The organism is Mycobacterium sp. 852002-53434_SCH5985345 (genome assembly GCF_001667155.1).
In the GTDB taxonomy this organism is placed as follows: Bacteria; Actinomycetota; Actinomycetes; order Mycobacteriales; family Mycobacteriaceae; genus Mycobacterium.
In genome coordinates, this window is the sequence record NZ_LZIE01000025.1 from 1 (window position 1) to 51,931 (window position 51,931).

At 67.8% G+C, this 51,931-nt stretch carries 53 protein-coding genes; 36 read left to right on the plus strand and 17 right to left on the minus strand.

The window, feature by feature from the left end; genetic code table 11:
* From A5756_RS04330 to A5756_RS04375, 10 genes are all read left to right on the plus strand, one after another.
* The coding region (locus tag A5756_RS04330) for an MCE family protein (protein ID WP_082959981.1) at positions 1–507 on the plus strand (507 nt) is incomplete at its 5' end.
* 23 nt (positions 508–530) lie between these two features.
* Complete coding sequence (locus A5756_RS04335; protein ID WP_066947729.1) at positions 531–1,748, plus strand: cation:proton antiporter; 1,218 nt, start codon at positions 531–533, stop codon at positions 1,746–1,748.
* An 87-nt stretch (positions 1,749–1,835) separates the two neighbouring features.
* Positions 1,836–2,102 (plus strand): hypothetical protein, encoded by a 267-nt coding sequence (locus A5756_RS04340; RefSeq protein ID WP_066947891.1) that lies wholly within the window; start codon positions 1,836–1,838, stop codon positions 2,100–2,102.
* 111 nt (positions 2,103–2,213) lie between these two features.
* On the plus strand, positions 2,214–3,212 hold the full coding sequence (locus A5756_RS04345) for a nitroreductase family protein (RefSeq protein ID WP_066947734.1): 999 nt from the start codon (positions 2,214–2,216) through the stop codon (positions 3,210–3,212).
* 41 nt (positions 3,213–3,253) lie between these two features.
* Positions 3,254–3,814, plus strand: coding sequence for a hypothetical protein (locus A5756_RS04350; protein WP_066947737.1), 561 nt, complete (start codon positions 3,254–3,256; stop codon positions 3,812–3,814).
* A gap of 59 nt (positions 3,815–3,873) precedes the next feature.
* The gene (locus A5756_RS04355; RefSeq protein WP_066947741.1) at positions 3,874–4,998 is read left to right on the plus strand and encodes a 4Fe-4S dicluster domain-containing protein; all 1,125 of its coding nucleotides are present in this window, start codon (positions 3,874–3,876) and stop codon (positions 4,996–4,998) included.
* Between the two features lie 19 nt (positions 4,999–5,017).
* Positions 5,018–5,833 carry an FAD/NAD(P)-binding protein gene (locus A5756_RS04360; protein WP_156659230.1) on the plus strand — a complete coding sequence of 272 codons (816 nt, stop codon included), beginning with the start codon at positions 5,018–5,020 and terminating at the stop codon, positions 5,831–5,833.
* Entirely contained in the window at positions 5,833–6,588 is a 756-nt protein-coding gene (locus A5756_RS04365) for an oxidoreductase (RefSeq protein ID WP_066947749.1), read from the plus strand. The genes A5756_RS04360 and A5756_RS04365 overlap by 1 nt, the downstream gene beginning before the upstream one ends.
* Positions 6,585–7,877: a Ni/Fe hydrogenase subunit alpha gene (locus A5756_RS04370; protein WP_066947752.1), complete on the plus strand. Its 1,293-nt coding sequence runs from the start codon at positions 6,585–6,587 to the stop codon at positions 7,875–7,877. Before A5756_RS04365 ends, A5756_RS04370 begins: the two co-directional genes overlap by 4 nt.
* Positions 7,874–8,374: a hydrogenase maturation protease gene (locus A5756_RS04375; protein WP_066947756.1), complete on the plus strand. Its 501-nt coding sequence runs from the start codon at positions 7,874–7,876 to the stop codon at positions 8,372–8,374. Before A5756_RS04370 ends, A5756_RS04375 begins: the two co-directional genes overlap by 4 nt.
* On the opposite strand, the gene A5756_RS04380 is transcribed toward A5756_RS04375, so the two are convergent.
* Genes A5756_RS04380 through A5756_RS25785 form a run of 3 tightly spaced genes read right to left on the minus strand, consistent with a single transcriptional unit; the run spans position 8,325 to position 10,311 of the window.
* Complete coding sequence (locus A5756_RS04380) at positions 8,325–8,729, minus strand: DUF302 domain-containing protein (protein WP_066947760.1); 405 nt, start codon at positions 8,727–8,729, stop codon at positions 8,325–8,327. The two genes, A5756_RS04375 and A5756_RS04380, sit on opposite strands and share 50 nt — an antisense overlap.
* Before the next feature lie 14 nt (positions 8,730–8,743).
* Entirely contained in the window at positions 8,744–10,138 is a 1,395-nt protein-coding gene (locus A5756_RS04385; RefSeq protein ID WP_231989275.1) for a trypsin-like peptidase domain-containing protein, read from the minus strand.
* Positions 10,135–10,311: a hypothetical protein gene (locus tag A5756_RS25785; RefSeq protein WP_156659222.1), complete on the minus strand. Its 177-nt coding sequence runs from the start codon at positions 10,309–10,311 to the stop codon at positions 10,135–10,137. Before A5756_RS25785 ends, A5756_RS04385 begins: the two co-directional genes overlap by 4 nt.
* A 219-nt stretch (positions 10,312–10,530) precedes the next feature.
* Here A5756_RS25785 and A5756_RS04395 point away from each other — a divergent pair, with 219 nt between their 5' ends.
* The 6 genes from A5756_RS04395 (at position 10,531) to A5756_RS04420 (ending at position 15,781) form a co-directional block, all read left to right on the plus strand.
* Complete coding sequence (locus A5756_RS04395) at positions 10,531–11,016, plus strand: flavodoxin family protein (RefSeq protein WP_066947770.1); 486 nt, start codon at positions 10,531–10,533, stop codon at positions 11,014–11,016.
* Between the two features lie 28 nt (positions 11,017–11,044).
* Positions 11,045–11,872, plus strand: a complete 828-nt coding sequence (locus tag A5756_RS04400) for a slipin family protein (protein ID WP_066947896.1) — start codon at positions 11,045–11,047, stop codon at positions 11,870–11,872.
* 59 nt (positions 11,873–11,931) lie between these two features.
* Positions 11,932–12,735 carry an HPF/RaiA family ribosome-associated protein gene (locus tag A5756_RS04405; RefSeq protein ID WP_066947773.1) on the plus strand — a complete coding sequence of 268 codons (804 nt, stop codon included), beginning with the start codon at positions 11,932–11,934 and terminating at the stop codon, positions 12,733–12,735.
* A 90-nt stretch (positions 12,736–12,825) separates the two neighbouring features.
* Entirely contained in the window at positions 12,826–13,467 is a 642-nt protein-coding gene (locus A5756_RS04410; protein WP_066947777.1) for a hypothetical protein, read from the plus strand.
* Between the two features lie 108 nt (positions 13,468–13,575).
* On the plus strand, positions 13,576–14,367 hold the full coding sequence (locus A5756_RS04415; RefSeq protein ID WP_066947781.1) for a universal stress protein: 792 nt from the start codon (positions 13,576–13,578) through the stop codon (positions 14,365–14,367).
* Positions 14,368–14,374: 7 nt separating this feature from the next.
* The gene (locus A5756_RS04420) at positions 14,375–15,781 is read left to right on the plus strand and encodes a bifunctional lysylphosphatidylglycerol flippase/synthetase MprF (protein ID WP_066947784.1); all 1,407 of its coding nucleotides are present in this window, start codon (positions 14,375–14,377) and stop codon (positions 15,779–15,781) included.
* An 8-nt stretch (positions 15,782–15,789) separates the two neighbouring features.
* Here A5756_RS04420 and A5756_RS04425 read toward each other — a convergent pair whose 3' ends face one another.
* From A5756_RS04425 to acsA, 7 genes are all read right to left on the minus strand, one after another.
* Positions 15,790–16,206, minus strand: a complete 417-nt coding sequence (locus A5756_RS04425; protein WP_066947787.1) for a pyridoxamine 5'-phosphate oxidase family protein — start codon at positions 16,204–16,206, stop codon at positions 15,790–15,792.
* A 135-nt stretch (positions 16,207–16,341) separates the two neighbouring features.
* A complete protein-coding gene (locus A5756_RS04430; RefSeq protein ID WP_082959982.1) occupies positions 16,342–17,322 on the minus strand; it encodes a nitroreductase family protein in 981 nt (326 codons plus the stop codon).
* Between the two features lie 42 nt (positions 17,323–17,364).
* Positions 17,365–17,616 (minus strand): acyl carrier protein, encoded by a 252-nt coding sequence (locus A5756_RS04435; protein WP_066947791.1) that lies wholly within the window; start codon positions 17,614–17,616, stop codon positions 17,365–17,367.
* Between the two features lie 6 nt (positions 17,617–17,622).
* Positions 17,623–18,861, minus strand: a complete 1,239-nt coding sequence (locus A5756_RS04440; protein WP_066947796.1) for a dihydrolipoamide acetyltransferase family protein — start codon at positions 18,859–18,861, stop codon at positions 17,623–17,625.
* The gene (locus A5756_RS04445; protein WP_066947801.1) at positions 18,858–19,835 is read right to left on the minus strand and encodes an alpha-ketoacid dehydrogenase subunit beta; all 978 of its coding nucleotides are present in this window, start codon (positions 19,833–19,835) and stop codon (positions 18,858–18,860) included. The genes A5756_RS04440 and A5756_RS04445 overlap by 4 nt, the downstream gene beginning before the upstream one ends.
* Positions 19,832–20,803, minus strand: a complete 972-nt coding sequence (pdhA, locus tag A5756_RS04450) for a pyruvate dehydrogenase (acetyl-transferring) E1 component subunit alpha (protein ID WP_066947806.1) — start codon at positions 20,801–20,803, stop codon at positions 19,832–19,834. Before pdhA ends, A5756_RS04445 begins: the two co-directional genes overlap by 4 nt.
* Positions 20,800–22,599, minus strand: a complete 1,800-nt coding sequence (gene acsA / locus A5756_RS04455) for an acetate--CoA ligase (protein WP_066947811.1) — start codon at positions 22,597–22,599, stop codon at positions 20,800–20,802. The genes pdhA and acsA overlap by 4 nt, the downstream gene beginning before the upstream one ends.
* 177 nt (positions 22,600–22,776) lie before the next feature.
* Here acsA and A5756_RS04460 point away from each other — a divergent pair, with 177 nt between their 5' ends.
* The 12 genes from A5756_RS04460 (at position 22,777) to A5756_RS04515 (ending at position 33,610) form a co-directional block, all read left to right on the plus strand.
* A complete protein-coding gene (locus A5756_RS04460) occupies positions 22,777–23,760 on the plus strand; it encodes an NAD(P)H nitroreductase (protein ID WP_066947815.1) in 984 nt (327 codons plus the stop codon).
* Between the two features lie 45 nt (positions 23,761–23,805).
* Positions 23,806–24,087, plus strand: a complete 282-nt coding sequence (locus A5756_RS04465; RefSeq protein ID WP_066947902.1) for a DUF1918 domain-containing protein — start codon at positions 23,806–23,808, stop codon at positions 24,085–24,087.
* Complete coding sequence (locus tag A5756_RS04470; protein WP_066947818.1) at positions 24,084–24,323, plus strand: hypothetical protein; 240 nt, start codon at positions 24,084–24,086, stop codon at positions 24,321–24,323. The genes A5756_RS04465 and A5756_RS04470 overlap by 4 nt, the downstream gene beginning before the upstream one ends.
* Positions 24,324–24,445: 122 nt before the next feature.
* Positions 24,446–26,485: an erythromycin esterase family protein gene (locus A5756_RS04475; protein ID WP_066947821.1), complete on the plus strand. Its 2,040-nt coding sequence runs from the start codon at positions 24,446–24,448 to the stop codon at positions 26,483–26,485.
* A gap of 20 nt (positions 26,486–26,505) precedes the next feature.
* Positions 26,506–27,498, plus strand: coding sequence for a 1-phosphofructokinase family hexose kinase (locus A5756_RS04480; protein WP_066947825.1), 993 nt, complete (start codon positions 26,506–26,508; stop codon positions 27,496–27,498).
* 68 nt (positions 27,499–27,566) lie between these two features.
* Positions 27,567–28,334, plus strand: coding sequence for a universal stress protein (locus tag A5756_RS04485; protein ID WP_066947828.1), 768 nt, complete (start codon positions 27,567–27,569; stop codon positions 28,332–28,334).
* A gap of 6 nt (positions 28,335–28,340) precedes the next feature.
* On the plus strand, positions 28,341–29,159 hold the full coding sequence (locus tag A5756_RS04490; protein ID WP_066947833.1) for a universal stress protein: 819 nt from the start codon (positions 28,341–28,343) through the stop codon (positions 29,157–29,159).
* Positions 29,160–29,218: 59 nt separating this feature from the next.
* Positions 29,219–29,878: a response regulator transcription factor gene (locus A5756_RS04495; RefSeq protein ID WP_066947836.1), complete on the plus strand. Its 660-nt coding sequence runs from the start codon at positions 29,219–29,221 to the stop codon at positions 29,876–29,878.
* A 171-nt stretch (positions 29,879–30,049) separates the two neighbouring features.
* The gene (locus A5756_RS04500) at positions 30,050–31,696 is read left to right on the plus strand and encodes a GAF domain-containing protein (protein WP_197505514.1); all 1,647 of its coding nucleotides are present in this window, start codon (positions 30,050–30,052) and stop codon (positions 31,694–31,696) included.
* Positions 31,697–31,783: 87 nt separating this feature from the next.
* On the plus strand, positions 31,784–32,317 hold the full coding sequence (locus A5756_RS04505; RefSeq protein WP_197505738.1) for a GNAT family N-acetyltransferase: 534 nt from the start codon (positions 31,784–31,786) through the stop codon (positions 32,315–32,317).
* 11 nt (positions 32,318–32,328) lie between these two features.
* A complete protein-coding gene (locus A5756_RS04510; RefSeq protein WP_066947845.1) occupies positions 32,329–33,207 on the plus strand; it encodes a universal stress protein in 879 nt (292 codons plus the stop codon).
* Positions 33,208–33,241: 34 nt separating this feature from the next.
* Positions 33,242–33,610 (plus strand): STAS/SEC14 domain-containing protein, encoded by a 369-nt coding sequence (locus A5756_RS04515; RefSeq protein WP_066947849.1) that lies wholly within the window; start codon positions 33,242–33,244, stop codon positions 33,608–33,610.
* A 6-nt stretch (positions 33,611–33,616) separates the two neighbouring features.
* On the opposite strand, the gene A5756_RS04520 is transcribed toward A5756_RS04515, so the two are convergent.
* Positions 33,617–34,423: a universal stress protein gene (locus A5756_RS04520; RefSeq protein ID WP_066947852.1), complete on the minus strand. Its 807-nt coding sequence runs from the start codon at positions 34,421–34,423 to the stop codon at positions 33,617–33,619.
* A 123-nt stretch (positions 34,424–34,546) separates the two neighbouring features.
* Positions 34,547–38,221, minus strand: a complete 3,675-nt coding sequence (gene otsB / locus A5756_RS04525; RefSeq protein ID WP_232005320.1) for a trehalose-phosphatase — start codon at positions 38,219–38,221, stop codon at positions 34,547–34,549.
* A 142-nt stretch (positions 38,222–38,363) separates the two neighbouring features.
* On the opposite strand from otsB, the gene A5756_RS04530 reads away from it, so the two are divergent.
* From A5756_RS04530 to A5756_RS04550, 5 genes are all read left to right on the plus strand, one after another.
* The gene (locus A5756_RS04530; RefSeq protein WP_066947910.1) at positions 38,364–39,251 is read left to right on the plus strand and encodes a universal stress protein; all 888 of its coding nucleotides are present in this window, start codon (positions 38,364–38,366) and stop codon (positions 39,249–39,251) included.
* A gap of 15 nt (positions 39,252–39,266) precedes the next feature.
* On the plus strand, positions 39,267–40,727 hold the full coding sequence (locus A5756_RS04535; RefSeq protein WP_156659226.1) for a bifunctional aminoglycoside phosphotransferase/ATP-binding protein: 1,461 nt from the start codon (positions 39,267–39,269) through the stop codon (positions 40,725–40,727).
* Positions 40,728–40,825: 98 nt separating this feature from the next.
* Positions 40,826–41,824, plus strand: a complete 999-nt coding sequence (locus A5756_RS04540; protein WP_082959985.1) for an NAD(P)H nitroreductase — start codon at positions 40,826–40,828, stop codon at positions 41,822–41,824.
* Between the two features lie 25 nt (positions 41,825–41,849).
* The gene (locus A5756_RS04545; RefSeq protein WP_066947916.1) at positions 41,850–42,965 is read left to right on the plus strand and encodes a 3-oxoacyl-ACP synthase III family protein; all 1,116 of its coding nucleotides are present in this window, start codon (positions 41,850–41,852) and stop codon (positions 42,963–42,965) included.
* The gene (locus A5756_RS04550) at positions 42,949–43,836 is read left to right on the plus strand and encodes a 3-oxoacyl-ACP synthase (protein ID WP_066947861.1); all 888 of its coding nucleotides are present in this window, start codon (positions 42,949–42,951) and stop codon (positions 43,834–43,836) included. Before A5756_RS04545 ends, A5756_RS04550 begins: the two co-directional genes overlap by 17 nt.
* 97 nt (positions 43,837–43,933) lie before the next feature.
* Here A5756_RS04550 and ppsA read toward each other — a convergent pair whose 3' ends face one another.
* Positions 43,934–46,339: a phosphoenolpyruvate synthase gene (gene ppsA / locus A5756_RS04555; protein WP_066947866.1), complete on the minus strand. Its 2,406-nt coding sequence runs from the start codon at positions 46,337–46,339 to the stop codon at positions 43,934–43,936.
* A gap of 25 nt (positions 46,340–46,364) precedes the next feature.
* Positions 46,365–46,616 carry a hypothetical protein gene (locus A5756_RS04560; protein WP_066947870.1) on the minus strand — a complete coding sequence of 84 codons (252 nt, stop codon included), beginning with the start codon at positions 46,614–46,616 and terminating at the stop codon, positions 46,365–46,367.
* 108 nt (positions 46,617–46,724) lie between these two features.
* Here A5756_RS04560 and A5756_RS04565 point away from each other — a divergent pair, with 108 nt between their 5' ends.
* Positions 46,725–48,107 carry a wax ester/triacylglycerol synthase family O-acyltransferase gene (locus A5756_RS04565; RefSeq protein WP_066947874.1) on the plus strand — a complete coding sequence of 461 codons (1,383 nt, stop codon included), beginning with the start codon at positions 46,725–46,727 and terminating at the stop codon, positions 48,105–48,107.
* Here the strand turns inward: A5756_RS04565 and A5756_RS04570 are convergent.
* Both A5756_RS04570 and A5756_RS04575 read right to left on the minus strand, forming a co-directional pair.
* Positions 48,102–48,782 (minus strand): PAS and ANTAR domain-containing protein, encoded by a 681-nt coding sequence (locus A5756_RS04570; protein ID WP_066947878.1) that lies wholly within the window; start codon positions 48,780–48,782, stop codon positions 48,102–48,104. The genes A5756_RS04565 and A5756_RS04570 overlap by 6 nt on opposite strands.
* Before the next feature lie 93 nt (positions 48,783–48,875).
* Positions 48,876–49,325: an Hsp20/alpha crystallin family protein gene (locus A5756_RS04575; RefSeq protein WP_066947923.1), complete on the minus strand. Its 450-nt coding sequence runs from the start codon at positions 49,323–49,325 to the stop codon at positions 48,876–48,878.
* A 146-nt stretch (positions 49,326–49,471) separates the two neighbouring features.
* Between A5756_RS04575 and A5756_RS04580 the strand changes: the two genes are divergently transcribed.
* Both A5756_RS04580 and A5756_RS04585 read left to right on the plus strand, forming a co-directional pair.
* On the plus strand, positions 49,472–49,855 hold the full coding sequence (locus A5756_RS04580; protein ID WP_066947881.1) for a helix-turn-helix transcriptional regulator: 384 nt from the start codon (positions 49,472–49,474) through the stop codon (positions 49,853–49,855).
* 77 nt (positions 49,856–49,932) lie between these two features.
* Complete coding sequence (locus A5756_RS04585) at positions 49,933–50,469, plus strand: DUF1360 domain-containing protein (RefSeq protein WP_066947884.1); 537 nt, start codon at positions 49,933–49,935, stop codon at positions 50,467–50,469.
* Positions 50,470–50,476: 7 nt separating this feature from the next.
* Here A5756_RS04585 and A5756_RS04590 read toward each other — a convergent pair whose 3' ends face one another.
* Positions 50,477–51,787 carry an NAD(P)/FAD-dependent oxidoreductase gene (locus A5756_RS04590; protein WP_066947888.1) on the minus strand — a complete coding sequence of 437 codons (1,311 nt, stop codon included), beginning with the start codon at positions 51,785–51,787 and terminating at the stop codon, positions 50,477–50,479.
* Positions 51,788–51,931 lie beyond the last annotated feature (144 nt).

A 51,931-nucleotide genomic window follows, 5' to 3' on the forward strand; every position in this document is an offset into this window, starting at 1 on the left:
TTCAACCGGGGCGGCCCGTACCTGGCGCGCGGCGCCGCCGACCTGGTGCCCACGGCCCAGCTGCTGGACACCTACAGCCCCGAGATCTATTGCTTGCTGCGCAACGAAAACGATGCGCTGGCCGCCACGGGCGCGGCCGAGGGCGGTTTCAACGGCTACTCGTTGAATATGAACACCGAGGCGCTGTCCGGGTTGGGGCTGCTGGCCAACCCGGTCTCGGCGGTGGCCACCCTTGCCAGCCTGGTCGGCGGGCTGGCCGGGGTCGTCGGCGGCGCGCCGAACCCGTACAGCTACCCGGAAAACCTGCCGCGGGTGAACGCGCGCGGCGGCCCGGGGGGCGCCCCGGGTTGCTGGCAGCCCATCACCCGACACCTTTGGCCCGCACCCGAATTGGTGATGGACACCGGGAACAGCATCGCCCCCTACAACCACCTCGACACCGGGTCGCCGTACGCGATCGAATACGTCTGGGGCCGCCAGGTCGGGGATAACACGATCAATCCCTAGAACTGCGCCGCGAAGAATGCAGAATGTCCTCGTGCTTGTGCGCAGGGACCGTTGACGTGCCGGGGTTCGGCTTCCACACCCTGGCGCTGCTGACCGCGATCGGATTGGCCGGTCCGCTGCTGGCGGCGCTGCCGCGCCTTCGGATACCGGTGATCATCGGCGAGCTGGTCGCGGGCCTCGTCGTCGGCCGGACCGGTTTGGGCGTCGTCGATGTCACCAACCCGACGTTTCAGCTGCTCGCCAACATCGGTTTCGCGTTGGTCATGTTCGTCGTGGGCACCCATGTCCCGGTCGGCGCCACCGCACTGCGCGCGTCGCTACCGCAGGCGCTGGCGCGGGCGGCGCTGGGTGGCGCCGTCGCGGTGGCGCTCGGGGCCGGATTGGCGGCTGCCTTCGGCACCGGCCACGCGGCGATGTACGCCGTGCTGATGGCCTCGTCGTCGGCGGCGCTGGCGCTGCCGGTGATCGATTCCCTGCGATTACAGGGGCCGCAGGTGATTGCCGTTACGGCGCAGATCGCTATTGCGGATGCCGCCTGTATTGTCTTGCTGCCGTTGGTGATTGACCTCCGGCATGCGCCCACCGCCGCGCTCGGCGCGCTGGCCGTGGCCGCGTGTGCGGGGGTGTTCTACGTGCTGCTGCGCGCCTCCGACGCCAAGGGCTGGCGCCGCCGGATGCACGTTTACTCCGAGAATCGGCGGTTCGCCCTGGAATTGCGCACCAACCTCATCGTGCTGTTCGCCCTCGCGGCCCTCGCCATGAGCACGCACGTGTCCGTCATGCTGGCGGGCTTCGCGGTGGGCCTGGTGGTCGCCATGGTCGGCGAACCGCGACGGTTGGCGCGCCAGCTGTTCGGAATCACCGAGGGGTTTTTCAGCCCGCTGTTCTTCGTCTGGCTGGGCGCTTCCCTACAGGTGCGCGAGCTCGGTGCGCACCCGAAGCTCATCCTGCTCGGCGCGGGACTGGGGCTCGGGGCCGTGCTGGCACACTGCGCCGGCAGGCTGCTCGGCCAGCCGCTCACCCTGGCGGTGCTTTCGGCCGGGCAGCTCGGGGTGCCGGTGGCCGCGGCCGCCATCGGCACCCAGGAACACCTGCTCGTCGCGGGCGAAGCGTCGGCGTTGATGTTCGGCGCCTTGTTGACCATCGCGGCCGCCTCGGTCGCGGGCGCGTTCGCGTCACGGAGCCAGGTGACCAAGGGCCCTTCCGCCGCGGGACCTCCGCATCCTCGAAAGGACGACTGAAGCACCTGCCGCCCGGTTGCGTTCGGCCCTGTGGGCCGGAGCGGTGGAGTGGTCGGATGTATTCCAGGCTCGATCGAGGAGGCCGTGATGAGGCTCACAACAAGACGCCACCACCTGCGAGCCGTGCCGACCCCGATGATGTACCGCGTCACCGATCGTTTGCACGGCGGACGCACCGTCCGGGTGCCCGGTCATGAGATCGCACCCATCGTCACGGCATGGCTGGCGGAGCTTGGCGCCCACAGCCCCCTGGTTGACGAGCTGGCACGGGCGGCGTGCCTCGGCGACTGGTCGGTGGCCTACGCCATCGGCGATCGGCTATCCGTCGACGTGAGCGTCGCGGCGGCCGCGTAGCTATGCGATTGGCCCAAAGTCCCTCGGGCTAGAGCCGTCAGGCTCTCGTCGGGCCGGCACCGATCGGCAATCGTAGGTAAGACGAAGAAATACCGAAGGGAAACGACCGCCATGAACACTCGATTTCCGGATGCCGGCACGGTCCGGACGGTCTTGAGTTTGGCATCTCGGGCGCCTTCGGTGCATAACACCCAACCCTGGCGGTGGCGGGTGGACGCAACGAGCCTGCACCTCTACTCCGACACGAGCCGGCAACTGCCCAACACCGACCCGGATGGCCGTGACCTGATGCTGAGTTGCGGTGCGGCCCTGCATCACTGTGTTGTCGCGCTTGCGGCGGTCGGGTGGCTTTCCAAGGTGACCCGGCTCCCGAACCCCGCCGACCCCAGCCACCTTGCGGCCATCGAGCTTTCGCCACACCGCGCCGACTCCGTCGACATCGCGCTGGCCGCGGCCATACCGCGGCGGCGAACCGACCGGCGCTACTACAGCTCCTGGCCCGTGCCGGTGGGCGATGTTGCGCTGATGGCGGCGCGGGCGGCTCGAAACGGGGTAACGCTGTGCCAGGTCGAAGACCTCGACAATCTGCGGAAGATCGTCGCTCAATCCATCCGCGACCACATGAATCAGGACTATCTCGCCGAGCTCACCGAGTGGAGTGGTCGCTACGCGTCGGTGGCCGGTGTCCCTGCCCGCAACACGCCGGTGCCGGATCTCACGGCGAAGATTCCGGGCCGGGTCTTCGCCGGCCCGGTGCTGCCCATGCCGCCGGACTCGTCGTCGGCCGACGACAACGCCGTCGTTCTCGCACTTGGCACCCGCAACGACGACCGCCTGGCCCAGCTACGCGCCGGCGAGGCGACCAGCGTCGTGCTGCTCACCGCGACGTCGCTCGGGCTGGCCAGTTGCCCGGTCACCGAACCGTTGGAGACGCCCGAAACGCGCGCGGCGGTCCAGTCCGACATCTTCGGCGACAGCAGTCATCCTCAGATGCTGCTTCGGGTCGGCTGGGCGCCCATCAACGCGGACCCGTTGCCGGCGACACCGCGGCGCGAGCTCTCCGACTTCGTCGAGTGGGTGACCGATCACCAGCACCAGGTCGCCCTCTGAACCGGCGAATCCACCGAAACGGTTGCGGCGCAGAGGACACTATGGAGACGTTCACCTGGGAACCCAGCCGCTGGCGGATCGCTCGCGTCTTCGGCCGTAACCCGTTGCTCCGCCGCGCGGACCGCATCGAATCGTTGGTCATGTTGGTCGCGCTTGTCGTATCCATGATCGCCGTCCCCTTCGCCGGTGTGCTCGGCGCGGTGACCTACGGCGCGCGGGATGGGGTGTACACCCGGGAGGCGCACGAGCGGCACCGGGTAATGGCGACGATCGTCGACGCTCTGGTCGAGGATTTGGGTGTCGTTGTCGTGCAGGCGAAGTGGCCAGGGCCGAGCGGGGAGCGCAACGGACCACTGGTGGTCACCGAGCAGGCCAAGGTGGGCGGAACCATCGAGATGTGGGTGGACGGGGACGGCAATCCGGTGGATCCGCCCACCCCCGCCTGGCTCGCCGTGGGCGAGGCGGCCGGCGTGGCGCTGGTGACAGCGCTGGCGGCGACGATGACGATGGCGGCACTCGTGGCGGTCGTCCGGTCCCGGTTGGATCGCGCCCGCGACGCCCTGTGGGAACGCGACATCAAGTTGCTCGCGGAGGCCTCGTAGCCGATGACCCCGTTGCCAAACCCCTATACAGCACAACCGAACCGGCGGATGATGGGCCGATGAGCGGATACGGCGAGAACCACGGTGCCGCATCGTTTGACACCGCCGGACTGCACCGTCTGGTCGAGATCCTGATCGAGCGCGGATACCGTGTCATCGGTCCGACGTTGCGGGACAACGCGATCGTGCTGGATCAGCTGGAGTCCGCCGCCGACCTGCCGCGGGGATGGGGCGTCGACGTGGCGCCCGGGCAGTATCGGGTGCGCAGGCGTGACGATGACGCGGCGTTCGGGCACTCATCGGGGCCCCAGTCCTGGAAGCAGTTCCTGCACCCGCCGCGGCGCCGGCTGTGGTCCGGCACCCGGGACGGGTTCAGCACCGCCGATTCCGACGAGGAGGTTCCGCGGTACGCGTTCCTGGGCGTGCGTGGGTGTGACTTGGCCGCGATCGCGACGCTCGACCGGGTCCTTGGCCGGGGCCAGTTCCCCGACAACTCCTTCGTCCGCCGGCATCGCCAGATCTTCGTGGTCGCGGTGAATTGCACGGAGCCGGGCGGCCTGTGCTTCTGCGCCTCGATGGGCACCGGCCCCGCGGCCGGACCGGGCTACGACTTGGCCCTCACGGAGCGGCCCGACGACGATGGCGTGACCTACGTGGTCGAGGTGGGCACCGACGAGGGTGCCGAAGTCCTTGCCGCAGTTCCCCATCGGGTTGCCGACGATGCGGAGATCGATTCGGCGCACGCCGCGGTGCAGGCCGCTTCGCACCGGATGGGCCGCGCGATGCCGGACACCAACCTGCGCAACCTGCTGATCGAGTCGCGCGAATCGCCGCAGTGGGAGGAGGTCGCCAGCCGCTGCCTGACCTGCGGCAACTGCACGATGGTGTGCCCGACCTGCTACTGCACAAGCACCGAGGACGTCAGCAACCTGACCGGTGAGCACGCCGAGCGCTGGCAGCACTGGGCTTCGTGTTTCGAGTTCGATTTCACCTACGTGCACGGCGGCGGCAGCGTGCGCCAGTCCCCGGAATCGCGGTACCGGCACTGGATCACCCACAAACTGGGCACCTGGCACGACCAGTTCGGCTCCTCCGGCTGTGTCGGCTGCGGGCGCTGCATCGCCTGGTGCCCCACCGGGATCGACATCACCGAAGAGATGAACAAAATGGCCCGCGATGACTGACGGCACACCACCGTCCTCGATGGCGCCCAACCCCTACCGGGTACGCAGCCGCGTCGTGGAAAGCCCCGACTCGGCGACCCTGTGCCTCGAACCGCTCGGCGAAGCCCTGCGCACCCCACAGCCCGGGGAGTTCATGATGCTCTACGCCTTCGGCGTCGGCGAGGCCGCGATCTCCATCAGCGGCGACCCCACGGTCACCGACGGCTCGATCACGCACACCATCCGCGCGGTCGGGGCGGTGAGCCGCGCCCTGCACGACGCGCAGCCGGGCGCAGTCATCGGGGTGCGGGGCCCGTTCGGCACGACCTGGGGGCTCGAGGAAGCCGCCGGGCGAGATCTGGTCATGGTCGCCGGGGGTGTGGGGCTGTGCCCGCTGCGCCCGGCGATACTGGGCGCACTGGCCGCGCGGGCGCGCTACGGCAAGCTGATCCTGATCGCGGGCGCCCGCTCGCGCGAGGACTTCGTGTTCGCCGCCCAGCTCGAGACGTGGTCCGCCGACCCGCAGATCGAACTGCACTTGACCGTCGACGTCCCGGTCCATGGCTGGCGCGGCGAGGTCGGCCTGGTCACCGAGCCGCTGAAGCGGCTCGCGTTGAATCCCGACCGCACCACCGCGTTTCTATGCGGCCCGGAGCCGATGCTGCGGTTCGCCGCGGAGGCGTTGTTGGCCAAAGGTATGGCTGCCAACGATATTCGGGTATCGCTGGAGCGCAACATGCAATGCGGAATCGGAACGTGCGGCCACTGCCAGCTGAGCCAGTTGCTGGTGTGTCGCGACGGGCCTGTCGTCGGTTACGACGTCGCCGCCCCGCTACTGGCAGTCAAGGAGCTGTAATGGGTCCCACTCTGGCCGTGTGGAAGTTCGCTTCCTGCGACGGTTGCCAGCTGACGCTGCTCGACTGCGAGGACGAGTTGCTGACCCTCGCCGACCAGGTGCAGATCGCCACCTTCGCCGAAGCGTCGAGCTCGATGGTCGGCGGACCCTACGACGTGTCTCTTGTCGAGGGCTCCATCACCACCCATCACGACGAGCAACGGATCCGCGAAATCCGCGACCAGTCCAAGGTGCTGGTAACCATCGGCGCGTGCGCGACGGCCGGGGGAGTGCAGGCGCTGCGCAACTTCGCCGACGTCGCCGAGTTCGCATCCGTCGTATATGCCAAGCCGGAATACATTGACACGCTGGCAACCTCGACGCCCGCCTCGGCGCACGTCAAGGTGGATTACCAGGTGCCGGGCTGCCCGATCGATCGGGGCCAGCTGCTCGACACCTTGGCGGCCCTGCTGATCGGGCGCAAACCCCGGCTCCCGGCCAAGACCGTGTGCACCGAGTGCAAGCTGCGTGGGACCACGTGTGTCGTTGTCGCCGACGGCATTCCGTGCCTGGGGCCGGTCACCCACGCCGGGTGTGGTGCGTTGTGCCCCAGCCATCATCGCGGTTGCTACGGCTGTTTCGGCCCGTCCGCGGCGCCGCAAATCGGGACACTGATCCCGTTGCTGCGCCGCGACGGGATGTCCGACGGTGACGTCGACCGGGTGTTCTCGACCTTCAACGTCGTGAACTTCGCTGCCGAGCGGGGCAAGCCGTGAACCCGGCGACCCGGACGCTGTCCGTCGGCACCCTGACCCGGGTGGAAGGCGAAGGGGCGCTGCACGTCACGCTCAAGGACGGTGCGCTGCAAACCGTCGAATTGAACATCTATGAGCCGCCCCGATTTTTTGAAGCATTCCTGCGAGGACGCGCCTACACCGAGCCGCCGGATCTCACCGCGCGGGTGTGCGGAATCTGCCCGGTCGCCTACCAGGTGAGCGCCTGCAACGCGATCGAAAGCGCCTGTGGCGTCGAGGTGGATCCAGAGCTCGTCGCGCTGCGCCGGCTGCTGTACTGCGGCGAGTGGATTCACAGCCACATGCTGCACATCTATCTCTTGCACGCACCCGACTTCCTCGGCTACCCCGATGCGATCGCGCTGGCTCGCGACGAGCGCGAGATCGTCGAACGCGGCCTGCGATTGAAGAAGGCGGGCAATGCGCTGATGGACTTCGTCGGCGGGCGGTCGATCCACCCGATCAACGTGCGCCTGGGTGGGTTCTACTCGGTGCCCAGCCGGTCGCAGTTCGCTCCCGTCGCCGAGCAGTTACGCCGGGCGCTCGACGACGCGGTCGCGACGGTCGAGTGGGTAGCCGGTTTCGACTTCCCCGACCTCGAACTCGACCATGAGATGCTGGCGCTGAGCCAGGTCGGCCAGTATCCGATCGAGAACGGCGTCATCGCGCGCAGCGCCGGGGAGGCGTTCGCGGTCAACGACTTCACCGAGCACGTGCGCGAGTTGCAGGTGCCCCATTCCACCGCCCTGCACGCGACGCTCGACGGCGGCCGCTACATCACCGGCCCCCTGGCGCGCTATAGCCTGAACTCGTCGGCTCTTTCACCGATCGCGGCCCAGGCGGCCGCGGCGGCCGGGCTCTCGCAGGAATGCCGAAATCCGTTTCGCAGCATCATCGTTCGCTCCGTAGAGGTCGTCTACGCGATCGAAGAGGCGCTGCGCATCATCGACGGATACGAGCGGCCGCCACGGCCTTTCGTCGACGTACGGGCCCGGCCGGGAACCGGGCACGGCGTCAGCGAGGCGCCCCGTGGCCTGCTGTATCACAGCTACGACATTGATCATGGCGGGCTGGTCTGTGCGGCGACGATCATCCCGCCCACATCGCAGAACCAGGCCGCCATTGAAGCGGATCTCGCCCGGGTGGTGTCCGACAACCTCACCTTGGACGATGCCGCCCTGACGGCCCTGTGCGAGCGGGTGATTCGTAATTACGACCCATGCATTTCCTGCTCGGCGCACTTCTTGACGCTGACGGTGCAGCGACGATGACCGAGGGTGCCGGCAGGGTTGCCGTGATCGGGCTCGGCAATTGCTACCGGCGCGACGACGGCGTCGGCGTGGCCGCTGCGATGGCAATGGAACGCCTCGCCTGGCCGAACGTCGTTGTGCATACGGGCATTGCGGAACCGTTGGGGGTTCTCGACGCGTGGAGCGGGGCGGAGCTGGCCGTGGTCATCGACGCGGCGGTCGTCACCCCGGCGGCCCCGGGCCGCGTCCATCGCTACCAGCTGGACGAGGTGCCCACCCAAGCCGAGGGGTTGAGCTCGCACAGCATCGATATCGGCCGCACCCATGCGCTGGCTCGAGAGCTCGGGCGGGTACCCGGCGCGGTGGTGGTCTTCGCCGTCGAGGCGGCAGACACCGGCCATGGGGATGGGCTGAGCCCGATGGTCGAACGAGCCGTCCCGGTGGTGGTCGGCATGGTCGCCGCCGAGATCAATCGCTTTCGGTCAGCGAAGCGATCGCGGCACGCAGATTCTCGGTGATCTCGGCGGCGATCGCGATGAGCGCAGGCTCACCGGTCACCTCGACCAGGAGCCCGAGATCCATCGCCTCGACGATCACCGTGCCCGGGTCACCCGGGTCGGCGCGCACCAACACGTTGCACGGCAGCAGCAGGCCGATCTCTCGATCCACACCGATGGCGCGATACGCCACGGCGGGATCGCAGGCGCCCAGGATCAGGTAGTCCTCCATCTCCACACCAAGCTGAACCTGCACCTTCGCCCTGACATCTATTTCGGTCAGCACGCCGAATCCGTGCTGTGCAAGGGCTCCCCGAGTGCGGGCCGCCGCATCGTCGAACCGGGCCGCCACCCTGGTTGATAATCCCGCGCTCACCGATAGGCCATCCGTCAGGAAATCAGTCCGGTTCCCCGTACCGCCGCAGGAAGGTCTATGTGCTTGCCGCAGTTCGGGCAGAACTGCTCGCTCGGGTGGTGCTCGGCCCCGCAATGTGCGCAGAAGTGCGGTTCACCGGCATCCAACTCATGCTTGGGCATCAGACGAAGCGGTTGTACGTCGGGTGCCGTGGGGACGCGACGATGGAGCCTGAGCCCCAGGTAGGTCAGGCCGGCGCCGAGCCCGAGCACCGAAGCGACGCTGATGACGAGGTACCACAACAGATTCCGTCCGCTCAGCGGGGAGGAATCCCCGTACTGCTGGCGCAGGTTGACCGCCGTTGTCTTGAGATCGTCCAGACCGGGGTAGCCGGGCGACATCGCCAGGGTCTGGTCGAACTCGTCGATCGCATCGGTGTAGCGACCCGCATAGAAGTCGGTCAATCCCTTGCGGTAGAACCGGTCCGCGGGTCCAAGCGCCGGCTTCACACCCTTGCCGGCCAATATCGCAGCGATGCCGTCGGCCGGCGTGATGAAGTTGAACGGCTGTGTTTCGTTGACCGGGGCGAAGCTGTTGACGCCGAGCACTTTTCCGTTCAGCCCGACCGTCGGTCCACCGCTCATGCCGTCGGTCATCGCGGCGTCGATCTCGTACTCGGGATTGGATCCCGCGAGGGACTTCTTGCTGACCTTGCCGCTCTTGTAGGTGGGGTCGAGCGAAGGGCCGGTGATGTTTTGGGTGCTCTCGGGGAAGCCCACCGCGAGGACGGGCGTGCCGATAGTGACGTCGGCATCGGTAGCGAGTTCCGACGACGGTAGGTTGCGCTTGGGGATCTTGAGGAGAGCGGCGTCGCCCTTCCCCATCGGCCGGAAATCGGCGACGTTGGCGGCCAACTTATCCACGAGTTTCGTTCCCGTGCCCGACATCAGCGTGATGCCCACGTGGGGGCCTTGGCCGGGTGTGTCGCCTTCCACCCTCGCGTTCTTTTGCAGCCAGTCCAACGTGACCGCCGGATCGCTCGACTCGGGCGCATCCGGATACTCGTTCTGGTATTGGAGGGCGGCCCGTTTGAGGATCAGAAGTGTGGCGCTCGCCGGGTCGACGCAGTGGCCCGCCGTCGCCACCCAACCGTCGGGGTTGACGACGAAGGCCGTGCAGTGCCAGGTGGCCAGGAACGGCATGCTGGTGCCTCGCCCGAATTGGGACATCACCTCACCGTTGGGGAGCCGGACCAGCCCGTAGCCTTCACCGGCGAGATACATGATGGACGGCCGGATCAGAGCCGCTGCCCGCTCCTCGGGCTTGGCTTGTGGACGCCCGCTGTCGGCAGCCGCCATGCCCGCCGGCCCCGCCAACAGCATGAGGGCGGCGGCCGGCAACGCCAGCGCTCTCGCCGCTATTCGAGTCACGGCCGGGGCCGCCGCAGCTGGGCTTCGGCCCAATGGGACGGGCGGGTCATCGATGACGGATGACGGCGCATCGCCTCGACGCGCTCGGCCGCCTGTCGTTGCGCTGAAATCCAGGCCGGATGCGACTCGAGGACGATGATCTTCGCACCGGCATCCGTTGCGGGAACTGTCACAGTCACAACCCCTATTCGACCGGTTCGCCGGGCACGTGGATAGGGACCGAAGTCCCGACCGTGAAGGACCTCGGTTCGTCTGCCGATTTCGGCTTTCAGCAGGGACGATTCACAGAAGTGACCAAGGCCCTCACGGCGCTGTGCCTTTGCGCCCTTACCGAGGCCGCCATTCCCGCGGAGCATGGAACCGTCTGAGCCACATTCGCAAAGGAGTTGGCCATGAGGTCGCTTATCGTGTGCGCTTCGAGGTCGCATGGCAACACCCGCCTGGTGGCCGATCGGATGGCCGCGGTGCTGGGTGCCGAGGTCGTCACACCGGAGTCGGTCGACCCGGGCACCGTTCACGACTACGACCTCGTCGGGTTCGGTTCCGGCATCTACTACATGATGATGGACGCGAGGCTGCGCAAATTGATCCGTCAGCTCCCGGCCGCCGACCACCCAACCGCGGCCTTCACGTTTTTCACCAGCGGCGCACGCGAGGTTCCGCTGTTGGGTTACCACAAACCCGTTCGGGAGAAGCTCGAGCAGAAGGGGTTCGAGGTCGTCGGATCGTTCTCGTGCCGGGGGTTCGACACGGTTGGGCCGTTCGGATTCATCGGCGGGATCAACCGGGGGCGGCCCAACGAACACGACCTCGATCGCGCGGCGGCGTTCGCCGCCCGGATTCACAAGCGGGCCGCCGGCTCTCCGGCGGCTTCGTGACGGTGCGAAGCGGATCGAGGTGATCGTGATGGGCCAGATTGCCGCAATTCTGGTGGTCTTGGGCATTGTCGTCGCGGTGTTGCTGGCGGCGTCGATCAGGGTGGTGCAGCAGTACCAACGGGGTGTGCATTTCCGCCTCGGCCGCGTGATCGGCGTTCGCGAACCCGGGTTGCGGATCATCATTCCGATCATCGACCGCCTGTGGCGGATTTCGATGCGGATCGTGACCATGCCCATCCAGTCCCAGGGCATCATCACCCGCGACAACGTGAGTGTCGACATCGCCGCGGTTGCCTATTTCCGGATCGTCGATGCCCGCAAGGCCGTCGTGGTGATCGAAAACGTCCACGCCGCCATCGATCAGATCGCACAGACCACCCTTCGCAATGTCGTCGGGCAACATTCCCTCGACGAGGTGCTCGCCCAAACCGAGAAGATCAACGGCAGCATTCGCCAGATCCTCGACGCCACCACGGTGGACTGGGGCGTGGAGGTCACCTTGGTAGAGCTCAAGGACATTCAGCTCCCCGACAGCATGAAACGCGCGATGGCGCGCGAGGCCGAGGCGGAGCGGGAGAAGCGGGCCAAAATCATTGCGGCCGAGGGGGAAGCCCGTGCCGCGGCTGCCCTCGGCGACGCCTCAGACACCATGATGCGTCACCCGCTGGCCCTGCAGCTGCGCAACCTGCAGACCTTGCTCGAACTGGGGGTGGAGAAGAACACCACCATCGTCTTCCCGGCCCCGCTGATGACCGCGATCGGGGAACTCACCGCCTTCTTGGCGCGTGAGACCGACGCGTCCAAGAGCCCCGGGGAATCCGAGGAGAAGCTGGCGCGGGCGGCGGCACTGCAATGAAGGATCGGGTGACCTTTGACCCTGTCCCGCAGCCGGTTTCGTGACGTAGCACTTTAACCATGCGCCACAGGACACAACCGCCACAGGACATCGACGTGCAGGTAGCCATCCGGGACGAGCTTCCCGCTGCGGCCGAGTACGCCCGCACCAAGGTCGGTGAGCTCACGCGGTACGCGAGCCGGCCGGTGCGGCACGCCCGTGTGAGACTGAGCAGACATCGCGACCCGGCGGTGCAGCGGCCCGTCGTCGCGCAAGCCAATCTCGACGTCGATGGCCGAGCGGTCCGCGCCCAGGTCCAGGCCGACACGGCGCGGGAAGCGGTCGATCTTCTCGTGGCGCGATTGCGCCGCCGCCTCGAACGCGCCGCCGGGCGCTGGGACGCGCGCCGCGGCGAGCTGCCGCCGGCGGGCCCCCACGAATGGCGGCATGAGTCCGAGCCGGCGCACCGGCCGAACTATTTCCCCCGTCCGGCCGATCAGCGCCGCGTCATCCGGCGCAAGTCGTTCACGATGGCGCCCTGCACCGTCGACGATGCCGCCCGCGAAATGGACCTGCTCGACTACGACTTTCACCTGTTCACGGAGAAGGGCACGGGCACCGCAAGTGTGCTGTATCGCGCCGGGCCGACGGGCTACCGCCTCGCGCTGGCCGCGCCGGCTCTGACCGACCGGGTGAGCCGGCATGCGTTGCCGGTGACGATCAGCCAACAACCGCTGCCGTGCCTCACCGAAGAGGGAGCCGCCGACCGGCTGGCCATGCTCGGCCTGCCGTTCCTGTTCTTCATTCACGCCGCCTATGGCTGCGCCAGCGTGCTTTACCACCGCTACGACGGCCATTACGGTCTGATCACCCCGGCCGGCTAGGACCCTTCAGCGGCGCGCAGAGCATATCGGCGCACCACCAAGGACCAAGGACCCTCGCAGGCATCGGGGCGCTCCGCGCAGACTGGCGCCATGTCCAAGATGTCGAGGCGGATCGCCCAGACCACCGTGTTGCTCACCGCGCTCTACTGCGCGCGCAGGTATTACCGCAACTGGGGTGCAACCAAGGCGGAGTCGCAGATGCGCGTGCCGGGTGACGCCTTGGTCAGCGATCCGGCGGTTCAGACGACCGAGGCGGTCGACATCGATGCAACCGCGTCCGTGGTCTGGTCCCGGCTCCTGCAGATCGGCCGGGACAGGAGAGAAGGCTACGGCTCCGAGGCGGAAAGCGGTGCAGGGCAAGATGCTAGCGAGGGACTGCGGGTGGGGGATTCGGTGCGCCTGGCTCCCGAGGGCTGGATGGGGTTACCCGGCGGGTTGACGTTACGCGTCACGGAGATCGTGCCCGAAAAATACGTGGTCCTCAATGCCATGCGATCCGAGCCGCAGTGGAACGTGGTCTTGTCCCTTCATCTCCAGCCGCACTGGGAGGACCGCGTCCGGCTGCTGGCGCGCGCTCGAATCGCCCTGCGCTACCCGGGGGAAGTGTTTGTGATGGAACTGGCCAGGCCGTTGATAGCGCTCGGGACCCGTGGGCTGATGCTTGCGATCAAGCGGCGGGCGGAGCGGCCCGCCGAGCCAGCGCCGATCCGTTCGTCGGTCGAAACAATCTGACAGCTCCCGCCTTTGCCCGCGTTGCCCATTGGTCCACCGCGGGAAGGCCGAACGACCCTAGCGCCGACCGAGCGGACTGCCTAACTTCGACAGCAGAAAGGTCGGATCATGAAACCAATCCTGGTAGGAATCGACGGTTCGGCGGCGGCGATCACGGCGGCGCTATGGGGTGTCGACGAGGCGATCACCCGCGGCGCGCCACTGCGTCTCATCTCCGTTATCAAGCCGGCGCACGATTCCGCGGAAGAGTACGAGCGCGACTTCGCACACGCCGAGAAGTCGCTGCATGCAGCACGGTTGGCCGTGGAGGCCACGGGTAAGGCGGTCGCGATCGAAACCGACGTGCCGCGGGGCCCGGCCGGCTCTGTGCTGTTGGAGGCATCCTGGGATGCGGCAATGATCTGCGTCGGTTGTGTCGGCATCGGACGCTACGCACGCTCCATCGTGGGTTCGACGGCCACGGAGCTCGCCGAGAAGGCGCGTTGTCCGGTCGCGGTCTTGCGGACCGAATCCGACCGGCCGGCGCCCGACATCAACTGGATCGTGGTCCGGATGACGGACGCACCCGGCAACGACGCCGTCGTGAATTTCGCTGCGGCGGAGGCGAAGTTGCGCAGGGCCCCGATGCTGGTGCTCGGCGGCCGGCCCGAGGAACTCACCGAGCACGCCGACGGCGAATTCGAACGCCGGGTCGCGGCATGGCGGCAGCACTATCCCGAGGTGCGGGTCTACCCGATCACTACCAAGCACGGCATCGCCAGCTACCTGAGCGCCAACGACGAGAGGGTTCAGCTCGCCGTGATCGGGGCCGACGAGGCCGGTCAGCTCGCTCAATTGGTCGGGCCCCAAGGGCATCCCCTCTTCCGCCACCCCGAATGCTCCGTGCTCGTCGTGCGCTAGTGGCCCCATGAAGATCACCCCCGGAAGCCGCGCGACCAACGTCGTGCGCGGCGGGGAACGGGTCTTGGTCGGCGCCGACGTCCCCGCGGCACGCCGCGTCAGCGTGCTGATGCTGCTGTGCGTCCTGGTTTGGCTGGTGGTCCTGGTCGCGCGAGCGTACCTCGGCTACGAACGGGTTGCCCCGGGCCGGTTCGGCTGGTCGGTGGCGCTACTGGGCGCGGCCGCTCTGATCGCTCGCGGCATCTTTCTCGGCCGTCCGGTGACCTCGGCACACGCGATGTATGCGGCCGTGGCGGTAGGCGCCGGGCTGGGCGCGCATTTCCTGTCCTGGGCCGTGCTGGGCAACGTTCTGATCGCCGGCAGTGGGCTCGCGCTGATGTCACCCACCACGGCCCGACCGCAGCCGGAGCTGCTGGGCCAGGTGTGGGCGCTGGTCGACGCCACGCGGGGGGATCCACTGGCGCCGTTCGCCATGCATTCCAGCAAGAGCTATCACTTCAATCCCGACGGCACCGCGGCGATCGCCTACCGCGCGCGGCTTGGGTTCGCCGTAGTCAGCGGCGACCCGATTGGCGATGCGGCGCAATTCGACGCTCTGGTAGCCGATTTCGTCCGCATGTGCCGCGGCCGGGGATGGCAGATCATCGTCTTGGCCGCCGGCGAACGCCACCTTCGATTGTGGCGCAGGGACACCGTGGGGCAGCCGATGCTGTCGGTGCCGATCGGCCGCGACGTCGTCGTCGACGTCCGCCACTTCACCCTGCGGGGCCGCCGATTTCGCAACCTGCGCCAGGCGGTGCAGCGCACGCACAACTGCGGTGTCACCACCGAGATCGTCGAGGAACAAAAGCTCAGCGGCGCAACGCTGGCCGAGCTGACCGAGGTGTTATACGCCGCTCACCGCGCGGTGCGCACCGACCGCGGCTTCTGCATGAACCTCGACGGCGCGTTGCAGGGCCGCTTCCCCGGTGTGTGGTTGGCCATCGCGCGGGACGGGCGCGGGCGGGCTGTCGCGTTTCACCGATACCTGACCGCCGGCGGGGGATCGGAAGTCAGCCTCGACGTGCCGTTCCGCCGCCCGGGGGCCCCCAACGGCGTCGACGAGCGGCTCAGCGTCGACATGATCGCCCACGCGGGCGCCACTGGCGGACAGCGTCTTTCGCTGGCGTTCGCCGCGTTCCCGGAAATCTTCGAGGCCGCTGAACCCGGGTCCCTGCAGCGGATCGCGCTGTGGCTGATCCACTTGCTGGACCCGCTGATCCGGCTCGAGTCCCTGTACCGCTACCTCCGCAAGTTCCACGCGCTGTCCGATCGGCGCTACGTGGTGTTGTGCGCCCACCATATTCCGGCTGCGCTGCTGGTCTTGCTGTCGCTGGAATTCGTCCCGCGCCCGCGCCGGATCAGGCCGGGCTAGCCGCGGGGTCAGTCCAGCGGCACACCGAAACGGAACCGGCGGCCCGTGACCGCCTCGGGAATGATCCGCACGAAGTGCGACTTCTCCGTGGCCGTCCAGGGCAGTACCTGAGCGCGCTCGGCTTCCTCGATTTCCTCGTTGCTGCGACAGGAACGCGCGGTGCCCTTGATGATCACGCTCCAGCCTTCGGCGACATTGTGATCGTCGACCTCGAACAGCACCCGGTTGTTGATCGCCGTGCTGACCAACTTGGTACCCTCCGCCGTACGAAACAGCACCGTATTGCGCTGCACGACGTAATTGACCGGGAAGATCTCGGGCTGGTTACCAACGCTGGTGACCAGGCGTCCCAACGTCACACCAGCCAGCAGCTCCCAGCATTCGTTCACCGGCAGGATCGAAACCCCATTATCGATCAGCGACATCAGTTGTCCTCTTCGTCGACGGCACTACACGCTCGATGGTATTGGCGATGCCGACCGGCGGCGCCGGCCGAAAGTCCCGCAGGTGCGGGACCAAAGTTCTTTACCCAGTTGCCCATACGTCGCCCAGCGCGCCGGCTAGCGGACCCGCAGGACATCGCCCAGCGGGCGTCGAGGGGTCGCCGCCGGGAGGTGCTCCAGCGGCGGCGCGATGCCCACGCGAACCAACACTTGCGGCTCGCCGGGCAGGCCGACGAGTTCGCGCACGATGTCACGGCTCTCGTCCAGTTCGATCAGATGGGTGAGCGGGCAGGTCGCCATCCCGGCGACCGTGCACTCGAGCAAGACCGTCGACAGCACCTCACCGCACCGCAGCACGTCCGACCTGGTGTCCTCGGGGGTCGACAGCACCAGGATCTTCGCCCAGTCGACCTTGACCTCGGCGCGCCGGTCCGCGTGGCTCCTGATCGGAAAGCTGCGGGCCACGTCGACCCGCCAGCTCTCCTTGTCGGAGGCCAGCGCCGTTGGCGGCATCCCCTCGGCCAATGCGAACGACGAAGTCCACCAGTCGAGTTCGGCGTGGTAGTAGGAGTCGTCGCGGCGAAGCTCCTCGGTGAGTTGCGACGCCTCCGCCAGGAGCGGTCGCACATCGTCGGGCAGAACGTCGAGGGCGACCTCGGTGTCGTCGAACGTGTCACGCAGTGCGGGTTCGAACAGGTCCCAATACGTGGGTCGGCCCAACGGAAGTCGGTCGGTGCGGCGCTGCAGGATCGCTTCGGCGCGGCGGTGCTCGGCTTCGGTGACGTGCTCTAGCGGACCGAAGGTGACCGAGGCCAGCTGGTCGGTGTCATCGGGGTCGGGAAACCGATCGACTCTCGGTTCCCAGCCCGCAGCGGTCATGGCGACGCAGAGGTGGTTCAGGACGGCGCCACAGGACAGGATCACTTCGCGGCCGGAATGGTCGGTGGCGGCTATCGCCCGCTGCCGGTCGACGAAGAGGCGCAGGACGCCGTCCTCGGCCACCCAGCGCCAGGGCTGGCTGTTGTGCACGGAGGGGGCGCGGCAGGCGAGCAGCACCGCCCGTTCGAGCACGCCGATGTCCGGCCTCGTAACTTTCATGCCAGCCCCCTGTTGAGTGCTCCCCGAAAAATGCCGCGCGGCTCAGACTTTGGAGGCGTTGGTCTCCACGTAGCCGACGACGTCGGCCAGTGTCCGCAACGTCGCGTAGTCCGACTCAGGGATATCGACATGGAATCTCTTGTGGATCCCGCGCAGAAAGCTCAGCCAGTCCATGGAATCCAGGTCGACCTGATCGCGCAGCAGGACGTCGTCGCGAATGTCTTCGGGGTCGACTTCGGGGGCGATGGTGGTCAGCACCGACAGCACGCCGGCGCGGGTGTCTTCATTCGTCATTGCGCATCACTTCTCTAGTAGGTCGGGCTGCTGGAGCAGCTCGTTGATCGCGGCCAGGAATAGCGCGCCCCGGTGTCCGTCGCTGGCGCGGTGGTCGGCGGCGAGCGTGGCCTGAACCGTTGTGACGACCCGGATCCCGCCGTCGATCACACAGACCCGCTCGGCCGGTTGGCCGAAGCCCACGATCGCGACCTGCGGCGGGTAGATGACTCCGAAGACCGCGTCGACGCCCTGGTCGCCGAGGTTGGTCAGCGTGATGGTCGGGTCCGACATCTCCGAACTCCGTAGCGAGAAGGACCGTGCCCGCGCCACCAGATCGGTGAGATCGTCCATCAATTCGTCCAGCTTCTTCTCCGGAACGTCGTGGATGGCCGGCGCGACGAGGCCGCCGCCGCGCAGCGAGATCCCGACACCGACGTGCACCCCCGCCGCGGGCTCGAACCCGTCTTCCCGCCAGAATCCGTTGAATTCGCCGAAGCGCTGTGCGGCGACGCCGACGGCCTTCAAGAGCAAGACGGCCGGCAGCACCCGTTCGTCGATGGATCGCTGCGCATTTCTCGTCGTCAGCCAGGACAGCGCCTTTTCCAGCATGATCTCTTCGGCGAGGTAGTAGTGCGGGATCTCCCGCTTCGACCGGCTCATCGCCGCCGCGATCGACTTGCGCATCTGGGTCGCGCGGTAGGCCGCCGTCGCCTTGGCCGCCGGTTGACCGACCGGCTTGACCTCGACCGGCCTGGCTGCGGCCGCATGCTCGACGTCGTTGATGGTGACGGCGCCCTGGGGTCCGGTGCCGCTCACCGCGTCGATATCGACGCTCAGCGAATGGGCCAACCGCCGCGCGGCCGGGGACACCCACCGCCGGTGTCCGGGGGCGGTCGGGGCAGCGCTGGGGACCGGTGTCGGCGTCGGCGGCGCGGTCGCAGGTGCGGTGGCCGGCGTGGCCGCCGGTGCGGGCGCCGAAGTGGTCGCCGCTTCCGGCGACGGACGCGCTGGCGTCTCCGCCTCCTCACCGGGCGCCGTCAGGGTGGCCAATGTCGTTCCTACCTGGACGGTTTCACCGATGGGCACGACGAGCTCGCTGACGATGCCCTCCTGCCAGCATTCGACTTCGACGGCGGCCTTGGTGGTCTCGACGATCGCCACGACCTGTCCGCGTGTCACCTTGTCCCCGGGCTTGACCAGCCACTCGTTCAGGGTGCCTTCATCCATGTCGGAGCCGAGCGAGGGCATCTTGAACTCGATCACGACGGGTCCCCGAACAGGCCCTGCACGGCGGCGACGATCTTGGCGGTCTGGGGGAGGGCCGCCTCTTCCATGTGCTTGGCGTAGGGCATGGGAACTTCGGCGCTGCAGACCCGGCCCACCGGTGCATCGAGGTCGTAGAAGGCGCCCTCCATCACGCGCGCGATCACTTCCGCGGCCAGGCTGCCGGTGCGCCACGCCTCGTCGACCACCACCGCCCGATGCGTCTTGCGGACGGACTCCAGGATGGTGGCGTCGTCGAGCGGACGCAGGACCCGCAGATCGATTACTTCGCAATCGATTCCGGCTAGCGAAAGCTCATTGGCGGCGTCGAGCGTCTTCGGCAGGCTGCCGCCGTAGGTGATCAGGGTAACGTCGCTGCCGCTGCGGCGGACCGCCGCCCGGGAGATGTCCGTCGGAGTGAGGACGTCGACATCCGTCGAGGTGTTGTAGAGCTGAACGTGCTCGAAGATCACCACCGGGTCCGGGTCCGCCAGGGCGGGGGCGAGCATGCCGTACGCGTCCTCGACGGTGGCCGGAGCCACCACCTTGATGCCCGGGATGTGGGCGTACCACGGTTCGAGGCTGTGCGAATGCTGGGCGGCGAGCTGGCGCCCGGCGCCCGTCGCCATCCGGACTACGAGCGGTACCGAGAACTGCCCGCCGGACATATGGCGAAGGGCCGCAGCGGTATTGACGATCTGATCGAGGGCCAACAGGCTGAAGTTGACCGTCATGACCTCCACGATCGGGCGCAACCCACCCAGCGCCGCGCCGATTCCGATCCCGACGAAGCCCAGTTCCGACAGCGGCGTGTCCCGCACGCGGTCGGGGCCGAATTCGTCCAGCAGGCCCTTGGAGGCCGCGTAGGTTCCCCCGTAACGCGCGACGTCCTCGCCCATCAGCAATACCCGCGCGTCATCGCGCAGGGCGTCGCGCATGGCGTCGTGCACGGCGGTTCGGTAGCTGGTCTTCATCGCACCGGCTCCGGAGTCAGCACGTCGCGTTCGAGATCCGCCACGTCCTCCCAGGTTCCGGCCTCGGCGTACGCCACCGCGGCCTCGATCTCGGTGGCCGCCGCGTCTTCGAGCTCACGCACGTCCGCCTCGGACAATGTGCCGTCGCCCAAACACTTCTCGGTGAACGCCTGGATCGGGTCGCGCTCGCGCCACCGTTCGACTTCGACCTTGTCCCGGTAAAGTTCGGGATCGAACATCGAATGCGCCCGGAAGCGGTAGGTGCGGAATTCGATGAAGAACGGGCCGCCGGTGTCGCGGACGTGATCGACCCCCTCCTGCGCGGCCGTGTGGCACGCTTCGACGTCCATGCCGTCGACGGCCAGCGTCGGCACGCGGTAGGCGGCCGCCTTGGCGGTGAGATCGGTCTGCGACTGCGCCCGATCCAGCGCGGTGCCCATCGCGTAAAGGTTGTTCTCGCAACAGAACAGCACCGGAAGGTTCCACAGGGCCGCCATGTTCAACGACTCGTGGAAGGCGCCTTCGGCCACCGCTCCGTCGCCGAAGTAGCAGGCGGTCACGCGCTTCTGCTGCAGCATGGCGTCGGCCATAGCGATGCCCACCGCCAGCGGCAGGCCACCGGCCACGATCGCATTGCCTCCGTAGAACCGCTTGGACCCGTCGAACAAGTGCATCGAACCGCCGCGTCCACGCGAGCAGCCCTCCTGCTTGCCGAACATCTCGGCCATGATCGAGGTCATCGGGATGCCCCGCAACAGGGCGTGCGCGTGCTCACGGTAGGTCGCGACCACCGCGTCGTCGTCGGCCAGCGCGCGCAGCGATCCGGCGGCCACGGCTTCCTCACCGACGTAGAGGTGGAGGAATCCGCGAATCTTGGCCGCGCTGTAGAGCTCTGCGCATTTTTCCTCCATGCGCCGAACGCGGATCATGTCCGACAACAGCTCATGGGCCAGCTTCGTATCGGTCACGACGGTACTCCCTCGGATTGGTGGGCCGGGTGCTGCTCGATGGTGGAGGTGTCGCCCTCCGGCAGCCCCAGTTCGCGGGCCTTGAGCAGGCGCCGCATGATCTTGCCGCTACTGGTGTGCGGCAAGGAGTCCACGAACTCGATCTCCTTGGGCGCCACCGTGGCCCCGAGCCGCTTGCGCGCGTGGCCCAGCAGTTCCAGCCGCAGGTCTTCATCAGCCACGACACCGTCCTTCAGGGTGACGAAGGCTTTGACCATCTCACCGACCGTCGGATCGGGTATGCCGATGACGGCCGCCTCGGCCACCGCCGGGTGATCGGTCAGCGCGCTCTCCACTTCGAACGGCCCGATCAGATGCCCCGCGGACTTGATCACGTCGTCCTTGCGGCCGACGAACCAGAAGTAGCCGTCGGCGTCTTCCGTCGCGAGATCCCCGGTCAGGTACAGGCCGTTCGCGAAGCAGCTGCGGTAGCGCTCCTCGGCGTTCAGGTACCCGCGGAACATCGACGGCCAGCCCGGTTTGAGCGCGAGCTCACCCTCGACGCCGGGTTCGTCGATCACCTCGACGGTGCCGTCGTCGTTGCTGCGCACGATGAAAGCGTCCACCCCGGGCAGCGGGCGGCCCATCGAGCCGGGCTTGATGTCGAACGCGGGCGTGTTGGCGATCATGATGCCGCCCGTCTCGGTCTGCCACCAATTGTCGTGAATCGGCAAGCCCAGCACCCGCTTTCCCCACCAGACGGCCTCCGGATTGAGCGGTTCGCCCACACTGGCGATGAACCGCAAACGCGGAAAGTGGTACTGCGCCGGCAGTTCCGGTCCCGCCTTGATGAGCATCCGGATGGCGGTCGGCGCCGTGTACCACACCGACACGCCCTCGTCCTGCAGGATGCGGTACCACCGTTCGGCGTCGAATTCCGCTTCGTCGACGATGGAGGTCACCCCGTGCAGCAGCGGGCTGATGATGCCGTAGGACGTCCCCGTCACCCAGCCGGGATCGGCCGTGCACCAATAGGTGTCGTCCGGGTGCAGATCGAGTGCATACAGGCCGGTGACGTAGTGCATCGCGACGGCGCCGTGCACGTGGATCGCGCCCTTCGGTGTACCCGTGGTCCCGCTGGTGAAGTGCAGCAAGGCCGGGTCGTCGGCGGTGGTGGGCTCGACCGGCGGGTTCTCATCGGCCGCGTTCACCCACTGCCAGAAGTCGAGGGTCCCCGGCGGCGCACCGTCGCCCTGCCCGTCATCGACGACGAAGATGTGCCGGACCGACGGCAGCCGATCACGAATCTTGGCGATCTTGCGCTGGTAGATCGCCCTCGTGGTGACCAGGACGTCGGCGCGCCCGAGGTTGACTCGGGTCGCGATCGGCTCCGGCCCGAAGGCCGAGAACAACGGCGAGACGACGCTGCCGTTGCGCAGCGCGCCGAGCATCGAGATATAGAGCTCGGGGCCACGGGCCATCACGACGAAAACCCGGTCGCCCCGGTTGACGCCCAACGCGCGCAACGCGCTGGAGAATTTCCTCGAGAGTCGGCCGAGCTCGGCGTAGCTGAGGTCGCGCGTGGTGATCACGCCATCCGAGGGGCGATCGACGACAAACCGCAACGCCGTCCGCGTCGCGGCCGGCCCGGCGGTGTGACGGTCAAGGGCGGCGTAGGCGATGTTGCAGAGGCCGGGCCCCATGCCCTCGCACAGATCCGGTACGTCAGACCAGTGGAACTGGGCGCGCTCGTGCTCGTAGTCCGTCAGGTTGGGCCGAACACGATGGTCATGGGCTGTTTTGCGGATGACGTCCATCAGGGGTCCTCGGTCTGGGTGGTCGCCTACATCGTTTGCCGCGCGGCGGCGCCGCAATAGAGACAAAGGTCATCAGTCGACCCCGGGCCCAATGACCTGACGCAGGGGACCAAGGACCCTGGCGCGCGATCCACGCATGCCCGAAGGTCCAAGTAACAGTTGGAGAGGCGAAGAACAATGACCCAGACGATGGTCGACAGCAAAGTGCTGACCCGGGCGGTGGAGCTCGCCTGCCGCGCCCCCTCGCTGCACAACAGCCAGCCATGGCGATGGGTTGCCGGCGGCCCGACCGTCGACCTCTTCGCCGACCCGCACCGCATGGTTTCCTCGGCCGACAGCTCGGGACGCGAGTCCATCATCAGCTGCGGCGCGGTGCTCGATCACTTCCGGGTCGCAATGGCCGCCGAGGGGTGGGTCGCCGGCGTCGACGAGTTTCCCAATCCCAACAACCCCGACCACCTGGCCTCCATCGACTTCGTCTCGGCCGACTACGTCGCCGTGGCGCGACGAGACCGCGCGGCGGCGATCCTGCGTCGCAGGACCGACCGGCGTCCGTTCGGCGCCCCGAAGGGGTGGGCGTCCTTCGAGCCGGTGCTGCGGAGCGCCTTCAACCCCGACCTGGCCGCCCTCGACGTACTGGCCGACGACGCACTGCCGCGGCTGGTCGAGGCCGCGCACCTCAACGAGGCGCTGCGGCGCTACGACGACCTCTACCATCACGAATTGCGTTGGTGGACAGCACCCGGCAGGCACGACGACGGCATACCTCAGACCGCCCTGGTCAACGAGGCGCAGCCCCGTACCGACGGCGTGAACCGCCGATTCCCCGCCGACGGGCACGCCCGGGGGAGCTCGGCGAGCCTCCACGACCAAGCGAAGATCGTTGTCCTGTCCACGCCGGGGGACAGCCGCGCGGACGCGTTCCGGTGCGGCCAGGCCCTTTCGGCGGTTCTGCTCGAGTGCACCATGGCCGGACTGGCGACCTGCACCGTGACACACGTGACGGAGCTGCAGGCCAGTCGCGACATGATTTCCGAGCTCCTACCCGAGACCGAAGCGGTGCCCCAAGTCCTGATCCGGGTCGGCACCGCGTTTTCGGGCAAGGGCGCTCCCGAACCGACGCCGCGCCGGCCGGTGCGCGAGGTCTTGGAGATGCGCTGATAACGCGATAAGGAAGCGCCACAATACCTTCGAAGGGAGATGATAGTGAATGCCGATGCGGGTGACTGGCTCGTCATCAAGAGTGGCACGATCGGGCGACCGGATCTGCGCGGGTTGATCACCTCGGTGCGTTCACCGAATGGCGAACCGCCGTACCGGGTCCGGTGGCTGGCCACCGGGGAGGAGGCGACCGTGTTCCCCGGTCCCGACGCGATCGTCGTGACGGCCGCCGAACAGAAGGCCGCCGACGAGCGGGCACGCTCACGCTTTGCCGGGGTACAGGCCGCCATCCGGGATCACGCTCGGAGCGGGCAGGAAGCCAAATGAACTCCACCGCAAACGGATCCTCGTCGATGACCGATGCCGACGTCGATGAGATCGCGTTCGAGTTCCTGCACTCGCCCTACGCCGGTGACACCTATCTCGACTGGAACCTGGACAAGCGCCTCGACGGCTTTCTCCGCCACCGCGGACTGCCCCGGCTGGTGGACGACGGCGACGCCTACGACCTGATCCTCAACCGGGTCATGGCCTATATCGGCGAGCTGCGCCGCAAAGACTGAGCCGACGAACGACCCGCAAGCCTGGGACTTCGGGCCCTACCGGCAATTACGGCGGGCTGGTCGGATGAATTCGTCGATGGTCAAGATCTAGGAGACTGCCATGACTACAGGCGCGGTGTGTGATGACCAGAGCAGCTGATGCCACCCGACGCTCGCCGCGGCGGGTGTTCCGTGACCGCGCCGAGGCCGGCCGCGTGCTGGCGAGCCTCCTCGGTGCCTACCGCGATCGGCACGATGTGATCGTGCTGGGCCTGGCGCGCGGCGGCATACCCGTCGCATGGGAGGTGGCGGCGGCGCTGCATGCCCCGCTGGATGCCTTCATCGTGCGCAAGCTCGGTGCCCCCGGCCATGAGGAGTTCGCCGTGGGGGCGTTGGCGAGCGGGGGCCGCGTCGTGGTCAACGACGACGTCGTGCGCGGCCTGCGTATCACCCCGCAGGAACTGCGTGCCGTCGCCGAGCGTGAAGGCCGGGAACTGATCCGGCGCGAGGCCGCCTATCGCGACGGGCGTCCGCCCGTGGACGTGGCAGGCAAGACGGTGATCCTGGTCGACGATGGATTGGCCACCGGTGCAAGCATGTTCGCGGCGGTCCAGGCGCTCCGCGAGGCCGAGCCCGCGCACATCGTCATCGCCGTGCCGGCGGCCCCGGAGTCGACGTGCCGGGAATTCGCCGGTCAGGTCGACGACGTCGTATGCGCGAGCATGCCCACTCCTTTTCTCGCGGTCGGGGAGTCGTTCTGGGATTTCCGGCAAGTGACCGACGAAGAGGTCCGCCGGCTCCTCGCGACGCCGACGACCGGCACCCCGGCGAGGGTCGCGGAGCGGACCCCGGCCGAGGTGATCGCCCGGGTGGCCGTCGATGCGCCGGCGGGCGTCCCGCCGCGTGACGCGCTGGAGGAGTTGATCGGCGATGCGCGCATCGTGTTGATCGGCGAGAGTTCGCACGGCACACACGAGTTCTACGAGGCCCGCGCGGAAATCACGAAGTGGTTGATCGAGGAGAAGGGCTTCTGTGCCGTCGCGGCGGAGGCGGACTGGCCCGACGCCTACCGGGTGAATCGCTACGTTCGCGGCATCGGTGACGACACCAGTGCCGACGAGGCGTTGAGCGGATTCGAGCGGTTCCCCGCGTGGATGTGGCGCAATACCGTCGTGCGTGACTTCGTCGAGTGGCTGCGCACCCGAAACCGGCTGCACGTAAACAACGGGCAGCGGCAGGCCGGCTTCTACGGGCTGGATCTCTACAGCCTGCACCGGTCGATGCAGGAAGTGATCGGCTACCTCGACAACGTCGACCCCAAGGCGGCGGCGCGGGCGCGCGAACGCTATGCCTGCTTCGACCACACCTCGGCGGACGACGGCCAGGCGTACGGCTTCTCGGCCGCCTTCGGCGCCGGCCCATCGTGTGAACAGGAAGCCATCGATCAACTGGTCGACATGCAGCGCAACGAACTGGCGTACGCGCGCAGGGACGGTCTGCTCGCCGAGGACGAATTGTTCTACGCCCACCAGAACGCCCAAACGGTGCACAACGCGGAGGTTTACTACCGGGCGATGTTCAGCGGGCGAGTCACCTCGTGGAACCTGCGCGACAAACACATGGCCCAGACGCTCGAGGCGCTGCTGAAGCATCTGGACCGCCACCAAGACATCCCCTCGGCGCGAATCGTCGTGTGGGCCCACAACTCTCACGTCGGGGACGCCCGCGCCACCGAAGTCTGGGCCGATGGACAACTCACACTGGGCCAACTGGTCCGGCAGCGGCACGGCGACGAGGCGCGCCTGGTCGGCTTCAGCACCTACACGGGCACGGTCACCGCCGCCAGCGACTGGGGTGGCATCGCCGAACGTAAGGTCGTGCGCCCGGCGCTCAACGGAAGCATCGAAGAACTCCTGCACGAGACACACAGGAGCGAATTCCTGGTGTCGGCACACATCAGCCCGGGGGCCGCGGAACCGCTGAGCGCGGTCCGGTTGGGGCGCGCCATCGGCGTGATCTACCGCCCGGAGACCGAACGGCAGAGCCATTACTTCCACGTCCGCCCCGCCGACCAGTTCGACGCGATGATCCACATCGATAGGACCCGGGCGCTGGAACCCCTTGAGGTCACCAGCCTCTGGATCGCCGGCGAAACGCCGGAAACGTACCCGAGCGGCCTCTAACCCCCGCGGAGCCAACCAAAATGGAGATGCCTTCCGACCCGGTTCGCCGAACTCGAATCGTGACGTTGACCATGAATCCCGCGCTCGACATCACGACGAGTGTCGGCGTCGTGCGGCCGACCGATAAGTTGCGCTGCTCTGCGACGCGTTACGACCCGGGCGGAGGCGGCATCAACGTCGCCCGGATCGCGAAGGTCCTTGGTAGCTCGGTGCTGGCGGTGTTTCCCGCGGGCGGCTCGCACGGGGGTCTCGTCACGACCCTGCTCGGCGAGGCGGAAGTCCCGTTCCGGCAGGTTCCGATCGCTGCCCAAACGCGCGAGAGTTTCACCGTCAACGAGACCAGCACCGGCCAGCAATACCGGTTTGTGCTGCCCGGACCGGAGCTGACAGTCCTCGAGCAGGAGCAATGCCTCGACCAATTGCGGGTGGCAGCCCAATCGGCCGAAGTCGTTGTGGCAAGCGGAAGTCTGCCACCGGGTGTACCTGCCGACTACTATCAGCGGGTTGCCGACCTCTGCCGGCAGATGGGCGTCAAGCTCGTCCTGGACACCTCCGGCGGCGGCTTGCAGCACATCTCCTCAGGGGTATTCCTGCTCAAGGCGAGCGTGCGAGAACTCAGGGAATGCGTCGGTCGCCGGCTCGCCACCGAGTCCGAGCAGCTTGATGCCGCCCACCAACTCATCGACAGTGGCCGCGCACAAGTCGTCGTGGTTTCCCTGGGTTCCTATGGCGCGCTGCTGGCGACACGCCATGCCAGCCAGCGGTTTCCGGCGGTTCCGATGCCAGGGGGGAGTGGTGTCGGGGCGGGCGATGCGATGGTCGCCGCGATCACGGTGGGCCTCACGCAGGGGTGGCCGCTGGCCAAGTCGGTTCGTTACGGGATCGCGGCGGGCGCGGCGATGCTGATGACACCCGGTACGGAGGTGTTTGAACGGGCCGACATAGAGCGATTGTTCGAGCTGGTCGCCGAACCGGCAGAGGTGGGGACGAACGACTTCGCGGCTGAGGCCTAACGACCCCTGCTGAGCGGGCGCGGCCGCAATAGCCTGAAATTGCGCGATCGGAACAATCAGGAGCCGACATGAGCCAGCTGGACGCCAAGGCGGTGATCGTGGGCGTCAACGGCTCTCAGGCCGCGGTCAACGCCGCGAAGTGGGCGATCGACGAGGCGATAGGTCGGCAGCTGCCACTTCGCCTGGTATATGTGATGCCGCGCAGACCGGCGCGCCCCGGATCGGCGCCGCGTTCCGAATGGGAGGTCGAACGCGGCGAAATGGCGCTGGCCGAAGCGGAGTGCGCCATACAGAGCGAACGGAAGCCGGTCGAGATCGAGACGGCGATCGTCTCCGGCGATCCCGCGGAGGCGTTGATCAACCAATCCCGGGACGCGGCCCTGGTGTGTGTCGGCACCGCCAGGCGCGGATGGGCATCCGACGGGCTGTTGGGCCCGACAGCCACGGGTCTGGTGGCGCGGGCGCACTGCCCGGTCGCGATCATTCGTACTTCCGACGGATTGCCGACGGAGCTCGGTGTGATCGCCGTCGTGCTCACCGATGAGCCCGACAACGACGAGGTGGTGCACCAAGCCATGGAGGAAGGGCGGCGCCGCCACGCCATCGTGCGCCAAATCGACCGGCGAGTGAACAGCTGGGTCCGCCGCTATCCGGACGTCCGCGTCCAGACGGTGGCCGCGGGGACCGGCGCGAAATACGGCGGAAAGCCCGGTAGCGCAATCGAACTGGCGGTGGTGGGTAGTGCCGACGCGGAAGAGATGTCCGCGCTGGCCACCCCGAACTGCCATCCGATCGTCGGCTACCCCGACTGCTCGGTGCTTGTCGTCCGCCACTGAGGCCCGATGACGCAGCCAGCCAGAACCAAGTCGATCGTCGCCGGTGTCGACGGTTCCAAAGCGGCGATACGCGCGGCGCTGTGGGCGGTCGACGAGGCGGCGAGTCGTGACGTTCCGCTACGCCTGCTGTGCGCGACCGACCCCGGGGACGGCGAACAATCCGCGCAGCTGGCGGTCCGCCAGGCGGTGACGGCGATCCGAGCCGCGGGCACGCCGGTGCAGATCGAGACGGAGATCGTCCACGGACCCGCGGTCGGATCGCTGATCCGCTCGTCGGCGTCGGCCGCGATGGTCTGCGTGGGCGCCGTCGGACTGCGCCACTTTCAGCCGGGCCGCGTCGGCTCCACCGCGGCGGCACTGGCCGTATCGGCCCGCTGTCCGGTGGCGATCGTCCGGGGTCGCGACGGTCATCGCGGGCGGCCCGCAGAAAGCGCCGTCGTCGAGATAGCCGGGTCCCCGGATTCGGTGCTGCTCGGAGCCGCCATCGAAGAGGCGGTGCTGCGCGGCGCCGCGCTCGAGGCGGTCGTCTCGCGGCGAACGGGGCGGGCCGAACACGGTGATACCGAGGCCGATCGCCGCGCACTCGCCGACCTGGATCGCCGCCTGTCCGGGTGGAAGCGACGCCATCCGCAGCTACGGGTCGAATCGATGGCGATACACGTCGGCCTGCTGGACTATCTGGCCGGACACCGTGGACCGGTCGGCTTGGTGATCGTCGGCGCCGACAATCGTCAGCACGTCGCCGAGCTTGTCGGACCCGTCGGCAGTTCGGTGATGGCGGACGCGAACTGTTCGCTGTTGATCGTGAATCGGCAACATTTGTGAAATTTGTACGATAGTTAATGTGTGATAGGGAGGTCCCACGACCGGCGGAAGGATTCTTGATGGTCAAGGTTTTCCTGGTCGATGACCATGAGGTCGTCCGGCGCGGCCTCGCCGATCTCCTGGCGGCGGACCCCGAGCTCGAGATCGTCGGCGAGGCGGGCTCCGTCTCCGAGGCGAAGGCGCGGATACCGGCGCTGCAACCCGACGTCGCCGTCCTTGACGTGCGGCTTCCCGATGGCAACGGCATCGAATTGTGCCGCGACCTGGTGTCCGATCACCCCGATCTGCGCTGCCTGATGCTGACGTCGTTCACCTCCGACGAAGCGATGCTGGAGGCGATTCTGGCCGGCGCCAGCGGTTACGTGGTCAAGGACATCAAGGGCATGGAGCTGGCCCACGCCATCAAGGAGGTCGGCGCCGGCAAATCCCTGCTGGATAACCGCGCGGCGGCCGCCCTGATGGCCAAGCTCCGCGGCGCGGCGGAGCGCGAAGACCCGCTGTCCGGGCTTACCGAACAGGAGCGGACGCTGCTTGGCCTGCTCAGCGAGGGCCTGACCAACCGGCAGATTGCCGCGCGGATGTTCCTCGCCGAGAAGACGGTGAAGAATTACGTGTCGCGGTTGCTGGCCAAACTCGGCATGGAGCGCCGGACGCAGGCGGCGGTGTTCGCGTCCAAGTTGGACCAACGGCCCGGCCATCCCACCGCGCCGCCGGAATAGGCGAGACGTCACGCCACCGACAACAGCCATTCGCTTGGGTGCTTGACATTTTGCGATTAGGCTGATCTTGATATTCAAGCGTTTGGTGTGTGGCGGAGGTCTATCGGGGTGACGAGCGACGACGGCGGCTCGGCATTCGCCGGACTCGGCCAGCGGGGCCTGGTCAGCAGGATGCACCAGCAACTCGACGAGATGCTGGCGGCCCGCGACCAGATGGAACAGCTGCTGCGGGTCATCGTCGAGATCGGCGCGGGCCTCGACCTCGACGCCACGCTGCACCGGATCATTGGCGCGGCCAGGAGGTTGGCCTCCGCCCCCTACGGCGCGCTGGCCATCCGCGACCCCGAGGGCAACCTGCTCTCGTTCGTCCACGAGGGGATGGATGCCGACACGGTGGCCAAAATCGGGCACCTGCCGGTGGGCAAGGGCCTGCTCAGCCTGTCGGTGATGGACACGCCGGCGTTGCGGATGGACGACCTGACCTCCCATCCGGCCGCCGTCGGGTTTCCCGAGCACCACCCCCCGATGCGCGGCTTCCTCGCGGTGCCGATCACCATTCGAGGCACCGTGTTCGGCAACCTCTACCTCACCCACGTCGAGCCGCAGCGGACATTCTCCGAGTCCGACGAGGTGGCCGCTCGCGCCCTGGCGTTCGCCGCCGCGATCGCGATCGACAACGCGCAGGTGTTCGAACGCGAGCGGACGGCCGCGAAGTGGATGGAGGCCAGCCGCGAGATCACCACCGCGCTGCTGTCCAGCGCCGAGCCGCACCGGCGCCCGCTGCAGCTGATCGCCGAACGTGCCCGGGCCCTGACCGACGCCGAGCAGGCGATCGTCCTGGTGCCGGCCGATCCCGACCTGCCCGACGACGAGGTCGACACGCTGGTGGTCTCGGCGGCGGTGGGCGTGCACGCCGCCGAGGTCGTAGGCCAACAGGTCCCGGTGGAGGGTTCCACCAGCGGGGCCGTTTTCCGGTCCGGCGAACCGCTGATCACCGAGACGTTGCGGTACCCGATTCAGGCATTCACCGATGTCGGGCAGCGGCCGGCCATCCTGATGCCGCTGCGCGCCCGCGACGAAGTCGTCGGCGTGATCGCCATCGCCCGCGGCAGCCACGAGGCACCCTTCGACGACAGCTACCTCGATCTGGTCAGCGATTTCGCCACACATGCCGCGATGGCGCTCGTGCTCGCGTCGGCCCGCGACGACGCGCGCCAGCTGACCATCCTGGCCGAGCGCGAACGCATCGCCCACGACCTGCACGACCACGTCATCCAGCGGCTTTTCGCCGCCGGCATGGACCTGCAGGGAACCCTGGCCCGGGCGCGCTCCCCGGAGGTGGCCGACCGGCTCAACCGCACGCTGGACGATCTGCAAACCATCATCGAGGAGATCCGCACGACGATCTTCCAGCTGAAATCCCCCTCGGGTAAGAACGACTTCCGGCAGCGCATCCAACAGGTGGTCGCCGACCTGACCGAGAACCGGGACATCGTGACCACCGTGCGCATGCACGGGCCCATGACCGCCGTCGGCGGCGAGCTTGCCGACCACGCCGAGGCCGTGAGCACAGAAGCGGTCAGCAATGCCCTGCGTCATTCGGGGGCATCGCGGCTGACCGTCGAGATCAGCGTCGCCGACATGTTCGTCCTCGACATCGTCGACAACGGCTCCGGCATACCCCACGGCAACACGCGGCGCAGCGGCCTGGCCAACATGAAGCGCCGCGCCGAACGACTGGGCGGGGCCTGCGAGATCACCGGCCCCCCGGAGGGTGGTACCCGGGTGCACTGGGTGGCCCCGCTGATCGACCAATAGCGGTCGCCCCGAACGGGACCAATGGGAGGGGCCATGGGGTCTAACGGCCCTGCCCGGCCGCGCCGCCGCGCAATATCGTCGGAGATTGTGAGTAATCGATCGGTGGACGCCGCGGCTACTGCTCGGTTGCTTGATGGCCGCCTGGTGTCGTTGCGTCCCTTGACCGTCGCCGACGCCGAGGCCGTTTCGGCGCTGCATCAACACCTGTCCGATCACGACCGGTACTTTCGTTTCTTCACGCTGCAGCTGTCGCCGCTGCACGAACTCGTAACCAAGCTCACCGAGCCGGCGGACGGGTTGTACGCCCTCGGTGCCTTCGACGCCGATCGGCTGATCGGCGTGGCCCACTACGTCGTCGTCGACGACCCGAACGCGGCCGAGGTCGCGGTCGTGGTCGCCCACCAAGACCATTCGGTGGGCGTGGGCACGACCCTGCTCAAGCACCTGGCCCCGATCGCCCGCGCCCACGGAATCGGGCGGTTCGTCGCGGACGTCCTCGGCGAGAACCACCTCATGCTCACGGTCTTCTTCGATCTCGGCTGGCCTTGCCGGCCAATCGATTACGGATCCATTCGGCACCTCGAGATCGAGCTGCCCCAATTCGACGAAACGCCGGCGTAGAGGAGCGGAAAATGACGGCAGACGCGAAAGAATACGGAGTATTGGTTTGTGTTGACGGGTCGGCCGCATCCGACGCCGCCGTCGCCTGGGGGACACGCGAGGCCATCATGCGTGACCTGCCGATCACGCTGATGTACGTCGTTCCGCCCATCGTGGTCGGCTGGCCGGTGGGGCAACTGTATGCCGAGATGCCCGACTGGCAACAGGACAGCGCTCAGCATGTGATCGACCAGGCCCGCAAAACACTCAGCGCCAGCCTGGGCGCGTCCGAATCGCCCGAAATACACACCGAGACGGTCTATTCCGCCATTGTCCCGGCGCTGATCGAGGCCTCCAAGAAGGCCTGTTTGCTGGTCGCCGGAAACCAGGGACTGGGAGCGGTGGGCCGCTTGCTGCTGGGCTCGGTAACCACGGGACTCGTGCACTACGCCCATTGCTCGGTCGCGGTAATCCACACCGGCGACAAGGCGGACCCGGACCCCGCCGCGCCCGTGGTGCTGGGCATCGACGGATCCCCTTCCTCCGAAGAGGCGACCGCCCTGGCCTTCGACGAAGCCTCGCGCCGCGGGGTGGGGCTGGTGGCCCTGCACGTGTGGAGCGACGTGGGCGTATTCCCCATCCTCGGCATGGACTGGCATGACCGGGAGCAAGAGGCGCACGAGATCCTCGCCGAACGCCTGGCCGGCTGGCAAGAACGCTATCCCGACGTGCACGTCGAGCGGAAACTGTTCTGCGACAAGCCGTCCGAATGGCTGCTTAAGGAATCCGAACACGCCCAACTGGTGGTGGTCGGCAGCCGCGGCCGGGGTGGGTTTCCCGGCATGCTGCTCGGCTCGGTGAGTTCGGCGGTGGCCCAGTCGGCGCGGGTGCCCGTGCTGGTCGTCCGCTGACAATCAGGATCGATGCCCGCAAAGGAGGCTTCCCATGATCGAGCTGCTCCCGGACATGCCGGAGAAAGTGATCGGCATCCGCGTGTCGGGCCGGCTGCGCGGTGACGAGCTGCGCGACTTCAAGCCCGAAATAGACCAGGTGCTCCAGACGGGCGAGGTCAGGATCGTCGAGGTCATCGCGTCCGACTACGAGGGATTCGGGCCGGGTGGGTTCCTCGAGGATCTCAAGCTGGGCTTCGGCACCGTTCTGCCGCACCATTCGGCGTTCAAGCGGATCGCGGTGGTCTCCGACAAGGACTGGGTCGCTCCCGTCCTGCACGCAGTGGCGTGGATGGTTCCCGGCGAGATCGCCGTGTTCTCACTTGACGAGCTGGACCGCGCCAAGGATTGGGCGGCCGGGTAGCCGCCGTCAGTCGCGGACGACGAGCACCGAACATCCGGTGTGACCGCCCGGATGCGGGGTGATCGGCCCGACCATGCGGGCGACCCTGTCGGCATCCTCGCTGCCCACCACCGCGAGCTGAACGGGTTCTTTTGTGCGCGTGAGGAATTCGGCAGCCCCGCGCCTCGCCGCGGCGGGTTGGACGTGCACCTGGCGATGCTGCGATACCCAGGGTCCGAGCCGCTGATCGAGCTGGTGGTAGGGAATCTCGCCGAGGCCCCACCGCCAGACGCCCATCGCCAAGATCGGTGCGTCACGAAGGCGTGCCTCGCGGAACCCGTGCTCGAGCACCGCATCGTTGGCGTCCGACTCCTCGACGGCCACGGCCACGTATCCGCCATCCGGATCGGCGCCGTCGCGGCTGCTCCGGATGACGGCCACCGGGCAGTGCGCCTTCTTCACCAGGGTATGCGCGGTCGAGCCGAGGACCTTGCGGGCCACCCAACCAGTCCCCAACGAACCCACGCACACCATTGCGGCGTCGCGTGATTCGTCGATCAACGCGTCCTCCGAGGAACCGCGGACGACGTCGCATTCGACCTTGACCGGCATGCCCATCTCCTGCAGTGCCGCGTCGGCGGCGCGCAACGACGATTGGGCGTATTCGATGTCCAAGCCGTCGTCACCCGCGCGCCGTCGCGGTATGGCATGGATCAGCCGGAGCGGGATGTTGCGGCTGACGGCCTCGGCGGCTGCCCATTTGGCCGCATTGATCGCGGCGTCCGAGCCGTCGATACCTACCACGATCCGCTGCGACGACTGCGGATTGTTCATCAAGTCCTCCTCTATGACTGACCACCGGGACATCGATGGCCCGTCACTGGCCACGTTATGGGCAGACGGCTTGGTTCAGCAGGGTCGTTCGACCCACGTTCGGAGGAATTGGTCACCCCGGCTTCAGGCGACCTCGACCGTGTGCCCGGGCGCCAGCTGCTGCAATCGGCCACGGCATTCCACCGCGACCGATGCACTGTTGCCCGCCTCGGAGGTCAGCTCGGCTGCTCGCCCGCTGACCCGAAGGTGTAGCCGCTGGCCGCGATATAGGAAGGGAAACTCGATGGAGCCCAACGTATCCGGCCATTGCGGGCTGAGGATCAGCCGGTCGTCGCGGGTTTCGAGTCCGGTGAAACACCGTTGCAGCAGATCGATGCTGCCGGCCATCGCGGCCAGGTGTATCCCTTCCGACGTGGTGCCGCCCTGGATGTCGGCGACGTCGGAAGCCAATACCTGCACGAAGTACTTCATGGCGTGATGCCGGTTGCCACGGGTGAGGACCCACGCATGTACGACGGCGCTCAGGCTGGAACCGTGGGAAGTGCGTTTGAGGTAGTAATCCACGGTTTCCGGGATCTGCTCGGGCGCGAAGCGGTAACCGAGCCGGCCCAACAGAGCCAGCAACTCGTCCGACGACAGCAAGTAGAACAGCATCAGCGCATCGGCCTGCTTGGACGCCTTATAGTTGTTGACGCTGTCGTTCTCGGCCTCCAGGATGCGGTCGAGCCGCTGGATGTTCCCGTACCGCCGCCGGTACTCCTCCCAATCCAGTTCCGCCAGTTCGGCATAACCTTCGAACTGGCTGATCACACCGTCATGGAAGGGCACGAACATCCGGCGCGTCACGCGGTCCCACCTATCGAGTTCGTCGGCGGTGAGATCCACCTTCGCCACCAGATCGAGTCGGTCCCGCAGCGGTAACAGATCGAGCGCGTCCATCGCCCGCATGATCACCCAGACGGCCATCACATTGGTGTATGCGTTGTTGTCGATGCCGTCGTATTCCTTGCCGGGGTAACCCGAATGGAATTCATCGGGTCCGATGACGCCACGGATCGTGTAGCGTCCGCGGGTCTCGTCCAGTTTCGCCAGACCGGCCCAGAACCGCGCGATCTCCACCAGCATCTCGGCCCCGTAGTCGACAAGCAACTGGCGGTCACCCGACACCTGATAGTGCTGCCAGAGGTCATAGGCGATGGAGAGACCGACATGATGCGCGCGGCCGCTCGGATCCGGGTTCCACCGCCCGGACTGCGGATTGAGGTGCATCTCCTGGCTGACCTCTCGGCCGTCGCTACCCGACTGCCAGGGATACATCGCGCCGAGGTGACCCGCCACCCGCGCTGCGCGGCGGGCCTCGGGCAGCCGCCGATACCGGTAAAGCACCAGTGACCGGGTGACGTTCGGCATTCGCACGCCGAGAACCGGGGCCACGAATAACGCGTCCCAGAAAACGTGCCCGCGGTACGCCTCGCCGTGTAGGCCCCGCGCGGGGACGCCGGCGTCGAGGTCGGCGGTGTGCGGCGAGATCGTCTGCAGCAGGTGCACCGAGTGCAGCCGCAGGATGCGCAGCGCGTCGGCGCTGTCGGTGCCGTCGGTCAGGCCGATGGCGCATTGTTCCCACAGCAGAGCCCACGCCCGGGCATGCTGACGATGCAGCTCGGCGTATCGGCCGGCGGAGTCGAGGTGCAGCTGGGCGGTGCTCGCCGGTTCCGAGATGGCGCTGTCCCGGCTCGTGAAGATGGTCGCGACCTTTTCCAGCGTGACCGATTGCCCCACCGCGAGCGCGACCTGGATGTCGTGCCCGCCGCGGCCGGCTTCCCGCACGATTTTGTATTGCGCAACGGCCCGAGCGTCGTCGCACCACGCGGTGCTGCGCGCGGCCACCGCGATGCTGATGCGTGATTGCGACGTTTCGGTGCGCAATATCGCCGAGTCGGCCGCGGACTCGTCGACCACGGTTGACGCGAGGTGCGTGCTCGACAACGAACGGTAGCGCTCGACCATGCTATTGCACACGTTGCCGTCCAGCACTGACCGGAATTCGACTGTGCCCGACCAGTTCTCAGCAACTATCGTGGTTTGCATGGCGAGTAGGTGCGGCTGGTCCATGGACGCGAACCGTTCTTGGGTCATGGCTGTGATCTGGCCCGCGCCGTCCCGGAATCGCAGGGTGCGGGTCAACGTCGCATGCCTCAGGTTGAACGTCTGCCGGTAGGACAACAATTCGGTGTCGTCAATGTGAAACCAAGGACCGCCGTTGATCCGGAAGGTCAGCGAGAGCCAGTTGGGGAGGTTGACCAGGCTTTCGTTCTCGATGGTCCGGCCGGCGATGCGATCGACCAGCGTGTTGTAGACGCCGGCCACATACGTCCCCGGGTAATGCGCCTCGGCTGCCGTAGCCTCCGGGGCGCAGCCACGGGTGGCGACGTAGCCGTTACCAACGGTGCACAGTGTTTCGCGCAGTCGCTCGTACGCGGGGTCATATCCCTCGTAGACCAGCTCCCACGGATCGCTTGGCTCGGCCGCCGCGTGGAGATCGTTGGCCAGGCGCCGGATGAAATCACACACTGCGGACGGACTCACCAGGCTGAACAGCGCGGCGCAGGGGCGATCCCCGTCCTCGTTGTGCCGCAACGCAATTCCGATGCCGTCGAATTGGACGGCGTCGAAGGCGTCCTCGTCGGCAAGGTCTTCGCCGACATAGATCGGTAGCACGGTGCCGCTGCCCGTTCCCTCGATGTGTTCGAGGATCCAGTTGAGCGTCCTGCCCTTGTCCCCATCGACCCTGGGCCGAAGTTCGATGAGTCTGCGCCCCGCTGTGATCCGCAGGCCCTGGGATCGGCCGAGCTTGCGTGTCGCCGCGATCACGTGGTCGACCTGTTCGGGGTCGACGTTTCGGTAGTGAACCGCGACGGCAAAGCGCTTGTGCTCCAAGCGGATTCCGGGGATGTCGCCGAGCAGCTCCGCTAGTCGGTGGGCCGCGCGTGCCAGGGCGGCGGTGGCACCGATGGCCGCGGCGTTCTCGTGGTGGGTGCCGTCCGGTGCCACGAGCTCGAGGCCGTGACTGCCCGCGTACCAGATTCCCTCGACGTTCACGCGTTCGCGAAGATCGCCCAGATCGCGGCCGCTTATCACCGCGACGGGGCACTGGGTAGCCAGCGCGCGCAGCGCTTCGGCGGCGCCCTCGACCAGGGTGGCGGCCTCCGGCTCGGCGACGATCTCGGACAGCGTGCCGTCGAAGTCGAGGAACACCGCCGGGCGTCGGCTGGCCACCAGTTCCTTCAACTGGCTGTAGACAGCCATCGCGTCGGCGATGGTGGACAACGGTTTGCCGCCGGACTGCACCGAGACCTCGGCAAGATCGCCGACGACGATGTCCGCTCCGCGGGACAGCAATTCGCCGACTCCTCCGTTGCGCTCCAGACCGATGACGAGGCCGAAGCCGGCATCCCGGCCGGCCGCGATTCCCGCGTCGCTGCAGTCGATCAGGACGCAACGGCCCGGCCGCACGCCCAGGCGCGCCACGGTCATGGTCAGCGCCGCATCGGCGCGCTCGCCGGCGCCGGCGGCGCAGACGAGTTCGTCGACCCCCGCGGCGCGCAGCACGGCTTCGCAGTCCCGGGTGGACGAATAGGCGGCGGTGGCGACGTCGACGTCGCGCACTCGCTGCAGAAATCCGGCGGTCGAACCGCGGGCTTCAACCACCCCCGGTGCCGGCTCCACGACAACACAGTCGAGCCCGAGAATCACCGCGTCGTGGTAGCGCCTATCGACCGTGACAGGCCATTCGGTCACCTCTGTGACGATGCCACAGCACCGGCGCTGGTCAAGGCCCTTGGGCGCAAGGGGGCCTGATGGCCATGCGGTTGGTGACTAAAGCCTCATGATCGACGGCCGTTCCCGCCATAGCGTTTTGGGCAAGGAGAGGGAGAACACCATGTCCGTACTCGCAAACCACCATGGCATCGTCGTCGGAATCGACGGGTCGCCGGCCTCGAACGCCGCCGTCTGTTGGGCGGCCCGTGACGCCGCGATGCGACACGTCCCGCTGACCGTGGTCCACATGGTGAACGCGTTGGTGCCGATGTATCCGGCCCTGCCACTGTCGACCGGCGTGGCGGTGTGGCAGGAGGAGCAAGGCCGGGAGGTCCTCGAGCAGGCGGTCAAGATCGCCGAAGAGTCCGTCACCACGGACCGCAAGGTCGACGTCCGAAGCGAGCTGAGGTGCGCGCCCCCGGTGCCCACGTTGGTCGAGATGTCCAAAGATGCCGAGATGATCGTCGTCGGCAGCAACGGACGCGGGGCGATGGGCAGGCTGCTGTTGGGTTCGGTGAGCAGCAGCGTGGTCCGCAGCGCGCGTTGCCCGGTCGCGGTCGTCCGCGACGAAGACCCGTTGATGCCACACCCCCAGCAAGCCCCGGTGCTCGTGGGCATCGAGGGCTCACCCGCATCGGACGTTGCGGTGGCCGTCGCTTTCGACGAGGCGTCGCGACGTGGTGTCGAGCTGACGGCGCTGCACGCCTGGAGTGACGTCGACGTCTTCGAACTGCCAGGAGTGGATTGGTCGGCCGTGCGGGGGGAAGCCGAGCGGAGCCTGGCCGAACAACTGGCCGGCTGGCAGGAACGCTATCCCGACGTGACCGTGAACCGGGTCGTCGTTTCCGACCGGCCGGCCCGCCAGCTCATCGAACAGTCGGAATCCGCCCAACTCGTCGTCGTGGGCAGCCATGGCCGCGGCGGCCTGTCCGGCATGTTGCTGGGCTCGGTCAGCAACGCCGTGGTCCACTCGGTCCGGATGCCGGTGGTCGTCGCGCGGCCGTCCTAGGGTCGCGCCGCCGCCGTGCCGTATCTCGATGTGCACGAAACCCACACGGGTGTCGTCATTCTCGCCGGTGACCGCGCATACAAAGCCAAGAAGCCGGTGCTGACCGACTTTCTCGACTTCCGCTTACCGCAGCAGCGCGAGCACGCCTGCCGCCGGGAGCTCGAGCTCAACAGCCGGCTCTCGCCCGAGAGCTATCTCGGCGTCGCCCACCTCACCGACCCGCTCGGCGGGCAGGCCGAGCCGGTCGTTGTCATGCGGCGCTACCGCGACGAGGACCGCCTCGCCCACCTGGTGGCCCACGACACTTCAGAGTCCGTGCACCGAGTTTTGGACGCGGTGGCGGCGGTGTTGGCCCGCTTCCACGAACGCGCCGAGCGCGGCGAGCGGATCGACGCCCAGGGCGATGCCGCCGCGATCGAGTGGCGCTGGCGGGAGAACCTGTCCGAATTGGAACGGTATGCGAACAAATCGATTCCGGGCATAGCCGAAAGCGAGGTAGCTCATGTGCAGCGCCTCGCGTCCCAGTTCATTGCCGGGCGCGCGGGGCTGTTCTCGCGGCGCATCCGCGATGGGCGCATCGTCGATGGGCACGGCGACCTGCTCGCCGACGACATCTTCTGGGTCGGCGGCACCCCCGCGCTGCTGGACTGCCTGGAGTTCGACGACCGGCTGCGCCACGTCGACTGCATCGACGACGCCGCCTTCCTCGCGATGGACCTGGAATTCTTGGGCCACAAGGACTTCGGCGACTACTTCCTGCAGCGTTACGCCGAGCATGCGGGTTGGGCGCCGCCGCGGGCGCTGTCCGACTTCTACATCGCCTACCGGGCCGCGGTGCGGGCGAAGGTGGACTGCGTCCGGGTTTCGCAGGGCAGCCCCGGCGCATCCGACGACGCCGCCCGCCACCTGGCCATCGCCACCCGGCACCTGCAGAGCGGCACCGTTCGGCTTGCGCTCGTCGGCGGCAACCCGGGCACCGGAAAGTCCACCGTGGCCCGGGGGCTGGCCGAATCGTATGCGGCGCAGCTTATTTCCACCGACGATGTGCGCCGGGAGCTTCGGGAGTCGGGTGCCATCGCCGGTGAGCCCGGCGTGCTGAACGCCGGGCTCTACAGCCCCGACCAGGTCGCGGTGGTCTACGAGACCACTCTGCGCCGCGCGCGGCAGTTGCTGGGCGAGGGCCACTCGGTGATCCTCGACGGCACCTGGCGCGATCCGCGGACGCGCGAGGAGGCTCACCGGCTGGCCACCGAGACGCACTCGGCGCTCGTCGAATTCGTGTGCTCGGCGACGGCCGACGTGGCGGCCGACCGGATCAAAACCAGGCCCGCGGGCAATTCGGAGGTGACCCCGGAGATCGCCGCCGCCCTGGCCGCCGGGTACGCCGACTGGGACGGCGCGCACCGGATCGATACCTCGCGGCGCGCGGACCTCGTCGCTCGCGAGGTGCACGACCTCTGGGGGCGCGCTACGTAACACCCCAGGAGGTTCCAACGTCCCGGCCGTCGGGGACCAACGGCCCTGCCCGCACCCGCCGCGTGGGGCATACAGTTTGCCTCAGCGAAATCGACGAAATGGTGGAGATGGACGCGAAAGTGCCGACAGCGAAGGTCATCCGGGACGCGGTGACGCTCGCCTGCCGCGCGCCTTCGCTGCACAACAGCCAGCCCTGGCGGTGGGTGGCGGACGGCACGAGGCTGCACCTGTGGGCCGACCCGCGCCACGCGATGCACGCCACCGACCACACCGGCCGGGAGCTGATCCTCAGCTGCGGCGCCGTCCTCGACCACCTGCGGGTCGCCATGGCCGCCGCGGGCTGGGACAGCGTCACCGAACGTTTTCCCACCGAGGGCAGACCGGATCACCTCGCGAGGGTGGGCTTTTTGCCCGTGCAGAACGTGACGGCGCAGTGCCGGCTGCGGGCCGACGCGATCCTGCGGCGCCGCACCGACCGACTGCCCCTGGGCGCACCGACCGCGTGGCCCACGCTGCATTCGGCCCTGAGCCGCGCGGTGACCCCGTACGACGTGTTGCTGGACGTGGTCGACGACGACGAGCGACCGAGCCTGGCCGAGGCGTCGCGGCTCACCGAGCAGTTGCGCCGAAGCGATACCTCCTACCTGACCGAATTACGTTGGTGGACCTCGCCCTTCGAAGCGAACGGTGACCACGTGCCCGAGAGCGCCCTGGTGTCCAGTTCAGAGGCCGAGCGCGTGGACATCGCCCGCGCGTTCCCGCCGGCGGGCGGGGGCCGCCGCCGCGCCGCGATCGATCAGGACCATTCCAAGATCGTGGTCCTGTCCACCCATGACGACGATGCGCCGGCCGAAGTGCTGCGCTGCGGTGAGGCGCTGTCGGCGGTGCTGCTCGAATGCACTTTGGCCGGCATGGCCACCTGCACGCTGACCCACATGACGGAGATGTCGCTGAGCCGCGACATCATCAGGCAGGTCACCGGCGGCTCCGGCCAGCCGCAGCTGCTGATCCGGGTCGGCCGGTCACCGGCCACGGACCCACACGCGAAACCCACCGCCCGGCGTCCGGTGACCGAAGTCCTCGAGATGCGTGGGTGACCGAAATGCGAAGGAGGTGGCATCGATGACTCGGCACTGGCTGGTGATGGAAACAACCGGGGAAACAACCGGGAGGGACGGTGCGGCCCCCTTCGTCGCGCGGGTCGCGGCCGCGGGCCGGCATCTGCCCGGAACCCACCTGACGACCGACGAGCTTATGGCGTCCACCCGCCACCGCACCCACATCGACCTGGAACGGCTGACCGGGATCCGCGAACGCCGGGTGTCGGTGGGCGATGAGGACTCCTACACCCTGGCCAGCTCGGCGGCACTGAACTGCCTGGCCACCGCGCAGCAGGATCCAGCGGCGCTGGACGTGGTGATCAGCTGCAGCATCACCAAGTTCCGCGACGGGCTGACCCAGTGGCTCGAGCCGACCATGAGCAGCGCCGTGGCGCGCGGGATCGGGGCGGTGAACGCGATGACGTTCGACGTGTCCAACGCGTGCGCCGGAATGCTCACGGGCGTAACGATTTTGAATAACTGGATCCGCGAGGGCGTCGTCGAGCGCGGGCTCGTCGTCAGCGGCGAGTACATCTCGCAGCTTTCCAACAACGCCGCCCGGCACATCCGCAACATCATGAGCAAGGAGCTGGCCTGCCTGACGCTGGGCGATGCCGGCGCGGCGCTGCTGCTCGAGCGGGCACCGGCCGGTTCGGCCGGCATCGCCCTGGCGGGCTTCACCACCGTCGCCGACTACAGCCGGCTCTGCCTGGCGTATCCGCAGGGGGACGACCCGGGGGCGCGGATGTTCACCAACTCCCGCGCCATCCAGAAGGCCGCGATCGCCGACACGCCGCTGCTGTTGAGCGAAGTGCTTGACACCGTTGGTCTTTCGATCCACGACATCGACCACGTCATCACCCACCAGACGTCCGCGCGCGCCATCCGCAAGGGCATGGCCCGGATGTCGGAGGTGTTCGGTGACAGCCCGCGCCACGACGCGGTGATCACCGTCGACCGCTACGGAAACACCGCCTCCACCACCCACACGGTGGCGCTCGTCGAGGAACTCGAGGCCGGGCGGATCAGGCCCGGGGAGCGAATCGCGTTGCTGGCGTTGGCCTCCGGACTGGAGATCGGTGTGGTCTTGTTGACCCTGGACGAGGATGTGGTGAGCCGCTATGGGAACGGTGATTGATCGGATCGACGTCTCGCATCCGCGGCTGCGGGGGCGCCACAGCGCCTTGCACCTGGCCGTCGTCGCCGCCAAGGACTGCCTGAAGCGGGCCGGATGCGAGGCGAAAGACCTCGACCTCGTCGTCAACGCCGGCATCTACCGCGACCGCAACCTCGGTGAGCCGGCGCTCGCCGCGCTGATCCAGGACGACATCGGCGCCAACCCGGAGGACCCGCACGCCGGTGCCCACGGCACCTTCTCGTTCGACATCGCCAACGGCACATGCGGGCTGCTGACGGCGCTGCAGATCGTCGATGGGTTCATGCGCAGCCGCGCCATCCGGCGCGCGCTGGTGGTCGCCAGCGACGCCGACCCCGGGCACGGGATGAGTGAGCACTTCGGATTCTCGGCCGCCGGCGCGGCGATGCTGTGCGGCTGGTCCGACGACGACTACGGCCTCAGCCGGGTATCCTGGGTGAACGACCCGAGTGAAGCCGGCGACGAAAACTTCAGCGCCACGGTGGGTTTCGCCGACTCCCGCAACGTCCTGCGCTTCTCCGAGTCGGCGGCGATGGACGAGCGGTTCGCGGCGGCGGCCGGGCGGGCGGTGTCGGCGTGCCTTGCCGAGCAGTCAGTTCGGCTGTCCGAGGTCGACGCGATCGTCGCCGCCCCCGCCCGGCCCGGATACCGCACCGCGCTGGCTGCCCGGCTGGGCTTGCCGGTCGAGGCGATCAGCGTCGCCGACGACGCACGCATGCACACCGCCGCCCTGGCCGCCGCGTTCGGGCAGCGGGCCGAGCGGTTGCCGGCGGGCGCGCGGGTCGTGTTCGTCGCGGCCGGGGCCGACGTCGTCGCCGGCGCCGCCCTGTATCGCCAGCCACCGCGACCCTGAGGATCCCCGCGACCTTCGGCGAGATTGCACTCAGGGTCGTGCATGCGCCCTCAACCACAGCCGTCACGGCAATCTCGGCGCGCGACGGCGCGGCGGCTCACTGCAGCTGCACCGCGCCCTCGAGGTCCAGGATCTGCCGGGTGGTCTTGACCACCACGTCGGGGTTCAGGCTGATCGAGTCGATGCCGCAGCGAACCAGGAACTCGGCCATGTCGGGGTAGTCCGACGGCGCCTGACCGCACAACCCGGAGTGAATCCCGTTGCGGCGGCATCCCTCCACGGCCAGGCGGATCATCTCCTTGACGCCCTCGTCGCGTTCGTCGTAGTCGAAGGCCACGATCTCGCTGTCCCGGTCGACACCGAGGGTGAGCTGGGTGAGGTCGTTGGATCCGATGGAGAAGCCGTCGAAGCGCTTGGCGAACTCGTCGATCAGGATGACGTTGTTGGGGATCTCGCACATCGCGTACACCTTGAGCCCGTTCTCCCCGCGGCGCAGACCGTGTTTGGCCATCTCCGCCAGGACCAGGTCCGCCTCGGCCACCCGGCGCACGAACGGCAACATCAGCACGACGTTGGTCAGCCCCATCTGTTCGCGTACCCGCTTCATCGCCCGGCACTCCAGCGCGAATCCCTCGGCGTAGGCCGGGTGCGCGTAGCGCGAGGCGCCGCGGAAGCCGATCATCGGGTTGCTCTCGGCCGCCTCGAAGCCGCTGCCGCCGACCAGGCTGGCGTACTCGTTGGTCTTGAAGTCCGACATCCGCACGACGACAGGCTTGGGCCAGAAGGCGGCGGCGATGGTGCCGATCCCTTCCGACAGGCGCTCCACGAAGAATTCGGCGCCGTCGGAATAGGCGTACGTCAGCGTCTCGATGGTCCGCCGTGCCTCGGGATCGTCCACCCGGTCGGGGTGGAGCAGGGCCAGCGGGTGCACCCGGATGTACTCGTTGATGATGAACTCCATCCGGGCCAGCCCCACGCCGTCGTTCGGCAAGAACGAAGTCTTGAACGCCAGATCCGGGTTGCCGAGGTTGAGCATGATCTCGGTGTGCGGGCGTTCCTGGTCGGACACCTCGGTGCGATCGACGCGAAAGCCCAACTCGCCGCGGTAAACCCGCCCCGTGTCGCCCTCCACGCACGACACCGTGACGACCTCGCCGTCGGGCACGCTCGTGGTGGCGTCACCCGCGCCGACGACGGCGGGGATGCCGAGCTCGCGGGCGATGATCGCCGCGTGGCAGGTGCGCCCGCCGCGGTTGGTGACGATGGCCGCGGCGATCTTCATGATGGGTTCCCAGTCGGGCGTGGTGACGTCGGCCACCAGCACGTCGCCGGGCTGGAACTCCGACAGCTTCCCGAGGTTGTCCATCCGCCGGGCGATGCCGGTGGCGACCTTCTCGCCGACCGAGCGGCCCTCGGCGAGCACCTCCTTGCCCTCGGTGCCCTTGCTCTCGAGCACATAGCTTTCGATGACCGTCAGGCTGCGCTGGGAGGCCGCGGTTTCTGGCCGCGCCTGGACGATGTAGAGCCGCCCGTCGAGACCATCCTTGGCCCATTCGATGTCCATCGGTCGCCCGTAGTGGCCCTCGATGGCGCAGGCGTAGCCGGCCAGCTCGAGGACGTCGTCGTCGGTGACGCAGAACCGGGCCCGGTCGGCCTTCGGGGTGGGGATGTTGCGGACGGTGTTCTTCGTCTCCCCCTCGACGTAGATCATCTTGACCGCCTTGTCCCCGATCAGCCGGCGCAGTACCGCGCGGTGGCCGGCCTGATACGTCGGCTTGTGGACGTAGAACTCGTCGGGGTCGACGGCGCCCTGGACCACGTTCTCGCCGAGCCCGTAGGCGCCAGTGATGAATACGACGTCGTGGAAGCCCGATTCGGTGTCCAGGGTGAACATCACCCCGGACGAGGCGAGGTCGGAGCGCACCATCTTCATGACGCCGATCGACAGCGACACCTTGAAGTGGTCGAAGTCCTGGTCGACCCGGTAGTGGATGGCCCGGTCGGTGAACAGGCTGGCGAAACACCGGCGACAGGCGTCCAGCAGGCTCTCGGTGCCCTTGATGTTGAGGAAGGTCTCCTGCTGGCCGGCGAAGCTGGCGGTCGGCAGGTCTTCGGCGGTCGCCGAGCTGCGCACGGCCAGGCTGACGTCTTCGCCGTATTCCTCCTGAAGCTGCCGGTAGGCGGCCGTGATCTCGGCGGCGAGCTCCGGGGGAAGCCCTGCGCCGTAGACGATTTCGCGGGCCTGCTTGCCCTTACGTGCCAGCGCGGTGACGTCGTCGGGGTCGAGATCGTCGAGCGCGGCGTGCAGCGCCCCCCAGGCGCCGGCGCTGTCCAGCACGTGCCGGTAGGCCTCGGCGGTGATCGCGAAACCGTGCGGGACGCGCACGCCCTGCCCGGTCAGTTTTTGGAACATCTCGCCCAGCGAGGCGTTCTTCCCGCCGACCAGCGGGACGTCCTCGATGCCGATTTCTTCGAAGAAGCGGATGTAGGTGAAATCGCTCATGGTGTTCTTCCTTCGGCGGGTTGCATCAATACGCTTCGTAGATACCGCTGTTCGCTTTTCGCATGATCCAGGCGTAGTCCGCCCGTTCCCCGGCGGTTGACGACGCCGGCTCGGGGCGCCGCCAGCAGCCCTCGCTCTCACGCAGCGCGGCGGCGTACTCGAGACCGTCGCACAACCACCAGCACCCGCTTGCCCTTCGGCTGCGCGGTGCGATCAGGTCGGTGCGGGGCGCGGCGGCGAAAGCATCTGCCTCGCTGCTCAATTGCTCTCCCGTCACCCCCCTCACGATATGGCCGGGGGCGCGCCGCCACAGCCGCCGTTTGACCTCAGTAGTTGGGGACTTACGGCCCTGCCAGCAGGGCATTGCGGCGCGGAAAGTAGCACCATGGAGCAATTGACCGCGCTCGATGCCGGCTTCCTGGAGGTGGAGGACTCCGACCCGCACGTCAGCCTGGCGGTGGGCGGCGTGTCGATCGTGGAGGGACCGATCCCGACCTACGACGAGTTCGTCGCCGAATTCGCCGAGCGGGTGGCGGCGGTACCGCGCTGCAGGCAGATCCTGCACACCCATCCACTCGACCTGCGGCCGCCCGAATGGACGGAAGACCCCCACTTCGACCTCGCGCGTCACCTGCACCGCGTCGCGCTGCCGCAACCGGGCCGCGACCCGGAGCTGTTCGAGATGATCGCGTCCTTGATGGAACGGCGCCTCGATCGTGAGCGCCCCCTATGGGAGACCTGGATCATCGAGGGGCTCAGCGGAAACCGGTGGGCGGTGCTCACCAAGATTCACCACTGCATCGCCGACGGCATCGCGATGACGCAGCTGTTCGCCAAGTTCGGCGACGACGGCGACGGCGGCACCTTTGCGGTCGACGTCGGCGCCGCCCGGAAGGCGGTTCGGCGCGGGCCGGAGCTGTCCAAGATCAGCCTCAATCCCTTGAACTGGGCGAGTGGAATCGGGCGGAGCGCGTTCGGCGCCCTGACCGCGGCCGAACACGCGGCGATCGGTGCGGCCGAGCTGACCACAGCACTGATGCGCCCCGCCCCCCAATCTTCGCTGAACGGGCCGGTTACCGCGATGCGGAGGTACAGTGTGGCCCGCGCCCGGCTGAGGGACATGAACAAGGTCGCCCGGGCATTCGAAGTCACGCTCAACGACGTTGCGCTGGCAGCGATTACCAACAGTTATCGCGCCGTCTTGCTGGCGCGGGGGGAACAACCGGGCCGAGACTCGCTGCGCACGCTCGTCCCCGTCTCCGTCCGCGCGGTGGATCACTTCAATGTCGCCGGCAACCGGGTCTCGGCGATGCTGCCGCTGCTGCCCGTCGACGAGGCGGACCCGGTGCGGCAGCTGCAACTGGTGCACGACCGGCTCACCCACGCCAAGGCGAGCGGTCAGAGCGAGGGTGGCAGCGCGGTGGTGGTGGCCGCCAAGCGCACCCCGTTTGCGCTGTCGGCGTGGGCGATTCGATTGCTCTCGCGGTTCCCTCAACGCGCGGTAGTCGCCTTGGCGAGCAACGTTCCCGGCCCACGAAGCCGCCAGCGGCTGATGGGCCGCCGGGTGCTGGAACTCCTGCCGGTTGCCCCGATCGCCCTGCAGGTGCGCACCGGCATCGGAATGCTCAGCTACGCCGATAGTTTCGTCTTCGGCATCACCGCCGACTACGACACGGCACCCGACATCGACGCGCTCGCCGCCGGCATCGAGAAGGGGATGGCGCAATTGGTTGCGGCCGCCCGTACCCGGCGCCGCAAGGCGTCATGACGCGGCGGGCTCCGTGACGCGTTCATGCGCGGTCAGCAGCAGATGGTCGATCTCCGATTGGGCATCGAAGCGCAACCGGGCGCCGCGGAGGTCTTCGGCGATCTGCTCGGCGAGCGGCCGCAACTTGACGTTCGCTTCCTGTGAAAGCCATTTGAGCAACTCGAAGGCCGCGCTCTCACTGATGCCATAGATCAGCATCAGCATGCCCTTGGCCTGTTCGATCCCGGCCCGGTTCCCGTTGATCTCGGCCAGTCTGGCGCTGACGATCTCCTCCGCCACCTGTCCCGTGACCGGGGAGACGTCGATGTAAAACCCTTGCGTTCCAACGACGTCGCCGTCGTCGTCGAAGAACCGGTCACCCACCACGACGACGTGTCGCACATTCCCGCCGGTGTCGACGATTCGATGGCGAGTGCTGAACGCCTGCCGGGTGTTGACGATCTGTTCGATGGTGGCCGCGACCTGCCCGCGGTCGTCCGGATGCTTGTGCGAGAGCACCAGATCGGTGGTGGGCGTCACGCTGCCGGGCTCATACCCGTGCATCCGCTGCACTTGTTCCGACCACTCCCAGCGCTGGTCGGTGAAGTAGAAGCGAAACCAGCCGGCCGGCTGCGCGGCGCCGCCGGCCAACGCCTGTTCGACGTTAGCCCGTTGGCCGTCCAGTTCCCACTTCATCTCGCACCTGCTCTCCCTGGGTTTTTGAACCGGAGGAAGGCGGCGGCCCGTGTGTTTCTGCAGGGACCCGCGCCGCCGCCCGTCCGCCGGACATCAGGCGTTGATGACCTCGCGTTGCGAGGCGTTCTCATTGATGGCCGTTTGCCCGTCGCCGCGCCCGACGGTGATCTTGCGCGGCTTGGCCCGTTCGGCCACCGGAATGCGCAGCCGCAGAACACCTTCGCGGTAGGACGCCTCGATCTTGTCGGTGTCGAGGTTGTCGCCGAGCACCAGCTGCCGGCTGAACACCCCGCGTGGGCGCTCGGTGGCCAGCATCTCGCGGTTCGGGTCGACGGCGGGCCGCTCGGCGCGCACGGTCACGACGTTGCGCTCGATGTCGATGTCGAGCGACTCGGCGTCGATGCCGGGCAGGTCGAACTCGACGACGAACTCCTCGCCCTGGCGCCATGCGTCCATCGGCATCACTGCCGGCCGGGCGGCCGTACCGAACACCTGGTGGGCAAAGCGATCGAGGTCACGGAAGGGGTCGGAACGCATCAGCATGGTGGTCACCTCTCACTCCAATCTAGGCTGTGGTCTGGCTATTACCTATGTCCAATGACATAGATTTGGTATATCACTGTCGACATAGTCATGCAAGTGTGATAAATAGATTTTCTAGGCCAGGCAGCTTCGAGGAGAGACGGGTGATGACCGACCAACGCGGCGATTCCGGCGTCCCGGCGCCCGATCACGGCGTGTATGGCATCTCGGTGGCCGCCGAGCTCTCCGGCGTCCCGGTGCAGTCGCTGCGCCTGTACGAGCGGTATGGGTTGCTCGCGCCGGCGCGAAGCAACGGCGGAACCCGCCGCTACAGCGCCGACGACCTGGCCCGGCTCAAGCGCATCAGCGAGCTGGTCGGCGCCGGCATCAACCTGGCCGGCGTCGCCCGGATCCTGGACCTCGAGGATCACAACGCGACGCTCTCGGCGGCCAACACCGACCTGCGGTCCACGAACCAGACCCTGCGGAAGGCCGCCAAAACCGCGAAGGTCACGCAGGTGGGCGGCGAACCCGGCGACGGGGCCGGCTGAGGGCGCCGCGGCCCTCCGATTGCGCTCACCGAGTTCGGGTACACAGCCTGCTGTGCCCTTGAGCTGAAGGAGATGCAATGGGAGAGGTGGCGGAAGCCAAGACCCACGTGGTCGACGGCGCACGGCGCGAAGCGGACGAATACCGCGGCGACGAGCCTCGTCCGTTGGGCGGATACGTGGCGGTGCTGCTCGTCTACACCGCCGTGGTGGCCGTCGCGACCACGGCCGCGCTGCTCACCGGGCGGACGTTGCCCACCCGGTGGCGGATCCAGGACCTGATCACGGTCACCCTGGGCACCCACAAGCTCTCGCGGACGCTGACCAAAGACGCGGTGACCAGCCCGTTGCGCGCGCCGTTCACCCGCTTCGCGGGCAGCGGCGGCCCGGCCGAGGTCATGGAGGAGGTCCGGGACGAAAGCCCATTGCGGCACAGCGTGGGAGAACTGCTGACGTGCCCATTCTGCCTGGATATGTGGGTGGCGACCGGCTTCGCCATCGGCTTGGTCTTTGCCCCGCGCTTCACCCGCCTGATCGCCGGCGTCTTCACCGTGTTGACCGGCGCCGACTTCCTGCAGCTGGCCTACTCGATGGCGCAGCAGTCGGCCGGGGGCTGAGCAGCGCTCAGCCGGTCTTCGGCATCGGGATGCCCTCGCTAGCCGCAAACTGTGCGTCCTCCTCGGAGGACAGCCCGATGGACACCACCGACCGGGCGAACAGCGCGTCGGTCAGGTAGGCCAGCGACACCGCCCACCGGTTGACGCCCCGCGGAATCGCGTACAGGTGATACGACCGGGTGACGACCTTCGCCGGCAGGCCCGAGAGGTGGATGTTCAGCGGGTTGGCCACCGCCTGCCACGGTCCCAGGTCGACCACCAGGCCCAGGTTGCGGTGCTTGTATTGCTTGGGCGTGCCATAACCGAGGCTGGCCGCCACGTTGCGGGCCAGCACCTTGCCCTGGCGGGTGGCGTGCTGGGCGGTGGGCGGCGTGATCTTTCCCGGCTGGGTCAGGTCGGGGACCGCGGCCGCGTCGCCGGCCGCGAAGACGTCGGGGTGATCCGGCACTTGCAGATCCGGCTGGACTTTGAGTCGGCCCCGCTCGGTCGGCAACCCCAGATCCTGGATCAGCGGCGCTCCGGTGACACCGGTCACCCAGGCGACCGTGCGCGTGTCGATGCGCGAATCATCGCTGAGCACAACGTGATCGCCGTGTGCTTCCTTGAGCGTGAGGCCGAGCCGGACGTCGATCCCGCGCCGGCGGAGGACCTTCTGCGCGGCATCGCCCAGCTTCTTGCCGACCTCGGGCATCACCTGCTCGGCCAGATCGAGGAGCACGAACCGGACGGCGGCGGGGTCGAAGCGCATCTGCTTGGCGGCCGCGTCGGCCAGCGCCCGAAGCTGTGCCACCAGTTCGGTGCCCGAATAGGAGGCCCCGACCACGACGACGGTGCGCCGGGCCTGTGCCACCTGCGGGTCGTCCTCGATGTTGGCCAGCTCGAGCTGCTCCACGAAATGGTCTCGTAGGTATAGGGCCTCGGCGGTGGTCTTCAACCCGCGCGCGCACGTCGCGAGGCCCGGAACATCGAGAAGCCTTGTCACCGAACCCGGCGTGAGCACCAACCGATCCCAGGCCATGGTGTGGCTGCGCTCTTCGGGATCACACCATCTCAGCGTGTGCCGGGCGAAGTCCACACCATCCACGCGGCCGCGCACCGCGTGCACGCCTTTGAGGCTGTTGGCCAGGGGGATCGCCACGAACCGGGCATCGACCACCCCGCCGGCGACGTCGGGCAACAACGGCGTGTACAGCATGTAATCCACCGGGGAGACGATCGTGATGTCGGCCTGCACGCGCCGTCTCCGCAGGATTCGGGCCAGACGGCCCGCGCAGGTGAATCCGGTGAAGCCGCTGCCAACGATCACTATCGAGGTCACCAATCCGAGTCTACGACGGGGGGGCCCCGGCGGATGGGGGCCCCCGTCGTGGTTTCACTGGAACAACCACAGCGAGGGCCCCCAAAAAAATTTTTATGAGCCCCAGAAAAGGGGAGGGGGGCCGGGGGCGGCCCGCGGGGAGGG

What these genes read in the sequence shown, in the direction of transcription:
- A5756_RS04475 (WP_066947821.1), top strand. Translation starts at nt 24,446, where the DNA reads ATGACCAGAGCAGCTGATGCCACCCGACGCTCGCCGCGGCGGGTGTTC.
- acsA (WP_066947811.1), bottom strand. Translation starts at nt 22,599, where the DNA reads ATGGACGTCATCCGCAAAACAGCCCATGACCATCGTGTTCGGCCCAAC.
- A5756_RS04545 (WP_066947916.1), top strand. Translation starts at nt 41,850, where the DNA reads ATGACTCGGCACTGGCTGGTGATGGAAACAACCGGGGAAACAACCGGG.
- A5756_RS04480 (WP_066947825.1), top strand. Translation starts at nt 26,506, where the DNA reads ATGGAGATGCCTTCCGACCCGGTTCGCCGAACTCGAATCGTGACGTTG.
- A5756_RS04415 (WP_066947781.1), top strand. Translation starts at nt 13,576, where the DNA reads ATGAAACCAATCCTGGTAGGAATCGACGGTTCGGCGGCGGCGATCACG.
- A5756_RS04345 (WP_066947734.1), top strand. Translation starts at nt 2,214, where the DNA reads ATGAACACTCGATTTCCGGATGCCGGCACGGTCCGGACGGTCTTGAGT.
- A5756_RS04470 (WP_066947818.1), top strand. Translation starts at nt 24,084, where the DNA reads ATGAACTCCACCGCAAACGGATCCTCGTCGATGACCGATGCCGACGTC.
- A5756_RS04500 (WP_197505514.1), top strand. Translation starts at nt 30,050, where the DNA reads ATGCACCAGCAACTCGACGAGATGCTGGCGGCCCGCGACCAGATGGAA.
- A5756_RS04485 (WP_066947828.1), top strand. Translation starts at nt 27,567, where the DNA reads ATGAGCCAGCTGGACGCCAAGGCGGTGATCGTGGGCGTCAACGGCTCT.
- A5756_RS04585 (WP_066947884.1), top strand. Translation starts at nt 49,933, where the DNA reads ATGGGAGAGGTGGCGGAAGCCAAGACCCACGTGGTCGACGGCGCACGG.
- A5756_RS04405 (WP_066947773.1), top strand. Translation starts at nt 11,932, where the DNA reads ATGCGCCACAGGACACAACCGCCACAGGACATCGACGTGCAGGTAGCC.
- A5756_RS04375 (WP_066947756.1), top strand. Translation starts at nt 7,874, where the DNA reads ATGACCGAGGGTGCCGGCAGGGTTGCCGTGATCGGGCTCGGCAATTGC.
- A5756_RS04565 (WP_066947874.1), top strand. Translation starts at nt 46,725, where the DNA reads ATGGAGCAATTGACCGCGCTCGATGCCGGCTTCCTGGAGGTGGAGGAC.
- A5756_RS04365 (WP_066947749.1), top strand. Translation starts at nt 5,833, where the DNA reads ATGGGTCCCACTCTGGCCGTGTGGAAGTTCGCTTCCTGCGACGGTTGC.
- A5756_RS04400 (WP_066947896.1), top strand. Translation starts at nt 11,045, where the DNA reads ATGGGCCAGATTGCCGCAATTCTGGTGGTCTTGGGCATTGTCGTCGCG.
- A5756_RS04515 (WP_066947849.1), top strand. Translation starts at nt 33,242, where the DNA reads ATGATCGAGCTGCTCCCGGACATGCCGGAGAAAGTGATCGGCATCCGC.
- A5756_RS04510 (WP_066947845.1), top strand. Translation starts at nt 32,329, where the DNA reads ATGACGGCAGACGCGAAAGAATACGGAGTATTGGTTTGTGTTGACGGG.
- A5756_RS04420 (WP_066947784.1), top strand. Translation starts at nt 14,375, where the DNA reads ATGAAGATCACCCCCGGAAGCCGCGCGACCAACGTCGTGCGCGGCGGG.
- A5756_RS04360 (WP_156659230.1), top strand. Translation starts at nt 5,018, where the DNA reads ATGGCGCCCAACCCCTACCGGGTACGCAGCCGCGTCGTGGAAAGCCCC.
- ppsA (WP_066947866.1), bottom strand. Translation starts at nt 46,339, where the DNA reads ATGAGCGATTTCACCTACATCCGCTTCTTCGAAGAAATCGGCATCGAG.
- A5756_RS04430 (WP_082959982.1), bottom strand. Translation starts at nt 17,322, where the DNA reads ATGAAAGTTACGAGGCCGGACATCGGCGTGCTCGAACGGGCGGTGCTG.
- A5756_RS04530 (WP_066947910.1), top strand. Translation starts at nt 38,364, where the DNA reads ATGTCCGTACTCGCAAACCACCATGGCATCGTCGTCGGAATCGACGGG.
- A5756_RS04570 (WP_066947878.1), bottom strand. Translation starts at nt 48,782, where the DNA reads ATGAAGTGGGAACTGGACGGCCAACGGGCTAACGTCGAACAGGCGTTG.
- A5756_RS04495 (WP_066947836.1), top strand. Translation starts at nt 29,219, where the DNA reads ATGGTCAAGGTTTTCCTGGTCGATGACCATGAGGTCGTCCGGCGCGGC.
- A5756_RS04410 (WP_066947777.1), top strand. Translation starts at nt 12,826, where the DNA reads ATGTCCAAGATGTCGAGGCGGATCGCCCAGACCACCGTGTTGCTCACC.
- A5756_RS04520 (WP_066947852.1), bottom strand. Translation starts at nt 34,423, where the DNA reads ATGAACAATCCGCAGTCGTCGCAGCGGATCGTGGTAGGTATCGACGGC.
- A5756_RS04340 (WP_066947891.1), top strand. Translation starts at nt 1,836, where the DNA reads ATGAGGCTCACAACAAGACGCCACCACCTGCGAGCCGTGCCGACCCCG.
- A5756_RS04540 (WP_082959985.1), top strand. Translation starts at nt 40,826, where the DNA reads ATGGTGGAGATGGACGCGAAAGTGCCGACAGCGAAGGTCATCCGGGAC.
- A5756_RS04490 (WP_066947833.1), top strand. Translation starts at nt 28,341, where the DNA reads ATGACGCAGCCAGCCAGAACCAAGTCGATCGTCGCCGGTGTCGACGGT.
- A5756_RS04460 (WP_066947815.1), top strand. Translation starts at nt 22,777, where the DNA reads ATGACCCAGACGATGGTCGACAGCAAAGTGCTGACCCGGGCGGTGGAG.
- A5756_RS04580 (WP_066947881.1), top strand. Translation starts at nt 49,472, where the DNA reads ATGACCGACCAACGCGGCGATTCCGGCGTCCCGGCGCCCGATCACGGC.
- A5756_RS04355 (WP_066947741.1), top strand. Translation starts at nt 3,874, where the DNA reads ATGAGCGGATACGGCGAGAACCACGGTGCCGCATCGTTTGACACCGCC.
- A5756_RS04445 (WP_066947801.1), bottom strand. Translation starts at nt 19,835, where the DNA reads ATGAAGACCAGCTACCGAACCGCCGTGCACGACGCCATGCGCGACGCC.
- A5756_RS04395 (WP_066947770.1), top strand. Translation starts at nt 10,531, where the DNA reads ATGAGGTCGCTTATCGTGTGCGCTTCGAGGTCGCATGGCAACACCCGC.
- A5756_RS04550 (WP_066947861.1), top strand. Translation starts at nt 42,949, where the DNA reads ATGGGAACGGTGATTGATCGGATCGACGTCTCGCATCCGCGGCTGCGG.
- A5756_RS04350 (WP_066947737.1), top strand. Translation starts at nt 3,254, where the DNA reads ATGGAGACGTTCACCTGGGAACCCAGCCGCTGGCGGATCGCTCGCGTC.
- A5756_RS04335 (WP_066947729.1), top strand. Translation starts at nt 531, where the DNA reads ATGTCCTCGTGCTTGTGCGCAGGGACCGTTGACGTGCCGGGGTTCGGC.
- A5756_RS04575 (WP_066947923.1), bottom strand. Translation starts at nt 49,325, where the DNA reads ATGCTGATGCGTTCCGACCCCTTCCGTGACCTCGATCGCTTTGCCCAC.
- A5756_RS04435 (WP_066947791.1), bottom strand. Translation starts at nt 17,616, where the DNA reads ATGACGAATGAAGACACCCGCGCCGGCGTGCTGTCGGTGCTGACCACC.
- A5756_RS04425 (WP_066947787.1), bottom strand. Translation starts at nt 16,206, where the DNA reads ATGTCGCTGATCGATAATGGGGTTTCGATCCTGCCGGTGAACGAATGC.